Source organism: Streptosporangium sp. NPDC006007 (assembly GCF_040614315.1).
GTDB lineage: Bacteria > Actinomycetota > Actinomycetes > Streptosporangiales > Streptosporangiaceae > Streptosporangium.
Map to the genome: position 1 here is coordinate 173,015 of NZ_JBEXUG010000001.1, position 57,671 is coordinate 230,685.

The following is a 57,671-nucleotide window of genomic DNA, read 5'->3' on the forward strand; positions in this document are numbered from 1 at the left end:
TTGAGGCCGACGGCTGCCCCCGCTACGTCGTCACCGACGTCACCAAGGACGGCACCCTGCGCGGCCCCAACCTCGACCTGCTGCGCGAGGTCTGCGCCCGTACGGCCAAGCCGGTGGTGGCCAGCGGAGGGGTCTCCTCCCTGGACGATCTGCGGGCCCTGGCGTCGCTGGTGCCGATCGGTGTCGAGGGGGCGATCGTGGGGAAGGCCCTCTACGCCCAGGCGTTCACCCTTGAGGACGCCCTGGCCGCGGTGAGCTCGTAGGACGCGTGACGCGGGAGGGATACGTCACGTGAGAGGGAACGCGCCACCTCACCGCTCGGGCACCCGGGTGTTCAGCGGTGGCGTCTGGGAGGAACGGTACCGTTATGCCCGTGCGGTGGTGGCCGGCCCGTGGGTGATCGTCTCGGGCTGTACCGCCACCGTCGACGGCGAGGTCCAGTATGTCGGCGACGCCTACCGGCAGTCGCTGACCGCCTTCGGCGTCGCGCTGGACGCCATCGAGACGGCGGGCCTGTCCCGCAGTGACGTGGTGCGGGTCCGTTACTTCGTGGTCGACGACCGGTACTACGACGAGGTCGGCCGCGCGCACGCCGAGCTGTTCGGTGAGGTCCGCCCCGCCTGCACGGGAGTCCGGGTGGCGGGTCTGATCGATCCGCGCATGCTGGTCGAGGCCGAGGTCGAGGCGTACCGCGGATGAGGCGGCGGACGGGGCGGGACGCGGGGCCGCGTGCGCGGCCGGGAACGAGGAGTTGCAGATGACTGTCGCGGTACGAGTGATCCCCTGCCTGGACGTGGACGCCGGGCGGGTGGTCAAGGGCGTCAACTTCGAGAACCTCCGCGACGCCGGAGACCCGGTCGAGCTGGCCCGCCGCTATGACGCCGAGGGGGCCGACGAGCTGACGTTCCTCGACATCACGGCCTCCAGCTCCGACCGGTCCACGACGTACGACATGGTCCGCCGGACGGCCGAGCAGGTCTTCATCCCCCTCACCGTCGGCGGGGGGGTGCGCTCGGTCGAGGACGTGAACAGGCTGCTGCGCGCGGGAGCGGACAAGGTCGGCCTGAACACCGCGGCGATCGTCCGCCCCGAGCTGCTCACCGAGGTGTCGCGGCGGTACGGCGCGCAGTGCGTCGTGCTGTCGGTGGACGCCCGCCGGGTCGTCGACGGCCCGCCGACCCCGTCGGGCTTCGAGGTGACCACACACGGCGGCCGGCGGGGAACCGGCGTCGACGCGGTCGAGTGGGCCCGGCGCGGAGAGGAGCTCGGCGCCGGGGAGATCCTGCTCAACTCCATGGACGGCGACGGCACCCGCCACGGCTACGACCTGGAGATGATCCGCGCGGTACGGCGGGTCGTGTCGATCCCCGTGATCGCCAGCGGCGGCGCCGGCGCCCTGGAGGACTTCCCGCCGGCCGTCGAGGCGGGAGCCGACGCGGTCCTGGCCGCGTCGGTGTTCCACTTCGGCCAGCTCAAGATCGGTGAGGTGAAGGAGACCCTCCGCCAGGCGGGCCACCCCGTCCGCTGACACCGTTGCGTGCGGTGAGGTGAGGAACAGCAGGGAGGGCGGAAGAGCGCTTTCAGCCGGTGATGGAGAGGGTTCGGAGCTGTTCGTCCAGGTCTCGGATGTGCTTGTTGTCCTGCCAGGGCTGGAGGCGTGACCGGGTGTGACGGATGGCCTGGGTGAGCCTGGCGGAGCTGTGCCCCGTGGTCTCCCGGGCGGCCTCACCGACTTGCGCGGGTCGCCGGCCGGCAAGGGTCCCAGTAGTCCTGTCGAAGAATCCAGCGGATATAGCCCTGACCGGCAACGATTCGAGCAGTCTGTCGCTTCAGGTGTGAGATCGCTTACGATGTGGTGATGAGCCAGGGCAAGCCGGAGTTCGGGTACGGCGAGGGCAGACGGCCGTTGTGGACGGCGTGTGACCGCGACGCCGAGGCCGTCCGGAAGGCGCTGCGCAAGGCGGGGCGGCGGGAGTTCGGCCAGGGTCATGGTGGGTTCGTCGTTGAGGGCGGGGGCGAGGGGGTGCCGTTCCTGCTTGCCTGCGCCAATGACGCTGAGATCTCTGTGCAGGAGCTCGTGCAGTACGAGGCGGTGCTGATCAAGGCCGGGTATCGGATCGAGCCTGACCCCGGTGACGATCAGGCGCTGCAGGTGTGGCTGCCGTCGTGAGGCCGCGAGGTCACCCGGCGGTGTGGAGGCCGGTGAAGTCAGCGTGGGCCGCCCCGATCGCCTCGGGGTAGACCTGGGCTTTGTCGTACTCGGCCAGGCTGGTGTTGCGGCCCTTGCGTTTGCCGGTGAGGGTAGATCGGCGCGGATGTCTTCGACGGACTCGCCGCTGACGCAGCGGCGGAGCACAGTATGCAGCATGTCATCGGTGATCACCTGAGGGCGGCCGCCGTGCTTGCCCTTGCGGGCTGCGGCGTCCAGGCCTTTTAGGGTGGCTTCGTGGACGTTCTCGCGTTAGGTCTCCGCCATCGCGGCGAAGAAGCCGAACAGCATCCGCCCCGGACCTGATGGGTCATGCAGGCCGGGCAGCGGCCTGGCGAGCATCTTCAGCACCAGGCCATGGGCGGTGAGATGATCGGCCGGTGCGGTGAGCTCGATGGCGTCCCGGCCCAGATGCTTCATCTCATAGACGGTGAAGATGACGCGGCAGTGCGGGGCATGGGCCTTGATCTGGCGGGCCAGCGTGAGCGCGGCATCGAACTGCGAGCGGCCCCGGACCCGGGTGCTGATCTTCTTGGAGAAGACCTTGCCTCGGCCGATGCCGTGTGCGATGAGCGCGTCCAGTTGTGATTGCAGTTCCTGGGGCAGGGGGAGCAGCGGGCGTAACCGATACGGATGTCAGCGGTGCCCGCTCCCGGCCAGCTACGCGCTCAGGCTGAGGAATTCGCGGACGACCGGGACGTCGCGATGGGAGGCCAGCCGGTTACGGAGGTCGCTGAGCGCGTCGGAGGGACGACAGGAGCCTATGCCCTTGTTCTGGGTGAGTGCTTGCGTGGCGGTTGCGCAGGTCGCGTCCAGGTCTCCGAGTTCGAGATGGGCGTGGGCCGAGCGGGCCAGGTAGAGCACGCTGTCGCGTACGTGTCCGGCGGCGGCGTACTCGGCTGCTCGGGCGGCGGCGAAGTGCTTCAGAGCGCGGCCGGGGTCTTTGAGATCGAGGGCGGCCGAGCCCGCCAGCATTTCGATCTCCCCAGCGGTGAGTGAGTAGGCCCAAGGCGGATCGCCGTCGTATGGTCCCGCAGTGTAGGCGTCGCGGGCTGCGTCGAGTTCGCGTGCGCAGCCTTTAAGGTCTCCGGTCTTGGATAGGGCGCGGGCTGCTCGGGCGTGCAGCCTGGCGCGGACTCGGGCCGTCGTGTGTCCGGAGACTTGTCTTTGGGCTGTCTGGATGAGGTTGACCGCGTCTTGGGGGTTGCCCACGGAGTAGGTCTGGATCGTCATGAAGTTGAGCGTGTTGGCGCCGACTTCGGGGTCTCCCGCAGTGGCTGAGGCGCGCAGCGAGGTGATGTAGAAGCGCTGGGCGGCGGCGTGTAGGCCGGAGTCGAAGTACAGCCAGCCGCATATCCGCGATGCCTCGGCCAAAGTGGAGAACAGGCGCCTGCCCACGGCGCCGTCGTACACGGCTTGCTGGGCGAGGTTGCTGAGCAGGTTGTACTCGGCCACTGCCGAGGGGCGCAGCTCGGTGCTGCCCAGCACGTCATCGAGGTGGCGGAGGTCATCCAGGCGCTGTTCGAGGCGGGCGACCATGGCGGCGGTCAGCCGTCGGCCCCGGGATGGATGCAGGGGCAGGTCGGTGAGGGTGTCGCTCCATCGGATGGCGATGGCGCCCAGCGCCGCGCCGCTGGAGATGAGGAATCCCCGTCGGTCCATGGAGCCTCCCCGCGTGGCAGCCTCTATTGATGCCACGGTACCCGCTGTGGTCCAGGGGCTGTAGAGGACCGGGCTGTCATCGGGAAAGGCACGCAGTAGGAAGTCCGGCCAGCCGAGTTCGGCGACGGCCTCGCGCGGTATGCCGTGCAGTCGGGCCATGGCGTGCTGGGCGTGTTCGTCGGGGGTGTGTACGCCGGTCTCCCAGCGGCAGACCTTCTCTCGTCGCTTGGCCATGCGCCCGTATCCGAGGGCGTGATGCGCCTCATCCAGGTGGTCCAGGTACTTGTCGGCCGGCACCCCCAGTGCAGCGCGCAGCGCGGTCAGCGGGTGGCGGAAGGGCTGGTCGTGCATCGGTTCTCCTCTGCGCGGCCTCCTGAATTTTCACAGTAGACAGCTCCTCCCGAAAGACCAGAGGGCAGGCAGGCGATCGGCAACACCTCCGCAACACGTTTTGGCTTCCGGACGCGGCGTCGGCGGCGGTTAATGGGCGGTGTCCGTTCGCGACGGGGTGAAGGAGGCGGGCGCCGATGGCGGAACCCGATGCGCCGCTGGTGTCGGTAGTGGTCAGTGCCCGAGGCAACGCCGCGGCGGTGACGGACCTGCTGGGCGCGCTCGCCCGGCAGAGCCTGCCGGCGCAGCTGATGGAGGTGGTGGTGGTGGACAACGACCCTCCGGGACGAATTCGCCCGATCGCCAACGCGTTGCGGCAGAGCACCTGGCCATTTGAGCTGCGAGTGCTGCAGGAGCCGAAGCCTGGGCTGAGCGCGGGCCGCAACCGCGGAATCTGCGCGGCCCGGGGCCGGTACGTCGCCATCACCGACCCGGACATCACCCCGCAACCAGAGTGGCTGCGGACGCTGGTCGCCGCGGCCCAGGAGGAAGGGGTCTTCGCGGTCGGGGGCCGCTCCATCGTGGAGTACCCGCAGGGCGAAGTGGTGGTGCTGACCAAGGCGCTGCGCGAGTGCCACGGCGCGGTGGACTGGCCGCAGGGGCGCGAGCCGGCGGTGTGGCCATACTGGGTGACCGGCTGCAACCTGATGTTCGAGCGTCAGACCGCGCTGGAGATCGGCTTGTTCCGCACCGACCTGGGCCGCCGAGGGCGGTGGATGGGTGACTGCGAAGATCTGGAGTTCATCGACCGGGCCCGCCAGCTCGGCCACCTCACGCTGATCGAGCCGAAGGCCGTGGTCTGCCATCCGATCTACCGGCCCGAGACCACACTGCGGTACTTCCTGCGCCAGGGCGCCGGACACGGGGTCTGCGTGGCCCGGATGCACCTGAGCGTGCGGGTGGAGCCCGCCGCAATCCAAGCCGGCTGGGCCGCTGTCGGCGACGTGGCCGCCGGGCTGGTGCAGGGGTGGGCGTTCCTGGACCGCTCGCGCGCGGTGGAGTCGGCCCGCGACCTGGCCCGGATCACCACCTACCACGCCGAACGGTGGCGGCTGCGGCTGCTCGGCCGCCGCCCCGCCTTCTGTGCCGAACTGCCGACCAAGGGGAGCATCTGATGGACATCATCACCACCAGTGGCCTGACCGGTGTCTCTGCCACGACCGGCGTCGAGCTGGTCGAGCGCAAAGGCTCCGGCCACCCCGACACGCTCGCCGACGGGGTGGCTGAGGCCATCTCCCGCGCCTACAGCCGCTACTGCCTGGACGCCTTCGGGGCGATCTTGCACCACAACACCGACAAGACCGCGCTACTGGGCGGCGGCGCCGAGGTGTGGTTCGGCTACGGGGAGCTGACCGCACCGATCCAGGTCCTGGTCAACGGGCGGATCACCGCCGCCCTCGGCGATCAGGTCATCCCGGTGGAGGACATCGTCACCACGGCGGTCAAGGACTACCTCGGTGAGGCGTTGCCGCTGCTGGACACCAGCAAGTGGGTGGAGGTCCGCACCCGGCTGACGCAGGCCTCCAGCCCCGGTGCGGTCCACGGTGGTCAGGAAGAAGGGGCGTCGCGGCAGCGCTGGTTCGCCCCGCGCAGCCTGGAGGACCTGGCCGAGCGGCACCGGCTGTTCGCCAACGACACCTCCGCCGGGGTCGGCTACGCGCCGTACGGGATGGCCGAGCAGCTCACCATGGCCGTCGAGTCGCATCTGAGCAGCGAGACGTTCAAGGCGGCGCACCCGCACTACGGCACCGACATCAAGCTCATGGTCGTCCGCTACGACCGCCAGATTCGGGTGACCGCCTGCGTGCCGCAGATCGCCCGTCACACCCCGGACCTGGACACCTATGTCGGCCGGCGCGCGCAGATGCGTGAGCTGATCGGCGATCTGGCCGCGCAGCTCGCCCCTGGCCACCGGGTGCAGGTCACGGTCAACACCCGCGACCAGGACCATCGGCCCGAGCTGTACTTGACGGCGACCGGCTCCTCCCTGGAGTCCGGCGACGAGGGCGTGGTCGGCCGGGGTAACCGGGCCAACGGGCTGATCAGCATGCTGCGGCCGTGGTCGGCCGAGGGCGTGTCGGGCAAGAACCCGGTCTACCACGTCGGCAAGCTCTACAACCTGGCCGCCGCCGAGGCCGCCCGCCGACTGCACCAGGAGAGCGGGCTGGCCTGCGCGGTCGCGCTGGTGTCGCAGTCCGGGCGGGATCTGCACGACCCATGGCAGGCCGTCGTCCAGGCCTCCGGCCCGGACCCGATCGCCGAATCGGTGGCATGTCGGGTGATTAGCGAGGTGCTGGCCGGGCTGGATGATCTGCGCTCGGAGCTGCTGGCCGGGAAGTTGGCCACCGCGTGAGCACCGCGCCCGCATCCCCCGACGGAGCTGCCACAAGCGGGGCCGCCCCGTTCACCCCCTGCCTCAACCCGGCCACGCTGTCCGGTGTCGCCCTCCCGCAGTTTCTCGCCCTGGCGGCGGCTGCTGGATTCAGCGCGGTCGAGCTGTCGATCCAGCAGGCGCTGGCCCATGGCCTGGACCGGGTAGGCGACCTGCTGGCCGAACACCGGTTGAGCGTCGCGGCCGCGAGCGGCATCCTGCCTGCGGGGCCGGTGCTGCCCGCCCCGCTCCTGACCGGCCCCGACGCCTACCAGGCGTGCCTGGCCGGGCTTGGGGAACGGTTGGCGGGGTTCGCCGCGCTGGGTTGCCCGGTCGCCACGACCGTGCTGAACCCGCGCTCAGACCTCCCTCAAGCGCAGGCGCTGGAGGTCGCCCTGCATCGCATCGGCGTGCTCGCCGACGCGGCCGCCGAGCACGGGGTGCTGCTGGCCGTCGAAGCGGTCAGCGTCCAGGTCGGACTGCCACCCGACTTGGACGGCCCCTACCCGGTCGCCAGCACGCTGCCGCAGTTGACCGATCTTTTGGCCCAGGCCGGGCGCGGCAACGTGGTGGCGCTGGTCGACTCCTTCCACTGGGCGGTAGCCGGGGCTGAGCCTGGCCACATCACCGGGCTCGGTGCGGGCACCGTCGGGCATGTGCAGATCGCCGACACCCCGGCGGCCGGGCCCGCGTGGAGCGACGCCGCACGGCGGTTCCCCGGCGACGGGGCCCTGCCGTGGCCGGTCTTGGCCCAGGCCCTGACCGATGTCGACTACATCGGAGCGGTCTCGGTGGAGCTGTTCAACCCCGACCTGAGGGCCCTGCCCGAGCAGGAGATCGCCCGCCGCTCCCACCAGGCGGCCACCGGCTGCTGGCACATCGCGGAGGTGCCCCGATGACCCGCACGCATCGGCCGTGGCGGCTGGCGGTCGCTGGCTGCGGCGCCGCCGCCTTCGGCCTGCACCTGCCGCACCTGACCAGCAACCCGGCGTTCGATGTAGTCGCCCTCACCGACCGTGATCCGGCCCGCGCCCGCGCCGCCGCGCAGCGCTTCACGGTGCCCCACATCGCCGCGAGCACCCCCGAGGTGCTGGAGGGGGCAGACATGCTGGTGGTCCTCACCGGCGTGCACGAGGAGCTCATCGACGCGGCGCTGTCGGCCGGGGCCCATGTCTTCACCGAGAAGCCGGTGAGCTTGGACCTCGCCCGCAGCCGGGCCCTGGTCGAGCAGGCGCGCACAGCCGGGCTACTGCTCGAAGTCGGGGGGATGCGTGCCCACGACCCGGCCCTGCACGCCGCGCTGGCCGCGGTCCCCGAACCGGCCGGGGGGTGGTTGGTCAAGGCCGACGGGCTCGACGAGACCGCTCGCCAGCGGCTGCTGCCGGACGGGTTCGCCCTCTACACCTTCGCCGACGACCCGCCCCAGCCCGTTCCGCCGGGCCTGGAGGGTCACCAGGTGGCGGCGCTGCAGATCCTGCTGTGGCAGGGCTACCATCTGCTTACCGCCCTGGTCCTGGCCGCCGCGGGCGCCGCGCCGGCCGCCTGCGTCGTGGACCCCGTCGGACAGTGGCTGCACGCCACCCTGCGCGGCCCGGCCGGACAACTGTTCACGCTGATCATCGGCGCCACGCCCGCAGGGGTCTTCCACGAACAGATCCACCTGGCCGACGCCGTCGAGGCCGCCACCGTGGACTTCGCCCGCCCTTATGAAACTGCGGCCGCCACCCGCCTCACCACCAGCGCCGACGGTGAACGCAGCGGCTTCGGCGACCCGTTCGCCGCCATGTGGGCGGCCATCGACGAACGGCTGTCGGCGCAGCACCCGGCCGACCTACCGACCAGCGCGGACCTCGCTCTGCGGGTGGAAGAGCTCGCGCTCGGCCTGGCCACCATGACCACATTCTGCCCCACCCACACGAAGGACACCGATCATGTCCGGAACTGACGCGCCCGTACTCGTTCTGGACGGGCCGCCCGGAGCGGGCAAGACGTCCCTGCTCGCGCGGATACTGCCCGCCTTGGGGGATGGATGCCTGTGGTTCACCGAACCCAACGCCCGCCTGGCGGCCGGACTGCGGGCCCCCGTGCACCCCTCGCCCGCCGGGCACTCGTTGTGGTTCCTGCGGCACGAGCTGGACAAGGCCCGCGCGATGACGGCTCTGTCGTCCGACCCGGCCACGGAGTTGCTCATCTCCGACCGCAACCACCTCGGCGCCCTGGCCTACTGCTGGGCCACCCGGGCTGAGGACTCGCTGCCCTACCACACCGCCGTCGACTTCTACACCCGGCGCATCGCCCCGGCCCTGCCCGCGCAGGTCATGACCGTAATCTTGCTGGTCAGCCCCGGGCAGAGCTTGAACCGGCGCGGCAACGTCGCCGAGCGGCCCCGCTGGCAGCAGTGGTTCGACGAAAGGCTCCTGGAACGGCTGCGCACCTTCTACACCGACGTCGCCCCCACCCTGTGCCCCTCCCCTCCGTTGATCATCGACACCGATGGCGCATCACCGGACACCGTCCTGGCTCAGGTCGCCGCACTGCTGTCCGGCGCCGGGCTGTCCGACAGCGCTGAGTGTCTGCTCACCAGCACCACGCCCGCCACCCGGCCACGGTTGGCCTCACACTTCGCCGACGCCTACGAAGCGCTCGGCGGGCTGGAGGCGCTCGGGCATCCCTTCAGCGAACCGCTCGACCACCGCGGCACAACCGTCCAGCTGTGCCAGCTCGGCGCCCTGCACCGCGACCTATCCGGCCAAACCAGACTGTGGGACCTGCTGGCGGATGACCCCACGCGGGCGGCGTGATGAGCACCCGGACTCCATGTGTCGTCGGCATCAACCTCGGCCATGACGGCGGCGTCGCTCTGATCACCGAGCACGCGATGATCGCGATCAGCGAGGAGCGGCTCAACCGCACCCGCTACAGCCCCGGATGGCAGGCCGCCCTGCTGTACTGCCTGCGGGCCGCCGAACGCCACCTCGACGAGGTCGACCTGGTGGTCGTCTCCGGAATCGGCCACCACCCTCCTGCGCCGGCTGAGACGGGGCTGGCCTGTCTGGGTGTCCAGGCGGCACGCATCACCGCCGTCGACCACCACCTGGCCCACGCCTACACTGCCTACTGTCTCAGCCCGCATGAGCAGGCCACCGTCCTGGTCGTCGATGGCGGCGGCAACAACCACGACACCGAGACCTTCTACATGGCCACTCCGGACCGGATCACCCGCCTCGGTTCCAACCTGCCCGGCCGCCCCCGCGCGGGCGGCATCGGCGCCACCTTTGAGGCCTTCACCAACTGGCTGGGCTGGCACGAGCAGGAAGCCGGCAAGGTCATGGCACTGGCCGCCTACGGTAATCCGGGCGCCTACCTTGCCCCGCTGTTCGACGTCACCGACGTGACCGTGCACGGTCGCCTGACCCGCACCCACGCCGCCGGCGTGGCCGAGCTCGCCGCGCGCACCGGCTGGGACTTCGGCCCCCCAGACAGCCTCGGCAACGACCCGCGCGGCGTCAACGCCGCAGCCTACCTGCAAGCCCAGACCGAACAAGCCCTGTGCGCGCTGGCCGAGCAGGCCATCGCCGCCACTGGACAGGGCAACCTGTGCCTGGCCGGCGGCGTCGCCCTCAACTGCGTCGCCGCCGACAAACTCCGCCGCCTGAGCGCCGTCACCGGATACTTCGCCCCGCCCGCCGCCTCCGACCGCGGCCAAGCCCTGGGGTGCGCCTTGTACGGCTGGCACCGGCTGACCGGGGACCTGCCGCGCCGTCCCTTGGCCGTTGATTCCTTCGGACGCCCCTACAGCGACAGCGAGATCGAACAAGCCCTGTTGCGCGACCCGCGATCCGGGCTCGTCGAGCGCCGCCGCACCCCCTACCGGTGGCGCCGCGAGGGCGACATCGCCCGAGCCGCCGCCCAGATGATCGCCGCAGGAAAGATCATCGGCTGGTTCGCCGGGGGCAGCGAACTCGGGCCCCGAGCCCTCGGCAACCGCAGCATCCTCGCCGACCCGCGCACCACCGCCGGCTCCCAGGCGCTCAACGACCGCATCAAGCACCGCGAACCTTTCCGGCCCTTCGCCCCCGCAGTCCTGGCCGCCCACGCACCAGACTGGTTCGACCTCGACGTGCCCTCCCCGTTCATGCTTCTGGCCCCACCGGTCCACCCGGAAAAGGCGGACAAGATCGCGGGTGTCGTGCACGTCGACCGAACCGCCCGCGTCCAGACCGTCGACCCCGGCCACGCGCCGGCCTTCGCCGCGGTGATCGAGCGCTTCGGCCAGATCACCGGCATACCCCTCGTGCTCAACACCAGCTTCAACGACCGCGAACCCATCGTGGAGACCCCCGCCCACGCCCTGGCCACCTTTCAGGCTTGCGACCTGGACGCCGTCTGCATCGGTGACTACCTCGTCGAACGGAACTGAGCCACCACCCTGAACTGCCACAATGGGCGACATGAGCACCCCACCACTGCGAACAGCCGCCCGCGTCATCGCCCTGGACGAGGACAAGCGGGTGCTGCTGCTGCGCTATGAGGAGAACGGCGGCTTCTGGGCCACCCCGGGCGGCTCCCTCGACAGCGGCGAAGACCACACCACCGCCCTGCACCGCGAACTCCGCGAGGAACTCGGCATCGCCGAAGGCGCCGTCCACCTCGATGCCCAGATCGCCGAGCGCAGCAAGGCGCACCAGGTCGGCGGCCAGGAGGTTCTCCAGGTCGAGCGGTACTACCTCGCGCGGATCACCGCCGACGACATCGACCCCGACCGCGCCACCCAGCCCGACACCATCCAGGCTCACCGCTGGTGGACCCTTGATGACCTGCGCTCGACAAGCGAGACCGTCTACCCACTCGGCCTCAGCGACCTCATCACCGACATCCTGACCGCAGGCGTACCCGAGCGCCCCATTCTCTTGCGATGACTCCCCGGGTTCGGACCCGGACCCATGCCCACGTTCTTCCGCGGTCACGTCAGCCGTCGGGCGATCAACGGACCGCCCCGGTCGAACAGATCGCTTCTGGCGGTCCCTCCTCCGACGGTTATTGTCAGAACAGTCGGAGGAAGGACGGCTCGGAGGTGTTTGGTGTGGCTCTCGCACGGGTGGTGGAGCACGGTGGCCGGCACGGTCGGCCGGAGGGTGCGGGGGAGTGGGGTGTGGGGGAGCGCTTTCAGCCGGTGATGGAGAGGGTTCGGAGCTGTTCGTCCAGGTCTCGGATGTGCTTGTTGTCCTGCCAGGGCTGGAGGCGTGACCGGGTGTGACGGATGGCCTGGGTGAGCCTGGCGGAGCTGTGCCCCGTGGTCTCCCGGGCGGCCTCACCGATCATGGCGGCGGCCGTGGGGATCTCGCGTTTCTGGATCAGCGCGGTGGCGTATTCGAGGTGCAGGAGGCCTCGTTCCCGGCTCCACTCCGGGGGCAGATCTTTCATGATCCGTTTTGCCTCGGCTATCGCCCTGTCCGGCTGATTCAGCTCAACCAGGCAGAACACCAGGTGACGATTGATGCGGCGTGGATTGCACCAGAAAAGATGCCGAAGCTGGGGGTCATCGGGTTTTGCTTCCGCCAGGGTCATGGCACGGTCGAGAGTCCGGAGGCCGGCATCGTCGCGACTCGCTCCGGACAGCACCCTGGCAAGCGCGGTGAGTGTCGCCGCTTGTTGCAGGCGGTTACCGCTCCTCTTGGCCCACTCCTCGGCGGCGAAGATGTGATCCATGGCGACAGTCGGTTTGTTCCGGTGAAGGAACATGTTGGCCATTAGGCCGTGTATGTGGGCCAGAAGAGCTGGAGCGCGCAATTCGTGAGCTACGGCAAGTCCTTCGGCGTAGCGATGGGTGGCATTCGTATAGTCGTTCAGGTCGAAGTGGCTCCACCCCATCAGGTGGGACAGGCTCCAGTAGAGGCGGAGCAGGCGTTCGCGGGGGGCCGGGGTGAGGGATCCCTGGTGGAGCAGGTCACCGACCAGAGCGCGTTTGGCCTCGGCGACCGGTAGGACGTGTTCTGGGCCGAGTCTCTCGTCCATCGCCCACAGGCGGGTCATCAGTCGTTCCAGCAGGTCGAGGGTGCCGCTGTCGAGGGGGGTTCGCCGGTGGGCCGCGGCGGCCAGGCGTTCCCGCTCGGAGGGGGTGAGGTGGCGGAGCAGGCCCAGGGCGGGGGTGCCGCCGAGGAGCAGGGCGAGCTCGAAGAGTAGTTCGCGTCGTTTCAGGTCGGCCTCCTCGGCGCTCAGCGCACGGAGCAGCTCGGCGCAGTGAGCGGGTCCCGGGGGCGGGACTCGGGCGGGAGCCGGCTGCGGTTTCATGCTGTCATGGGTGGGCGGGGTGGACGCCAGACTCCACGCGGGGAGTTCTTCGTCACGGGAGGCCGGCGCGGCGGCGCGGAGGCGTTGGTGGGGGTCGAGGTGGCGGTGGTCGGTCCGGTCGAGGAGGTCGCGGTCGCGCGGGCCGTAGGAGGCGTAGACCTCGTCGGGAAGCAGGCGGCGGGCGGTGGTCTGGTAGAGGCACGCCAGGATGGCGACGGTCCGGGCGGGGGCGCGGCGGCCGGTCGTGGGCCAGGCCTCGTAGTCGTACAGCCGGGCCTCGCGAAGGCCGGCGGTGCCTGCCGGGTCGAGGTCGTTGTGGGCGGCCACCACGTTGGAGGCGGTGCGGCCGTGGGCGTAGCGGTACAGGCGCAGTGGGCTGACGTGGTGGTCCAGGGCCAGTACGTCGGCGATCTGGTCGTAGGTGAAGGATCGGGCGCGGAGTGTGGTGGCGCGCCGTCGGCAGTCGAGCAGTGCCCGGTAACCCTCGCCTGACATGGTTCCCTCCTTGGCCGGGATATGGGTAAATCGTATACATCTAATCACTGAGAGTAACAGAACTGAGGGGAAATGGGGATGCTCCGAGGGTGGGGGAGGTGTCGGCGCAGGTCAGGCGGCCAGGTGCTGGGGTGATCTGAATCCGTCAAGTGGGAGTTACCTGAAAGGGCGGCTCCGGGTCATCGTTCTGGAGGTGTTTTCCGACCTCTCGGCAGGAGACGATGTGGCCGTTGTCTGGAGTGAGATGCCTCCGGCGTTGACGGATGTGACGGTAAGACTTTTTCCAGGTGGGGTGATCTGCCGGCGGACCTTTCCCGGACGTTCGGATCAGATCCCCCGGGTTCGTCGCTTCATCCGGTTCCTCTTGGAGGATTCGCCCTGCCGGGACGACGCCGAGCAGGTCGTCGCCGAACTCGCGGCCAACGCCATCACCCACACGGGCAGCGGGCGGTTCAACGGCACCTTCACCGTCAAGCTGACGCGCAGGGCCGGGGGCGTCCGGATCACCGTCTATGACCGAGGCGGAGGCGCGACCCCCCGGTTCGACAGCCGGGGGGACACGGATCCGTTCGCCGAGCACGGCAGGGGCCTGGCCCTGGTCGCGGCCCTGGCCTCCAGGGTCGGCTGCCGGGGCACGCGGGCGACGGGTCACGCGGTGTGGGCGGAGCTTTCTCCGATGTGATCGCCGCGAGCGGCACCGGCCGGCCCGGGGAGACGGTTTCGCGGGCGTGTCCCTCCCCGGGAGCCCGCGCCGTCATGGCGGCCCGAACCTGAAGGTCCTTGCCCGGTTTCTCGTGCGGGCCGCGTGAGCGACGGTGATGATCTGCTGGGCTATGTCCTCAAGCTGGACGCGGATCTCCTCGATCGGTGAGGCGAGGTCCAGCCTGTGGTTGAACAACTCCATGCGGGGGCTGAGAATCCGACGCCTGATCATCGGTTTCCGGCCTCCGCCCGCGTAGACGATGTGACCTTGCGGGCTGTGGAACTTGGCGCAGTAGGTCACCATCTGGTAGCGGTGCTCGGGCTCTCCTTTCGCACCGCTGTACTTGGCGTCGATGATCGCGTGAGTCCGGCCCGCCTCGTGCCAGCGGATGTCCGGTTTCATCGCCCAGCTCCGCTCAACGTCCAGGTGGATTTCCCTCTCCTGAGCTTCGCAGACCCCGCCGTGCCGGGTGAGCAGTCCGCCCAGGGCGTGTTCGAGGAAATCCTCAAAGACCTTGTCCATTCCCACGAGCAGCCCGTCGACGGCGAGCGGGGCACGGCCGGAGTCGTCGTGAAACTCGAAGGAACCGCCTCGGAGCACCAGATCCGCCAGCCCGAGGGCGGTCCGGTAGTGGGCGTTGGCCGGGGACGGACGCCACGCGGGGATCGTTCCGGCGGGGATGGACGCGGCGCGTCGCAGGGGGGGCAGCAGTTCCCGCAGCCTGACCTGGACCGTGGGATGTACTCCCGGCAATTGGAGAAGCCGCTCGGTCGCGGCCCGGAGGAGCCGGGTCTCGGGGGTGTCCACGCTGAACGTGTGATAGGTCACCTCGGCGGGGAGAAGCCGGCCGTACTGGCGGCGCACCTGGTCGGCTTCGCGGATTCGGCCGCGGACGACGGGCAGGGCACGTGACTCCTGCCGGTAGCCGTGCGGCAGACCGTGCGGCAGGGCCTTACCCGTCGCGCGGAGGAACGCGTGAGCCACCCCGGGGAGCAGGCCGGGGTGCTCGTTCGCGGAGACCTCCGGCTCCTGCCACCCGGACTCGACCCCCTTGTAGGCGAAGCCGAGCAGGAACCACAGACGGCTGATCGTCAGCTTGGGCTGGATGTGCAGTTCCAGATCGGGGAAGCGCACGGCGCCCACCTTGAGCAGCGCCCGCAGCGCGTATCTTCCACCGCCCAGCGGTGTGACGGAGGCGATCTTCCTGTCTTTAAGGATCTTCGCGGTCTCCGCGGAGAACTCCGCCGTGGCCCCCTCGCTGCTTCCCTCCTTCAGGGGGACCGGAATCATGGGCGCCGCCTCCTGCGGAGGGCACTCAGGCCGTACCGCTCGGCGACGGCCGTACCGTCGGCGATGTGCAGCTCGCGGAGGGTGGGGATGATCTGTGTCTCCCAGGCCCGCTGTAGTCCGGTGTCGGACTCGTGGAAGCTCCTGCGCATCAGGAGCGACGGACCGATCTTGAAGTCGCGTTCCGGAATGATCGAGTTGAGTCTGTCGAGGAGGCCGGCGGCATCCTCTGGGAGGCCTTCGCTCTTCAGCCACCTCCGCAACAGGTCGTTCACCGGCGGGGAGTCGGGATGCAGCTCCTTGATCCAGAACCGGCGGCGCATCGCCGAGTCGAGGTGGGTCGTCGACCTGTCGGAGGAGTTCATCGTGGCGATGATGTGCACGTTCTCCGGGAGGGTGAAGGACTCGTGGGGGGAGTACTGCGGATGGATCGGTTCGTTGCGGTAGTCGAGCAGGAAGTACAGCTCGCCGAAGACCAGGGGGAGGTTACAGCGATTGATCTCGTCGATGATCATCACGAAGGCCTGTTCGGGGCGCTGGTTGGCCGCTGTGACCAGGAGCCGGAAAGGGCCGTCCCGTTTGACGAGGCTCATCCCGCCGTTCCCGTCGTCGCCGGGACGGTATCCCTCGAAGAAGTCCTCGTACGCGTAGTTCGCATGGAACTGGATGAGTGACACGTTCTCCCGGAGGCCGCCGGTGATATGGGCGGCGAGCTTCTTGGCGAGGTAGGTCTTACCGGTTCCGGGTGGCCCGTCGAAGATCAACTGGGGACGCTCGCGGAGCAGCTCGACGCACTCCTGTAGCCAGTCGCGCGGGAGGAGCAGCTTGTCGGCCAGGTTCTCGGAAACATCCGCCAGGGTGAAGGAGCCGGGCGTGCTCCCCTCGCCGATCAGGGCCAGCAGATCGGCGAGGCGTTCGGTCAGATCCACCACGTCGTACGGTGAGACCATCTTCGCCGTCAGCGTGTCGGGGAGGTCCAGCAGATCGATCGGCTCTCCCGAGGTGACCCATTCCACCGCGCGCCGGAGGTTGGACAGTGACCCCGTTGAGGCGGTGAACCTCGGCGGACCGGTGATCTTTCCGATGCGGTAGCCGGGGCCGTCGTTCGTGATGACGAGGTCGCCCTCGTTCATCTGGGAGAGGAAGGCGAAGAACTCCGTGACCCGCTGATTGCGCTCACTGTAGGTGAAGGAGTCGTAACCGTCCTCCACCGCCGCGTGCACTCTGTCACGGCCGACACCGGGGGGCAGCGGCTGCAGCCGGTCGGCCTGCAGGGAGCAGAACCCCTCGGCGAGCCAGCCGCCGACCAGGTTCCTGCCCTCGACGTTGGCCCGGACCAGCCAGGCCCGCCGGCCCACCCGGGCGGGCTGGACGAACTGACGGAGGTCGTCTGCCGTGAGCCGTTGCCCGGCCGCCACCTGCCCGTTGACGTTGCTCAGCCCCTCGCCCGAGAGGACACTCAGCCACTCGCGATGCGAACCGCTCTCGTGATGGGGAACGTACCCCTCCGAGGTGAGGACCCTGCGCCAGCCGTCGGGCCGTTCGGCCTCAAGCAGCTCCGTCAGCGGCACAGGGTTGATCTTCGTCAGGGCGGCGACGTCGTCTCTGGAGGCCCATCTGCCCTCGGGAATCGCCCCCGTCAGCCGCACGGCCGTCCAGAAATCCGCCTGATGCCGCTCCCAGTAGCGGTATGTGGCGGCCATGGCCGCGCCGAAATCCCCGGGATCCGGATATCGCCGCAGGATGGCCCTGCCGCCGGAGGTGATCTCCCAGGTGTCGGTGGCGCGGTGCAACCAGCCGCACTTGACGAGGGTGTTGGTCTGAAACTTGAGCATGTCCATGGCGGACATGCGGCCTCCGGCCCGCTCCCACTCGGTCTCGGCCTCCGGATATCGCCTGAGGACCCCGGCCCAGGCATCGGCCGGCCTCAGTGAGACGGCAGCGTTCAGCACCTGGAGCAGTGTGAACGAGACCCTGGAGGCGATCTCTTCGGTCGCGGCCATCGGGACTCCGATCGGGGGAGGGGGCCGAGGGAAAGACGGTTCCGATCTTGTCAGATGTCGCCGACAGTTCTTCGGATACAACGTTCCGCGAGACTACGGGTTCTGCCGGGCGAAGTCCGGATGCCGGGGGCCCTGCCCCGGCGGAGGAGCCAGCCGCGCCTCGTACGGCTTCCGCCCGGCGGTCGCCTCCGCCATCGCGTCGTAGATCTCCAGGATGCGGGTGACCGTCGTGGCGAACCGATGGGGATCGTTACGCTGGAACGCGCCGAAGCCGTCCATGATGAACGTGACGTCGTCGCGGGTCACGCCGTACAGGTGGAAGTAGGCGGCGTCGAGCTCGCAGCGCATGTCGAATCTGCGCTCCTCATCCCAGTGGAACGGCGCCCCGCCGTCCCCGAGGTCGGTGGCCAGGCCCGCCATGTCCCATGCCGTGTACGACAGTTCCAGGACCCGCCTCGTCACCCACGTGCCGAGCTGTACGGCGGGCAGCCACGGGCACGGCTTGGCGTACTCCTCGGGCGGCAGCACGGGAAGCTGGTAGAGGTATCCGTAGGTGAGGTGAGTCCCCGCGATCTTCTGGCGGGTCACGTAGTCGAGCACGAACGATGTGAGGTTGGCGTAGAGCGGGGCGATTGGCTGGCTGGTGAGTATGAGGGGGAAGGTATGCCCCATTCCCGCGCGGGGGAGGAGTCCGGCGATCACCGTGCGCTCGTCGGTGCTGCGGCAGATGTCGCGCCAGCCGAGCAGCCACTTCCTGTCCCAGCGGTCGCCGAGGCGTTCGTCGACCTCGGCCTCCGAGACCCAGTAGCGGGGCTGGACGGCATAGGCCGGGTCGTCCTTGTCGGTCAGACCGGGGCGGGGGAGAGTGCCCATCTTGGCCTGTGCCTGCGTCTGGCCCTCGTAGGTGCCGTACCGGTGGTCGTAGTGGTGGATCATCTTCGCCTCGTGCAGCGGCAGCATGCGCTCCTCGCCCTTGACGTAGACGTTCCCCTCCGGTTTCCAGCCGCCCCGTTCCAGAGCGGCGCCCGGCTTGAAGCGGCCTGAGTCGCTGGCCATGTGGAACATGGCCAAGAATGACAGCTTCCACGGGTTGGCGGGAGGGTCGCCCGGCCGGTCCGGGCCGGTCTCGCGGAGGAGCACTGGGACGCGCCGGTAGATGTCGAAGGTGATCTCCGCGTCGTGGCGGGAGCGGAAGAGCGGCAGAGTGCCGGTGTTGGGGTTGACGAGCAGGATCTCCTGCGGCGGCAGCCTGAACGACCGGCCGGCCAGGTCGCTCATCCGGCGCGCGCCGAACGCCACCGTCGCCGCCGGGACGTGGTCCCCGGCCACCGTCAGCAGGCAGAACCGGACACGGTGATCGACATCCCTGCTGAGCAGGAAGGCCTCGTTCTCGAACTCCAGGAACGAGGCGAGCGCGCCACGCCGTACGAGGTCGCCGAAGAACGGGGCCGTCGTGGCGTCGGTGGCGATGCCGGTGGGCAGCACGAGACCGGCGGCACCGTCCGTCGCCAGGATGGTGCGGGCCGTCTCGGCGAACACCGAGTAGGTGTTGATGTCGCCCTGTCCGGTCAGCGGGTAACGCCCGGAGTCACGGAGCAGGTGGGCGATGTCGGCCGAGCGGCGCAGCGCCTCGGAGAAGTTCCGGTGGAGCTCCCGGTCGGCGTCGTCCTCGCCCGTCGCCAGATCGTCGATCATCTTCTTGCGGATCGCCGCGTTGCCCGCCTTGGCGATCGCCGGGTCACGGTTGGCGAAGTACTCCTTCTCCTGGAGCTTCACCCGCTCCCACGGAGGGTTGCCGAGCACGCAGGAGAACCCGCCGGTCCATCCCGTCTCCGAGTCTCCGCCGGTGGTGAAGACATCGGGGAACTCCAGGTACCAGTGGAAGAACGCGTAGCCGTCGGTGAGCCTCCTGAGAAGCTCCGAGGTGTCCTCGGGCAGGGGGGCGCCCCGGTAGAGCGCCGAGAGTGTGGCGTTGGTGATCGGCCGGGGGGCGCCGGGCGTCTTGGGCCAGACGAAGGCGGCGCACCAGGCGTCGGCCAGCACCTTCTGCCGGGCCCTTTCCGGGTCCCGCCTCTCGAACTCGCGCAACTCCTGGGCCTTCGCCCGGATCACGGACAGGGGGGCGTCCGGAGAAGGAGTGATCTTCTGGAGGCGGGCGGCGATCCTGGCGTTGTCGATCCTCAACCGGTCGTCGTCGGTGAAGTCGAGGGTCTCCTGGCCGCCGGAGATCTTCTGACCGCCGCTCTCATAGGCGTTGTCGGAGCGCAGCCGCGCCGCGTAGCCCGCGTCGTCACCCGGCATCGGCTTGAACGCGTCGCCGGGCACACCGTCCAGCACGAGTTTCGGGGTGGCGCCGAGCAGCGCGTTGCCCTGCTTGATGTGCCCGTCGAGGAACGACAGCGGGCTCCCCGGTTCGAGGGACTCCATCCAGAGCGACACCTTGGCGATCTCGACAGCGAGGGGATTGACGTCCACGCCGTACACGCAGGCCGCGGTGACCAGCCGTATCGCCATGCGGACCGCCGCCGGGGTGGGCTCGGGGTCGCCGGTGTACAGGGCGGCGTAGCGTTTGGCGATCCGGCGGGCCGCCGCGACCAGGAAATGCCCCGAGCCGCAGGCCGGGTCACAGACCTTGATGGTCAGCAGGTCGGAGGGGATCTGGGAGGCCGACACCCGGTCGATGATCGGGTCGAGCGCGGACTCCAGCAGGGACTCGATGAGCGCCGTGGGCGTGTAGAACGACCCGGTGGTCTTGCGCTCGCTGCCGGGGAGCGCGAGCAGGCGGAAGGCGCGGGTGCCGGGCTCGACGGCGGGGCGCAGCTCCAGCAGAGACTCGTACACGCCGCCGAACTCCTCGGCGCCCAGGTTCCTGAAGTCGACGGGCATGGCCCTGCCGCGTTCCTCGGTCACCGACAGCGAGTGGACGGCGGCGAGGAGATCGTCGTTGGATAGTTCGCAGTCGCGCAGGAAGTCCGGTCGCAACCGGTTCCGTCCGCCGCCGGCGTCGGCCGTGCCGGGCCCGCTGTCCTGTCCGGCGCGGAAGAACAGGCCGCCGAGGCCGGGAAGGGCGAGTCAGCGGTCACCGTCGTCCGCGCCGAGGGCGTTCAGCACCGTCACGGTGGATCGCCACAGGTCGCCGTGGCGGTCACCGGGCCTGATCCGGGCGAGTCTGCGGAGTCGCCTGGTGGAGAAGTAGTCGTCGTACCGCTCCCTGGCCCGCGCGAAGTCCGGATCCGGGGGAAGGAGCAGAATGTCGCGGTCCTCGGCGACGAAGACGAAGATGAGCTGGTAGGCCAGCCGGAGCAGCTCGTGGCGGTAGTCGTCGAGGGTGAGGTCTCCGTCGCTCAGCGCCCTGTCCACGGCCGAGTTCGCGAGGCGGAAACCGGTGCCGAGCCGTTCCATGGCGGCCTTGACCCCGGCGGACAGCTTCCGGTGGAAGCGGACACCGCTGTCGACGGCGTGCTGACGCCACTGCTCCAGGCGGCAGTCGGCCGGGGTCGGCTCCGCGCCGTCCTCGCGCGGCAGCGGTTCGAACCTGGACTGGTGCAGGAAGGCGTAGAGGAGGAAGAACTCGTTGTAGACGTCACCCTCGAAGATCGCCTCAAGGTCGAACTCGACATAGGCGGAGCCGACCAGCGAGGTGGAGTCGCGCATGATGCGCAGCAGCCGCCCGTTCGACAGCACCCCCCACAGGTGGTCTGGTGAGACGTTGAGGAACTCCTGGAGCATCGACTGCGGGGCGCGGGTTCCGCGGGTGACCCGCCTGTCGAGATCGACGTGCCAGCCGGTGAGATGGATCGGCACGTGCTGCCAGAGATGGCTGACCGGGTAGTGCCGTCCCCCGGCGTCGAGGGCGCCACGCTGATAGGTCAGGCGGCCGAACTCCAGCTCGGTGAAGAGCGGCTGAAGCCACCGGTCGCGGGTGAGGGAGGTGCCGTCTCCGGATGGAAGCCGCTTCAGCTCCTCGTGGAACGAGCGGTAGACGCTTCGGAGGCGCTGCCACTTGCGTGCGGCGGCGTCCCCCAGCCGCTCGGAGCCCGTCAGGTGGTAGTCGGCCGGTTTCACCCCGGGAAGCTGGGGGTCGCCGGTCCTCACCTGGGCAAGCAGGTTGTGGGGGAACAATCCGCCGGTGATCTGGGCGTGGGAGAAGCTCACCTCGTGCCTCCCGGCAGGTACACGTAGGCGCCGAGCACGTCGGCGTGCGGCTGGAACGTCACGCCGAGGCCTCTGACGTAGGCTCCGGCGAGTTTGCGGACCCTGCGGTGCGCCTCCTGGAGCTCATCGGCGAACTCGGCGCCCAGCTCGTCCAGCTCCGGTTTCAGCGAGGCGATCGTACGGATCGCCCAGTCCATGTTCTGCTCGATGACCTCGGGCATGACGTTGCCGTCGGCGCCGGCGGCGAGCAGGGCGGCGGCCTCGGCTCCGGGGAGACGTTCGCCGCCCCGGTAGGCGATCACCTGCGCGTCCTCCGCCACGAGGGTCTTGACCGTCGTATTGGGCCGGGACCGGTCCGGCATGGAGACGTGGAAGCGGTAGCGGACCAGCAGGAGAAGCGTCCGGAGCGGCACCGAGGTCGTGTAGACGACTCCGGTCCTGCGGGCGGGGCGCTCCTCCTTCGGCAGCTTCCGGTCGAGCGCGGCGTCCAGCACGTATCTGGCGAGTCCCGTCACCGCCGGATCGGTGCGGACCAAGGCCCGTTCCCCCGGTTTTACCGGGGGGTGCGGACGGAACGTCACCGGCTTGACGTCTCCGGCCGCCGATACGCCCAGCGCCTGCCGTACACCGCCGGGCAGGTTGGTCAGGTCGGCGGTGAAGGTGTCGTCGCCGACGTTCACCACATCCGCTCCGAGCGCGGACAGGGCGAGGCGGGTGAAGGACACGACATCCTCGCCGCTGCCCAGCGCGGCCCGGACCGCCGTGACCTCGGTCTCGATCTCGCCAAGGTCAAGACCCGAGTGGGCGTACTTGGTCACCTGCCGGGACTCCCGCTCCGCGCTGTCGCGCCAGCGGCGTTCGGCGACGGCGGCCTTGTCCCACTCGGCGTGCAGCGCCCGCGCCGCCTCGTTGAACGGTTCGCCCACGTCGACGAAGTCCAGATCGAGAGGGAGCTGGTCGCCGCCGTCACGGAGCAGGAGGCCTTTGAAGAGCGCGTCCAGCACCTCGCCTGAGCGTTCCGGCACCGGCACCGAGACGCCGGTGGTGTCCCTGATCTTTCTGCTCTTTCTCAGCAGTACGTCCAGCACGATGCCGTCGATGCCATTGTCTACACCGTAGAGGGTGACCGCCTTCACGATGTTCCGGGTCTGGCCGAAGCGGTCGACGCGGCCTTCGCGCTGCTCGTGCCGGGTGGGGTTCCAGGCCAGATCGTAGTGGACGACCGCCTGGAACCCGTCCTGGAGGTTGACCCCCTCGGACAGGCAGTCGGTGGCCACCAGGATCCGGCGCCCCTCCGCCTCGGTGAGGCTCGCGATCCGGGCCACCCGCTCCTCGGGGGGCAACTCCCCGGTCACCGCGTCGACGGTGGCCTTCGAACGGAACGCCTTGACCAGCTCCTCCTTGAGATAGTTGGCCGTGGGGATGTAGCGGCAGAAGACGATCGTGTCGTAGCCGTCCGCGTAGAGGCCCTTGAGCTGTTTGATGAGGACGTCCAGCTTCTTGTCCTTCCTGGGCCCCCTCAGCTCGTCGAAGGCGTCCGCGAAGGTGGTCAGTCTCTCCCGCTGGGCCGCGCCGAGGAGCTCGTCGGCGGCGGCGGGGGCGGCGTCCGCGCCCTCGGCGGGCTCGTCCTCCGTCTCGTCGAGCACGGTCGCGCGGCCAAGGGCCTCGGCCTCGCGTTCGGTCATCACCTCGGCGCCGCCACCTCGGTTGCGCAGGGTCGCGGCCGCCGCCGCGGGGGAGGAGGCGACGGAGCGGAGCAGCCCGAGCGCCGACCACCAGCGGGTCCGGTAGGCGTGCCCCCCGTCGGAGGTGCGGACCGACTCGCGGGCGTAGCCGAGCACCTGCCGGGTCAGCCGGAGATAGTCGGCCTGCAGCGGATAGGGCTCGTCGAGGAACTCGCGTCTGCCGGGAAAGGCGGTCCGCTCGTCGAGGAACCTGCGGATGTCGTGACGGCGGCGTTGCACGAAGTGCCTGGCGAGTTCGGTGCGGCTCCTGGGGTCACGGAAGTCGACGGCGGCCAGATGCGGTTTCAGCACCCCGACGAGCTGCCGGAACGCGTCCTCGTGGCCGCTGTGCGGGGTCGCGGTCACCAGGATCAGGTGGCGGCTCTCGCGCTCGGCCAGGAGTTTGAGGAGCTCATGGCGGAGCCGGCGAGCGCGGACGCCGCTTCCCACGCAGGTGTGCGCCTCGTCGACGATCACCAGATTGGGGGCCTGCTCCAGGAAGAGCGCCCGGCGCGCGTCGCTCTTGATGAAGTCGGTGGAGACCACGGTGACCGGATAGTGCTCGAAGAACGTCCGGTCCTTGGGCCTGCGGTTCTCAAGCCGGACCACGGTTGAGGGCAGGACGGTGACGGCGGGCAGCGCGAACTTGTCGCGGAGTTCGGCGGCCCACTGCTCGGCCAGGGCGGGTGAGCAGAGCACCGTGAGGCCGTTGGCCGACCCCTGCTCCAGAAGCTCCTTGGCGATCAGCGCCGACTCGATCGTCTTGCCTATGCCGACGTCGTCGGCGATCAGCAGTCGCACGGGGTCCATCCGCAGTGCCAGCAGCAGCGGTACCAGCTGGTAGGCGCGGGGCTCGACCGCGATCGAGGCGAGGCTTCGGAACGGTCCCGCGCTGCCGCGGAAGCCGATCCGCAGCGCGGTGCGCAGGAGCGCGGCGTCGGCGTAGTCGCCCAGCTCCGCCGGATCCCCCGTCGGATCGGGGAAGGAGGCCTTGACGACCTCTTCGGGAAAAAAGCCGGCCGTGAGCTCACCGTCACCGTTGAGCGGTCGGGCGATCACGAAATCCGGGGTGCTCTCCGGCAGGACGACCCACTCGCGGCCACGGGCGGCCACCAGCGACCCCGGGGCGTAGGCGGTGACCTCGGATTCGACGGAGGCGGTCATCCGATCCCCCGGCCTGGGCCGAACACGTTCGGATAACGCCCTGCGACCATGTTCCACTCCTCGTCGTAACGGAATCTGACCACCAACCAGCCCGTGTCCATCAGACGGTCCGCCGCGGTCAGGTCACGCTCCACAGCCCTCGGCGTGTCGTGAACGGGGCCGTCGACGAACACGGCCACCGAGCCGCCCGCGAGAAGGTAGACGAAGTCCGGCCGGGCGCGAGCCTCGGTGATCAATCGCTGAGCGGTGTCCGGCATACGATAGTCGTGTTTTTCAAGGAAGGTAATGAAATCGCGCTCCAACTGACTCTGGCTGGTGTCGCGCAGCTTCTCCGCGTGTTCGGCCGGGCTGAGGCCGCCTCCTCCACCGCCGGGCCGTACGGTGGAGGCCGCCAGGTCTTTCAGGAGATCCACCACGGTCAACCGGTCGATGAGGCGATGAGAGGTCTGGTTGGAGTAGGACAGCAGACAGTCGTAGCAGCCCCGCTCGCATCGTTCCCGCGCCCCGGGGGCACGGTCCAGGTCCTCCATGGTCTCCGGATTCACATGAATGATCTCCAATGCCGTCTTCGCCACCGAGGCGAGAAGACCGGGTTCGGCCTGAAGCCGCCGCAGCGCTCCCGCACCGCCCTCGGCGCTCTCGACGAACAGCATGCGCCCTCGATCATCAAGATCAGGCAGAGCCTCACTGGTCAGTTCCGAGTCCTCCAGCTGGAAATGGGCTTCCATACCGCGCTCCAGTGCGTACCGCAGAGTAATGGCCTGCTCTCTGTGGACGGGGTGCGAGAGCCGTAGGACCAGGATGTTCCGCCGATCCTCCACAAAGGGCACGATCCGCTCCGGGCGCTGGGCGTCGTCGCGGGACGGCAGGTCGCCGTCCTCGGCCGCGAGGGCCTTGGCCCGGTCCTTCACCCGGGTGTCGCTGAGCCAGAGGCCGTGGGCGGCGTCCAGCCAGAAGCCCAGCGGCGCGTCCCTGGGACGACCGCGCCGGCCCAGGTTGATGATCCGGATCGTGGCGGTGTCGCCGTACACCAGCTCGCCGAGCGGCTCCTCGCCGGGGCTGGAGATCTCCGCGGGAAGGCGCCCTGAGCGGGCGCCGTGATCGCTGAAACGGTAGGTGGTGAGCAGATCGAACCCCGCCCGGCGGCGATCCTCCTCGTCGGAGGAGATGCGGGCACGTGGTCTGGTGTAGACCGTCTGCATGGCCATGAGCCGCGGCAGGAGATCACCGAGTGGATGGTCGCAGTTCTGACAGCGGTCGACACCCGGCGCGCGGGTATGCCAGTAGCCGCAGGAGGCGCACATCCGCGCCTCCTCCGTGGCGATCGCCCCCGACTCGTCGGCCGGCACCTGTACCCGGGTGACCTCGTACCGCTGACCCTCGTGGTAGATCAGCGCGTTCGGACCGAACTCGCTGATCGCGATGAAGCGGGGCCGCTGGATGTAGTCGCCGTCCCGGGCCTTCTCCGGCGGAATGAAGGCGGCCAGTGGCAGCCTGGGGAAGGAGTAGCCGGGCAGGAACCCCTCGGAGGCGAAGTAACGGTAGGTGTAGAAGTCACTGAAGGACTGCTCGCCGTCCTCGTTCAGGAGCAGCCGGAGCTGTTTCTCCGCCTGGGCTCTCCGCGCCTGCGCACCGCGCTGCTCGTCCCGGCGGACCGAGGCGTCCAGAACCCGGCGGTGTTGTTCCTCCCTGTCGGCCGTGGCACCGCGGTGCAGTGTCCGCCAGCGATCGCAGGCGGCGTCGAACATCGTGGCGGCCCGCCGGACCACGTCCTCGACCCATCCGTCGTACCACCAGGCGCTCTCCTCGACTCCCGGCACCTCCGCGAGAACCTTTCTCGCCCTGTCCAGTGCCCGCCGTCCGGCTGAGGGATCGGTGAGCTGCGATACGAGATCGGCGATCAGCGGCAGGCGCGCGGGGTCGCCCACGTCCAGCACCTCGCTCATGCCGCCGCCCAGTCGCGCGCCCGTTTCGGCGAGCCAGATCGCGTGCACATGGGAGCGGAGCAGGTCCTCGTTGGCCAGGTCGAGCCGTGGCGCGATCACCCTGCCCGAGACCATCTGCTCCGAGCGGCGGAAGTAGTACTGGTCGTGGGACTGCCCCGTGGAGCAGTACGTGGCCACGAGCGCGGGCTGCCCGCTCCGGCCGGCGCGGCCGGAGCGCTGAGCGTAGTTGGCCGGAGTGGGGGGCACGTTCCGCATGCCGACGGCGTTGAGCGTGGAGATGTCCACACCGAGTTCCATGGTGGGGGAGCAGTACAGCAGTGGCAGCCGTCCCCCCCGGAACGCCTTCTCCCGCGCCTCCCGGTTCTCGTTGGACACCTGGGCGGTGTGTTCCGCCGCGTGGATGCCGGCGAACTCCGGAGCGTGGTCCCGGTAAAGATCGCGGAAGAATCGGTTGACGCGAACCCCTGTTCTGACCGTTTTGCGTAGCGGGTCGAGTACGCCGGTGATGCCGTCACCCGCCTGCCAGATCAGGGCCGAGGCCTTCAGCCGGTATCCGGGGGCTCCACTTGCCCGGTCCCTCGGTGCTTCGGTGAGAACTCCGACATCCAGCAGTGTGGTGAGCAGCCAGCCAATGATCATTTCCGCGTCGGCCGTCCGCACCGGATGACCCCAGTGCCGGAACTCCCGGTCGCGGCCCAGGAACCGGCCGAAGGCGGCCCTGCCGGTCAGATAGAGGCCGGTGTTGCGTCTCCCCGGTGGAGCCGAGACCGCGTGGACCATTCCGACTCCGGGGTCCGGAGAGTTCCTCGGCAGCGACCACGGGCCGGTGAGCAGCTGGTCGGAGTCGTGCCGCAGGCGATCGAAGCCGTCCTTCGTCAGCACTTCGACGTCGATGGCGAGAGCACGGCGGATCTCGTCCAGAAGGACCCGGCACACCTTCTCCCGGTGCCCTGGCTCGTCGTCCCTGAGCGCGGGATGGGCCCCCTCCCAGAGATCCTGCCGGGAGGCCATCTCGGCCAGATCCAGATAGTCGAACCTGATCAGTCCGGTCTGCTCAAGATTGGGCATGTTGACCCGCCAGCCGCGGGCCAGATCCAGATAGAGCCGGTATTCGAGAGTCTGACGGAAGGCCTTGTCGATCGCCCGCCGAGCACCGGTGAGGGGGTTGGGCACCGCCGAGTATGTCGACGGGTCCGCGTTCAGGGCTTCGGCGACCCGCTGAGCGAGGGTCTCGTGGCTCAATCCCTCATCGCTGTCACGGACCGCCCGATACAGCGCGCCTCTCAACTGGGTGACCAGCACGAAGTCGTTGAGGTGCCCGGCCTGCAAGCTCGCGTCCTGGCGGTTGTCGACGAATGTGAGCAGTTTGCGGGCCGGAGGGTCGGCCGAGTGGCGAAGGCTCCGGTAGACGCTGGTGCCGATGAGGGTCGCGGCGGAGCTACGGCCCTCATACGCCCAGGTGGCGACCCGGCCGAAGTCCTTACCCCGAAGTTGTTCGTAGGAGACCCCGCACTCCGGTTGGAGGCAGAACCGGAACTTGCCGGGCATGAAGGCCGCTTCCATGCCGTGACCCGGATCGACCTCGGCGCCGTCGGAGGAGATCACCACGTTTCTCGGCAGCTGGCGCGTCTTACTGGGCTTGATCCGGGGTTCGCCGTCGGTGCCGGTGATCAGCCAGGTGTCGGGCAGCCTGCCCGCTCCGAGGGGGTCGGCGGGCCAGGGGTGCTCGGGATTGGCGTAAAGGTATCCGACATCGCTGCCGTCATCGGAGAGTTCATCGGTGTGTCCCGGCGCGAAGGTCCTCTCTCGCGAGCTGAAGGTCACGGCGAAGTACTCTTGGCCACACTCCCGGCAGAACGCCAGCGGGAAAAGCGTCTTCGCCCGCTGATGGGGCACACTCGTCTGATACTGACTGGTCAGATGCCGTTCGGAGGGCGGCTCCAGGCTCGCGTAGATGGTCTCTCCCTTGGAGAGGAACTGGTGCAACCGGAACGCGAACAGCGGGCGCCCGGTGTCCGGCTCGCGCGCCGCCGCGCCCACCCGGAACATTTCCTCGACGGCGCTCTGGCACCGGTCGACCGGCACCCCCGTACGGCTCGCCAGGGTGGCCACGGCATCCACGATTTTTATCGGTTTCCGGCGAACCAGGCGGCCTGTCGCCGGTTCGGCGTCGAGACCGAAGACGGTCTCGATCCAGCAGGCGAAAGGATGCGAGGAGAGGCCGGCGTAGCCAAGCCGCTTCCAGTCCTCGGAGAGAACGGCGCCTCTCAGTTCGCCGTCCGTCGCGACTCGATCCGAGGTGGCCCGCATCAGGGTTTCGCCGACGACCCTCTCCGCCGTGACCTCCGTACCAAAGATCTTTGAGGCGACGTCGGCGACCTCGCGCCGCTGCTTGGCGAACACGTCACTGCCGGCCATCGTGGCCGAGGTGCCGACGCACTGGACCCCGGGGGCCTCCAGCGCGTCCTTCACCCGGCGCACCAGGAGCGCGACATCGGCTCCTTGCCGGCCGCGATAGGTGTGCAACTCGTCCAGCACCAGGAACCGGAGCCCGCGGGCCGCTTCGATGAGCACCTGCCGCTCATACGGGCGGGTGAGCATGTACTCCAGCATCACGTAGTTGGTCAGAAGGATGTCGGGGCGCTGCCGCAGGATCTCCTCCCGGCGCTCCCTGCTCTCCTGACTGGTGTAACGGGCGAAGGTGACCGGCCGCCGATCGTCGGGGAAACCTCGGTTGAGATACTTGTCGAGCTCCTCCCACTGGCTGTTGGCCAGTGCGTTCATCGGATAGACGACAATCGCCTTGATCCGGCCGGGCTGTGGATCACGGAGCACCGCGTCAACGATGGGGACGATGTAGGTAAGGCTCTTTCCCGAGCCCGTTCCGGTGGTGAGAACGTAACTGAGACCGTCCCGGGCCAGCTCCACGGCCTCCCGCTGGTGCCGGTAGAGCACGAGCGGGTGTCCTGACAGATCCTGATGCTTGTTCCGGAAGATTTCCGTGGATCCTGGATGAAGGACGCCCGCCGAGACGAGCTCGGGGATGGAGCCGCCCGTGACGAAGCGCGGGTTGAGCGAGACCCACGGGTCGGGCCAGCGAGTCTTGAGCCGCCGTTCCTCCTCCACGTGCGCCGCGATCGCCTTGTCACGCACCTCCACAAGAGATGACGTGTAGGACTCGTAGTCCCGGATAAGTCGTTCGTGAACTTCGAAGACGTCCATTCGCCCGCAATCCCGATCTCTGCCTCTGTCCAGAGGACGCTACCGCTTGACGGTCTCGCCTGAAGGCTGCATGAGATCGGCACGGAGAGAACGGCGCCCCCGCGGGGAGCGGGGGAGATGGGCCGGGGACGGGGGAGCCCCGTCGGCGATCAGAGCTCAGCACGGATGTGAGGAACAGAGCCGGCCGGCCTGCCCACCTCAGGTCAGTACGCGTGTGAAGAACAGAGCCAGCTGGTCTGCTCCCTTCACGATCCCGGCGAAGACACCGTTCACCGCACTCGCCGCCTCGGCGGGCTTGGTGAACAGATAAAAGGCCACGAACGCCACCGCTACGTAGGTGGCGACCTTCTTGACCTGCATGGGGCCTCCTGCTGTTCCAGTCCCAGCCGTATATACCCGGATTTTAAGGATCTTTGGCATCTTCGGCCCGAGTGGCTCCCGGATTTTGATGATCATACCTGTCGTGCGGCGGTGATCCATGGCCGGATCGCCGGATCGGCATGGGGCACCCCCGCCATGGTGCGGTGGAGACGGGCCCGGTGTCCAATCTCAACTGCCAGATATACCGGTAGCGCTAGGGCGAGGTGGCCGGATCGCGCAGACCGGTGCCGATGTCTCGGTCCCGGGCGAACGGGTGATCGCCCGGACGGCCCATGGGCGTCCGATCCCCGCCGGGCGCTCGCGGGCCGGCGGCGCCTCCGTGGCGCGGGTGCCGCCACCGCCGAGGCCCGCGGCACCAGCGAGTCCTTTCCCTTTCCGCAGAAGAAATCACTTTGAGTAACATTCCTGATTATTTGTAGGATAATAAGAGTTTGTATTGGTAGATGTCGTGAGGGTTGACTCTGGTATGTGGTCGGCTTAGTGTCTGACATTGGTCGCCGTATATGTGTAAATCGACCAGTATGTACGGTGGGACATCTTTCTTTGTGGTCGCAGAGAGTTGAGGAGGTGTTCCATGCGGATCAAGCGTCGCGCCAAGGTGACCGCCCTTTCGGCTGTTCACCTGTGATGTGACGAATCGTCAGAAGGCCGGCACCCTCGGTGCTGGTCTTCCTCCTGTCTGACACTCCTCCGACGTCAAAGGAAATCGAGGGTGCCTGTGAACCCCCTTCCGGTAAAGCCCTGGCTCAGAGCCTCCCTGCGGATCGGGGATAAGGGCGAGACCGAATTGCACACCTCCGGCGGAGTCCTGGAGGTCGAGGCTCCGGAGGGAATGAGCAGGGACGATTTCCTCGGCCTGCTCAGGCTCCTCGACGGCAGCAGGACCGTCGAGGACCTGGAACGCGAGACCGGCCTCGACGGTGAGACGGTGCGCGAGGTCGTCGGGCCCGCGGTGGTCTGGGGTCTGGTCGACGACGGCGCCGCCCCGGCCGCCTCCTCGGGACAGGCGGTCCTGTCACGCCTGGAGGACGTCCTCAACCGGCTCCTGGAGGATCTGGTCCTCGCCGGGCCGTTCTGGCGGCGGATCCTGGAACATCCGGAGGATCTGCCGCACAACGTCTTCTTCGGCTTCGGGCTGGAGAACTGGTTCTTCCTGTTCCGGGAGAGCGAGTTCGACTCCGCCGTCCTCGCCCTCGCCGAGAGCACCGACCTCAGGGTGATGCTCAACGACTTCTACCAGGAGGAGCACCGCCACGACGACATCGTGCTCCGGGCCTTCCAGCCCCTGGGCATCGCCCGCGACGATCTGCTGCGCGCCCGCCCGCTGCCGACCACGACCGCCCTGATCAAGATGCTGTCCTGGTGGGCGCGGACCGACCCGCTCTTCTTCGTGGCCACGATCGGCGTGCTGGAGGGCCGCCTCGACCCCGCGGGGGACGCCCTCGACGGCCCCGTCGCCTACGACTCCTTCCTGGCGGCCTGCGACAGGATCGGGCTGGAGCCCGGCTTCGTCGAGCCGATGCGCGCGCACGCCCGGGTCAACGCCGGCCACGGCCACGGCTCCGTCAGCCGGGCGCTGTTCGCCCGGGTGCCCGGTGTCGACCGGGAGACCGAGCGGCGCTGGCACGCCAAGGCGCACCTGTTCATGGAGGCGTACGCGTCCTTCTACAACGGGATCCTGGAGCACTACGGCGACCCCCGCCGTCCGCTGCTGCGCACCGCCGAGATCTGACCGGGAGACATGTTGGCTTCCTCCCCACGCCTGAAGGCGGGGGTCTGCACACTCAAGGAGTTTCGATGAGCGACTTCGCGGGCTTCCGGCGGCCCTCACTCCGTCCGGGCGTGCGGTCGGGCCCCACCGCGGACGGCGGCGTCGAGTTCACCTATCTGGACGGGCGCCGGTTCGTCGAGTTCGAGTTCGACGCCGGCCGGGCCGAGCGGTTCCTGGACTTCGCCGGGAAGCTGGCCGAGGGCGGGCTGAGCGCCGCCGAACTGGGTGAGGCGTTCCCCGGCAGCCCCCGGGAGTACGGCGAGATGCTCGCCGCGCTCGACGAGCAGGGCATGATCGCCGAAGCCGAGGCGCCGGCGGCGGGAGGGATGAGCGGGATCGGCGCCTACGCCTACCTGCGCCGAAACGCCGACCGGGTGCGCGCGGAGGTCCACAGCCCCCTGGTCCAGGCACTCGCCGACGGCACCGCGACCCGTGAGCAGCTCATCGGCTACGCGGTCGAGTACTGGCACGTCACCCACCTGTGCCCCCGCGCCCTCGCCCCGGCGCTGGCCCGCGACGACCTGGGGCCGCCGGTCTGGGAGGAGCTCATGCGCTTCTACATGACCGAGCGCAACCACGACCGCATGATGGAGAGGTCGCTGCTCGCGGCCGGCGTCCCCCGCGAGCGGCTGCTTCGGGCCCAGCCGCTGCCGGCCACCATGGCGATCATGGCCTCGCTGGGCGTGTACGCCTACAACTTCCCGCTGGCACTGATCTCCACGCTTTTCCCGATGGAGGAGCCCGAGCCGGAGTTCCTGGAGCTGTTCCGCCTCCGCTGCGCCGAACTGGACCTGCCGGACGGCTTCGTCGGGCCGATCGCCGGCCACTCGGACGTGAACGAGGACGAGGCCCACGAGGCGGTAACCCTCGACCTGCTCGCCCGCCTCCCCTACCTGAGCACCGAGACGGTCCGCGAGTGCGGCAAGGCGGTGGCCGACGTGATCGAGCAGCGGGCCCGTCTCGACGCGGAGATCGTCTCTTGGTACGGCGCGGGCGGCGGCCTGCGCGACTTCGGCCACCACGACTATCCGACACAGGCAGGTCAGGCTCTCACGTGCGCCCCGCTGACATCCTTGGCATAGCCTCACTCGCCTCCATCTGGGGCACGAACTTCCTGCTGGTCGAGGAGGCGCTGGAGGGGGTCGACCCCGTCCAGATCGTGATCGTCCGGCTGGTGACGGGCGGGGCCGCCCTGCTGCTCCTGGTCCGTGCCCGCCGTACTCCGCTGCCCCGCGACGGCATGGTGTGGCTGAAACTGACCGGTATGGGGCTGCTCGGCCAGGCCCTTCCCTGGCTGCTGTTCGCCTGGGGGCAGCAGCAGGTCACCGGGGCGCTGGCCGGGGTCTACACCGGGCTGACCCCGCTGATGACCGTCCCGGTGGCGTGGCTGCTGCTGCGCGAGCGCCCCACGGTCGCCGAGATCGGCGCGGCCGTCGTCGGCTTCGCGGGGCTGGCCGTGGTCCTCGCCCCGTGGGGCGACCAGGCGCGGGCGCCGCTCGGCGGGCAGCTGCTCTGCCTGGCGGGCGCCCTGTGCTACGCGGTCGGCTACAGCTACGCAGGGAGCCTGATCCGGACGATCACCGGCAGCAGGCTCTCCCTGGCCGCGGCCCAGGCCCTGGCCGCTTCGGCGATCATGATTCCGGTGGGCGGCGGCCGGCTTGTCCAGCCGGTCCACCCGACGTGGCCGATCGTGGTCTGCCTGGCGCTGCTTGGCGCGGGGACCGCGGTCGCCTTCCCGGTCAACTACTGGCTGATCGCCAGGGTGGGCCCGGTGCGGGCGTCGCTGGCGTTCTACCTGATCCCGGTGGTCGCGGTCGCGGCCGGAACGCTGGCCAGGCGGGAACGGCTCAGCCCGAACGAGGTGCTCGGCTCGCTGCTCATCCTCGCCGCGCTGGCGGCCCTGTACGCCTGGGAGCGCGTGCGGGACGGACGCCCCGCGCCCCGGCCTCTGGAAGCGCGCTGACACGCGACCGTACGACGACTTCGGACTCTCGGCCGCCGTCGCCTCCGCGGGGGAGGCGCCCTCCCTCTTAGGAGATCTCTCCCGCGACCGGCGGGCGCTGTTCGTCTTCGGGACCGGGCACCGCCTGATCCCCTGAACCGCTCCCCGGCCCCGGACGGGGCGGCTCAGACGCCCAGCGGCGCGTCCATCAGCCTGGCCACCGCCGCGTCGCGGCCGGTGACGTCGACCTCGGCGTGCCGCTGACGGCCGAAGCAGAACAGCAGCAGCTCGCCGGCCGGTCCGGCCACCTCGACGCGGGGGCCGCCCCTGGGGCCGCCGAGCGCGACGCCGTCACCGGTGCGGTGCAGCAGGACGCCCACCGGCGACCTGCGCAGCAGCAGGCGGCCACCCCTGCGGAGCCGCCTCCAGAAGATCTTCTCCAGGTCGGCGGGGAGCTCGCGCGGCTCCCAGCCCGGCTGTGCCCGCCGTACGTCCTCGTGGTGGACGAAGAACTCCATGGCGTTGACGGCCTCGTCCAGGCCGGGGATCAGGCCATAGAGCCCGCGGGGGCCGGAGCGGACCAGCTCGACCAGGCCCGGGTAGCCGTACTTCGCCTTGAGCGACTCCTGGACCGAGGCGGTGTATCCGGCCAGCGGCTTGAGCGCGATGCCGCCGACGGCGTCGGGACGGCTCTCGCGCAGCACGAGGTGGGCGGCGAGATCGAAGGTGGTCCAGCCCTCGCAGAGCGTGGGGGCGTCTGGCCCGAGCTGGGCGAACAGGTCGCCGAGGGCGGCGCGCTCGGCACGGGCGTGAGTCATCTGGTGATCCTAACAAGACCGTTGCGTACGCGATCGGGGCGGGAAGCGTTATTCCCCCGACGGGGGATCGGGGAATAAGCACGTGATCAGGCGTGATTGTGACCTAAGTAGCATTATTTCCTCCTGAAAGGACACCCCCCGAGTGGCGAGCAAGGTGACCTCCGCCGTCATGCGTCAAGGGCTCCGCGTCCTCGGGGTGGCCATCAGGGCGGAGAAGGCGATCTTCGCCGCGGCGGTCCTGTCCAGCGCCGTCTACGGCCTCACGACCGTCGCGTCGGCGTGGGCCCTCGGCTGGGCGGCCGAGAACGTCGTGCTGCCCGCGTTCGCCCGGGGGGCCGTGGCCACCGGCACGCTCGCGCTCGGCACGCTGCTGATCCTCGGCGTGTCACTGCTCAAGGCGCTGGGCGTCGCCGGACGGCGATACTTCGCCGGGGTCATGCAGTACCGGATGCAGGCCCACTCCCGCCGGGAGGTCACCCGGCAGTACCTCAGGCTCCCGCTGGCCTGGCACCACCGGCATCCCACCGGCCAGCTGCTCTCCAACGCCAGCGCCGACGCCGAGGCGGCCTGGGCCCCGCTGGCCCCGCTGCCGATGGCGGTCGGCGTGGTGGTCATGCTGATCACCGCCGCCGTCGCGATGGTGATCACCGATCCGTTCCTCGCCCTGATCGGCTTCCTGATCTTCCCGGCGATCGCGCTGCTCAACCTGGTCTACCAGCGCAGGCTCAGCCCCCTGGCCACCCGGGCCCAGCAGCTCCGCGCCGAGGTCAGCGAGATCGCGCACGAGAGCTTCGACGGCGCCCTCGTCGTCAAGACCCTCGGCCGCGAGGACGAGGAGACCGCCAGGTTCCGCGACCGGGCCCACGCGCTGCGCGACGCCAACGTCGCGGTCGGCCGGGTCCGCGGCCTGTTCGACCCGATGCTGGAGGCCCTGCCCACGCTGGGGGTGCTCGCCGTGCTGCTGGTCGGCGCGGTACGGCTGGAGAGCGGCGCGATCACCTCGGGCGTCCTCATTCAGGTCGCCTACCTGTTCACCCTGCTGGCCTTCCCGATCCGCGCGCTCGGCTGGGTCCTGGCCGAACTGCCCCGCTCCGTCGTCGGCTACGAGCGGGTGCGGGCCGTGCTCGGCGCGACCGGCTCCATGGAGTACGGCGCCGCCACGCTGCCGGGACCGGCCCCGGCCCGGCTGGAGGTCCGCGACCTCGACTACGCCTACGGCGACTCCCCGGTTCTGCGCGGGGTGAACTTCGAGATCGAGCCCGGCCGTACCGTGGCGCTGGTCGGCCCCACCGGCTCGGGCAAGTCCACCCTCGTCCAGACCCTCGTCCGCCTGGTCGACCCCGCGCGGGGGGCGGTGCTCGTGGACGGGGTGGACCTGCGCGAGGTCGTCCGCGGCGGGGTCAGCGACGCGGTGGCGCTGGTCCCGCAGCAGACGTTCCTGTTCGACGACACCGCGCGCGGCAACGTCACCCTCGGCCGGGACGTCGGAGACGAGGAGGTCTGGGCGGCCCTGCGCCTGGCCCAGGCGGACGGCTTCGTCAGCGCGCTCCCCTCCGGGCTCGACACCAGGCTCGGCGAGCGCGGCACGACCCTGTCCGGCGGCCAGCGCCAGCGCCTGGCCCTGGCCCGCGCGCTGGTCCGCGATCCCCGGCTGCTCATCCTGGACGACGCCACCTCCAGTGTGGACCCGCAGGTCGAGGCGAAGATCCTGTACGGCCTGCGCGACGCGGGCCGGGCCTCGACCGTGGTCGTCGTCGCCTATCGGATGGCCACCATCTCCCTGGCCGACGAGGTCGTCTACCTCGAACACGGCAGGATGGTCGACCGGGGCCCGCACGACGTGCTGATCGTCCGCTGCGAGGGGTATCGCAACCTGGTCACCGCCTACGAACGCGAGGAGGCCGAGCGCGAGGCCATCGAGGCCGGCGCGCTCGTGGCCGACGAAGAGGAAGAGGTCAACGCGTGAGCTCCCTGCACCGGATCGAGAGGTCGGCGTCGGCCACCGTACGGCACGGGCTCTCGCTCACGCCCGAGTTCCGCAAGGGGCTGGCCGGGACGCTCGCCCTGGCCGTGCTGGCCACGGCGGGCAAGGTCATCGTGCCGATCGCCGTCCAGCAGACCATCGACAGGGGACTCAAGGGGGCGGCCCCGGACCTGCCCTACATCCGCGCCGCCGTGCTGCTCTGCGCGGCGGCCGTGATCCTCACCGCGCTCTGCGCCTACCTGATGAACGTCCGCCTCTACAAGGCCACCGAGGCGTCCCTGGCCACGCTCCGGGTGCGCGGCTTCCGGCACGTGCACGACCTGTCGGTGCTCACCCAGAACTCCGAGCGGCGTGGCGCCCTGGTCTCCCGGGTCACCGGCGACGTCGACCAGATCAGCGTGTTCATGCAGTGGGGCGGGCTGATGGTCATCATCGCCCTGGGGCAGCTCCTCGTCGCCACCGTGCTGATGTTCGTCTACTCCTGGCAGCTCGCGCTGACGGTCTGGGTGTGCTTCCTGCCGCTCATGGTCCTGCTGCCGCGTTTTCAGCGGTGGCTGTCGGGCGCCTACACGCTGGTGCGCGAACGCGCCGGCGACATGCTCGCGGCCGTCAGCGAGTCGGTCGTGGGGGCCGCGGTGATCCGGGCGCACGGCTCGGAGGCCAGGACCGCCGAGCGGCTGGACGTGGCCATCGACGCCAACAAGGCCGCGCAGGCCCGTACGCAGCGGATCGTCGCCATGGTGTTCCCGCTGACCGAGATCGTCGCGGCGGTGGCGCTCGCCGGGGTGGTGCTCGTCGGCGTGCGGCTGGGGATCGCCGGTGAGATCACCGCCGGACGCCTGATCGCCTTCCTGTTCCTGATCACGCTGTTCGTCTCGCCCATGCAGACCGCCACCGAGGTGCTCAACGAGGCGCAGAACGCCGTCGCCGGCTGGCGGCGCATCCTCGGCGTGCTCGACACCCCGCCCGACGTCGCCGACCCCGGCGCGGCCGGGGTGGAGCTGCCGCGCGGCCCCATCTCCGTCTCCTTCGAGAATGTCGGGTTCTCCTACCCCGGCGGTGTTCCGGTGCTGACCGAGATCTCGGTGGACATCCCGCCGCGCTCGCGGATCGCGGTGGTGGGGGAGACCGGCTCCGGCAAGACCACCTTCGCCAAGCTGCTCACCCGGCTGATGGACCCGGCCACCGGGCGGGTCACCGTGGACGGGACGGATCTGCGCGAGGTCCGCTTCTCCTCGCTGCGCGAGCGGATCGTCATGGTGCCCCAGGACGGCTTCCTGTTCGACGGCACCCTGGAGGACAACATCCGCTTCGGCCGCCCGGCGGCGACGGGGGAGGAGATCAGGCTGGCCCTGACCGAGCTGGGGCTCGCCGACTGGCTGGAAGGCCTGCCCGCGGGGCTCGCCACCCGGGTCGGCCAGCGCGGGGAGTCGCTGTCGGCGGGGGAGCGTCAGCTCGTCGCCCTGGTCCGCGCCTACCTCGCCGACCCCGACCTGCTCCTGCTCGACGAGGCCACCTCCGCGGTGGACCCGGCCACGGAGGTACGGCTGGCCCGCGCGCTGGAGGGCGTCACGCGGGGCCGGACCGCCATCTCCATCGCCCACAGGCTCTCCACCGCCGAGGCCGCCGAGGAGGTGCTGGTCTTCGACCGGGGCCGGATCGTGCAACGCGGCCCGCACGCCCGGCTCGTCGCCGAGCCCGGCGTCTACGCGGACCTGCACGCCTCCTGGGTCTCGGCCGCCCGTTCCTGAGGGGGCTCCCCTACGCCGGACGGGCTCCTGGAAACTCGACTGAAACCTACCAATTAATGATGATTAGTGGATTTTTGTCGTGATTGTATGGAAGAGAGCCCTTCCGGTCGAGCCCGTGACGATTAGCGCGCTCGCACGGAGGTAGAGGGCGGCAGTGAGTGAGAAGTCTCTGTCCTCGGGGGTGCGGGATTCATGACCGGTCTACTGGGTGAGGAACCCCCGCACGGGCAGCCGTACCCCGTGCTCGACGTGTGCTCCGCCGCGGCCCACAGCGATCTGCTCGACGAACTGCCGAACCTGCGGGTCCTGGACGATGACGACGACGACCCCGTCCTGGTGCGCCTGGACGGCACCCCGGTGGACACCTGGCGGGAGAAGTACCCCTACGGCGAGCGCATGGACCGGGCCGAGTACGACCGGAGCAAGCGGCTGCTCCAGATCGAGCTGCTCAAGCTCCAGTACTGGATCAAGGAAACCGGCGGCCGGCTGGTGGTCCTGTTCGAGGGGCGCGACGCGGCGGGCAAGGGGGGCACGATCAAGCGCTTCATGGAGCATCTCAACCCGCGCGGCGCCGGAGTGGTCGCGCTGGAGAAGCCGAGCGAGCGCGAGAGCACCCAGTGGTACTTCCAGCGTTACATCTCGCACCTGCCGGCCGCGGGGGAGATGGTCTTCTTCGACCGCTCCTGGTACAACCGCGCCGGGGTGGAGCGCGTGATGGGCTTCACGACCCCCGAGGAGTACATGGAGTTCATGGAGCAGACCCCCGCCTTCGAGCGCATGCTGGTCCGCGACGGCGTCCACCTGGTCAAGTTCTGGTTCTCGGTGTCCCGCTCCGAACAGCGCACCCGCTTCATCATCCGCCAGGTCGATCCGGTGCGGCAGTGGAAGCTGTCGTCCATGGACCTGGAGTCGCTGGACAAGTGGGACGACTACACCCAGGCCAAGGAGGACATGTTCCTGCACACCGACACCGAGGAGGCGCCCTGGACGGTGATCAGGAGCAATGACAAGAAACGGGCCAGGGTCGAGGCCATGCGCCACCTCCTCAGCCTGTTCGACTACGCCAACAAGGACCGCGAGATCGTCGGCGAGCCCGACCCCAGGATCGTCGTGCAGGCGGCCGACCTGTTCGACGACGATCGCACCCGCTGACCCGGCTCGCCCCCGCGCCTTCCCGCGCCCGCCCCCGTGCCTTCCACCCCGGCCGCCGGCCCCGTCCCGCCCGCCCACCCGCCGGCCCCGTCCCGCCCGCCCACCCGCCGGGCCGGACGTCGTCCCTCCGCCCGGTTGCGGCACAATTACCGCATGTCCCTTGACCCCGCCGTCGCGGCACGGCTGAAGCGCACCGGCGACGGGCTGGTGCCCGCCGTAGTCCAGCAGTACGACACCGGCGAGGTGCTGATGCTCGCCTGGATGGACGACGAGGCGCTGCGCCGTACGCTCACCACCGGCCGTGCCACCTACTGGTCACGCAGCCGCGGAGCCTACTGGGTGAAGGGCGACACCTCGGGCAACGTCCAGCACGTCAAGTCCGCCGCCCTCGACTGCGACGGCGACACGATCCTGCTCAAGGTCGACCAGGTGGGCGCGGCCTGCCACACCGGCGACCGGACCTGCTTCGACGCCGGCGAGCTGGCGGTGACAACGGAGTGACGGCCGGACGGGCACTGTGGATCTGGGTGGCCGGATGCGCGGCGGGTGCCGCGCTCGTGCTGCTGGCCGCCGGGCGCGACTGGGTCACCGTGACGTACGGCACGCGCGCCGTACCCGTCTCCGCCGCGGAGCTGGCCCCCGTGCTGGCCCCCGCGGCCTGGGCCTGCCTCGCCGCGGTGGTCGCCGTGCTCGCGACCGGGGGCGTGTGGCGCAGGGTCGTCGGCGCCGTGCTGGCGTTCTGCGGGGCCGGGGTGATCGTGGGGGCGTGGATCGGCGGGCGTCCCGGCGCCGCCGCGGCCGCCGCGGCCGAGCACGCGCCGATGACCGCCAAGGCCACCGACGCCGTGCGGGTCGCCACCGCCCTGACCTGGCCGGTGATCGCCGGAGCCGGAGGACTGCTCCTGCTCGCCGGGGGAGTGGTGGCCGTCGTCGCGGGCGGTCGCTGGCCGGGCATGTCCGACCGGTACGACCGCCCGGGGGCCGGGTCCGCCGGCACGGACCGTGCCGGCGGCCGGGCCGCCCCGACCGACCGGGAGCTGTGGGACGCGATCGACCTCGGCGCCGACCCGACGGCCGGGCCGGATGAGGAGAGCCCGGCCCCCGGGCACGACCGGGGCGACGGGCCCCGCAGCGCGTGAGCGGGTCGCGCTGAGCCCGGCCCCGGGGTCCGGAAGCCGCGGTCCCGCGACTCACGGTGCCCGTGGACCGGGCATGGTTCCCCGAGGCCGGGAGTCCCCGCGCCGGTCACAACTTGCCCACGGACCGGGCACGGTCTCTCGCGGTGGACCCGGTTTCGCTAGGATTCCGCCCGCGACTTTGTATAAAGGAGAGTTATCCATGAGCTATGGGAATCAGTCCGGTGGGTACGGGCCGCCGCCCGGTGGCGGCTACGGACCTCCGGGCGGATACGGGCCGCCGCCCGGTGGCGGTTACGACCCCTATGGCTACGGTGCGCAGCCGCCCCGCGGCAACAACGGCATGGCCATCGCCGCGCTGATCATGGGTATCGCCGGGCTCTTCGTGTGCGGCATCACCTCCATCGTGGGCATCGTGCTCGGCCACGTCTCGCTGGGTCAGATCAAGCGCACCGGCGAGGAGGGGCGGGGCATGGCCATCGCCGGCCTGGTGCTGTCCTACTTCGGCGTCCTGTGCTGGCTGGTCGTGCTGGTGTTCTGGCTGGTCGCGGTGGGCATTTTCGCGGGTTCGTCCTCGTCACTGAGCGGGTAACGGGCATCCGGCCCCTTCTTGAGTATCGTGGCCGTTGACGGTCGTCGCTGGTGAAGGGGGGCGGACGGGCCGATGGTGATCGAGCGGGCCACGAGGCCGGAGCGGGCCCGGCGGCCGCGGGCCATGGCCGCGCCGCTCGCCGCGGCGCTGGCCGCCGGGGCCGCGGTCGTCTTCGTGGCCTTGGTGGACCCCAACGAGCCGGGGCACTACCCCACCTGCCCGTTTCTCACGCTCACCGGCCTGTACTGCCCGGGGTGCGGTGGTCTGCGGGCGGTGCACGCGCTCGCCCACGGCGACCTCGGCGCGGCGCTCGGGTTCAACCCGCTCGTCGTGGTCATGGGTTTGGTGGCGGCGTTTCTGTGGGGACGCTGGGCGCTGAGTTCCTGGCGGGGCCGGCCGTCCGCCGGAAAAAGCATACATCCAGCCTATATATGGACATTTCTTGGCTTAATGATCGTTTTTTGGATAGTGCGAAATGTTCCTTTTGGGAAATTCTTGGCCCCATAGTCACCCGGTGGCGGGGCAAGCTCGGCAAGGCCGATAGCATCGGCGAGACAAGGGCAATCGATCGGGAGGGGCCTTACTCGTGAGCGAGTGGAGCGAGCGGACCATGCGCACGGCGGTGTTCGCGAACGTGACCTCCGAGTTTCGCGAGGAGGGCAAGTGAGCGTGCTGGAGGAGATCCTCGAAGGGGTCCGCGCCGACCTGGCCGACCGGCAGCAGGCCGTGTCGCTGGCCGAGCTGAAGGAGCGCGCTGGCCGGGCGCCCATGCCCCGTGACGCCTATGCCGCGCTCGGCGGCGACCAGGTCGCGGTCATCGCCGAGGTGAAGCGTTCCAGCCCCTCGAAGGGCGCGCTGGCCGCGATCGCCGACCCCGCCGCGCTCGCCGGCGACTACGAGGCGGGCGGCGCCCACGTCATCAGCGTGCTCACCGAGCGGCGCCGCTTCGGCGGCAGCCTTGACGACCTGGCCGCCGTACGCGCCGTCGTCGACATCCCGGTGCTGCGCAAGGACTTCGTCGTCACCTCCTACCAGCTCTGGGAGGCCCGCGCCTACGGCGCCGACCTCGTGCTGCTGATCGTGGCCGCGCTGGACCAGAACGCGCTGGTCTCGCTCATCGAGCGGGCCGAGTCGATCGGGCTCACCCCTCTGGTCGAGGTGCACACCGCGGAGGAGCTCGACCGGGCGCTGGCCGCCGGAGCGAAGATCGTCGGCATCAACGCGCGGAACCTCAAGACCCTTGAGGTGGATCGCGATGTGTTCGCCAAGCTCGCCCCGAAGATCCCCGACGGCATCATCAAGATCGCCGAATCGGGTGTGCGCGGCCCCCACGACCTGCTCGCCTACGCCAGGGCCGGCGCCGACGCCGTCCTGGTCGGCGAGAGCCTGGTCACCGGCAAGGACCCGAGGGCCGCCGTGGTCGACCTGGTCACCGCCGGCGCCCACCCCGCATCCCGACCCGAGGGGCAGTAAGCAGTGACAGCGACAGACGGCGTCCTCACCTCCGCGGACCTCGCGGGGAACGGTGTCAACGGCGACGACCCGGACATCCACGGCAAGTTCGGTGTCTTCGGCGGCCGTTACGTTCCCGAGGCGCTCATCCCGGCACTGGACGAGGTGGCGGCCGAGTACGAAAAGGCCAGGAACGATCCCGCGTTCCTGAGCGAGTTCGACCACCTGCTGCGCACCTACGCCGGGCGGCCGACCACGCTCACCGAGGTGCCGCGCTTCGCCGAGCACGCGGGTGGCGCCCGGCTCGTGCTGAAGCGCGAGGACCTGACCCACACCGGCGCACACAAGATCAACAATGTGCTCGGCCAGGCGCTGCTGACCAGGCGGCTGGGCAAGACACGGGTGATCGCCGAGACCGGCGCGGGCCAGCACGGCGTCGCCACCGCGACCGCGGCGGCCCTGATGGGCCTGGAGTGCGTGATCTACATGGGTGCCGTCGACTGCGAGCGCCAGGCGCTCAACGTCGCCCGCATGAAGCTGCTCGGCGCCACCGTCGTCCCGGTCACCAACGGCAGCCGGACCCTCAAGGACGCCATCAACGAGGCGTTCCGTGACTGGGTCGCCAACGTCGACCACACCCACTACCTGTTCGGCACCATCGCCGGCCCGCACCCGTTCCCGGAGATCGTCCGCGACTTCGCCCGCGTCATCGGCGTCGAGGCCCGCCGCCAGATGCTGGAGCTCACCGGCGGGCTGCCCGACGCGATCGCCGCCGCGGTCGGCGGGGGGTCCAACGCGATCGGCATCTTCCACGCCTTCATCGGCGACGAGGGCGTCCAGCTCCACGGCTACGAGGCCGGAGGCCGGGGCCCGGAGGCCGGTGAGCACGCCCTCACCCTGACCCAGGGCTCCATCGGTGTCCTGCACGGCTCGCGCACCTATGTCCTGCAGGACGCCGAAGGGCAGACGATCGACTCCCACTCGATCTCCGCCGGCCTCGACTACCCCGGCGTCGGCCCCGAGCACGCCTGGCTCAAGGACATCGGCCGCGCGTCCTACCACGGCGTCACCGACGCCGAGGCGATGGACGCCTTCGCGCTGCTCGCCCGCACCGAGGGCATCATCCCGGCGATCGAGTCCTCGCACGCGCTCGCCGGAGCCCTCAAGCTGGGCCGGGAGCTGGGCCCCGAGGCGACCATCCTGGTCAACCTCTCGGGCCGGGGCGACAAGGACATGGGCACCGCCATGAAGTACTTCAACCTCTGACGACCGACTTGCTTCCCCTCCGGCTCCCGGAGGGGACGGAGGCCACGAACCGCAACGGAACCAAACGATGACGACTCTTCAGACGGTGTTCGCCAAGGCGAAGGCGGACGATCGCGCCGCCCTCATCGGATACCTCCCCGCAGGCTTTCCCACCAAGGACGGAGCCGTCGCGGCCGCCACCGCCATGGTGGAGGCGGGCTGCGACGTGATCGAGATCGGCCTGCCGTACTCCGATCCGCTCATGGACGGCCCGACGATCCAGGACGCCGTGCACCGGTCGCTGACCAACGGCACCCGCATCGCCGACGTGCTGCGCACGGTCGAGGGGGTGGCCAGGACGGGAGCCGCCACGCTGGTCATGACCTACTGGAACCCGATCGACCGCTACGGCACCGACCGGTTCGCCCGTGACCTGGCGAACGCGGGCGGGGTGGGCACCATCACCCCCGACCTGACCCCGGAGGAGTCCGGTCCCTGGCGCGCGGCCAGCGCGGAGGCCGGCATCGACACCGTCTTCCTGGTCGCGCCGAGCTCGCCGGAGACGCGCATCAAGGCCGTCGCCGCCTGCTGCACCGGATTCGTCTACGCCGCCTCGCTGATGGGCGTCACCGGCGCCCGCGATTCGGTCGGTGAGGCCGCACAGGGCCTGGTCGAGCGGACCCGTCCGCACACCGGGCTGCCCGTCTGCGTCGGGCTGGGCGTCGGCACCGGCAGGCAGGCGGCCGAGGTGGCGCGCTACGCCGACGGTGTCATCGTGGGTTCGGCGTTCATCCGCCGTCTCCTGGACGCCCCCGACGAGGCCTCAGGGCTGGCCTCGGTCCGCGAGCTGGGCGCCGAGCTGGCGGCGGGCGTCCGAGGCTGACCCCTCCGGCGTGCCCGCCGTCCGGAGTCGCGGCCCGAAGTCGCCGTCCGTAGTGCGGCCGTCCCAGCGGACGGCCGCACTCCGCGTTTCCGCCCGGCGCCGCCCGGTGTCTCCCCGGCTCTCCACGTCTCCCCGGCTCTCCACGTCTTCCTCCGTGTCCACCCGTCTCCTCGTGCCCCGCGCGGGCGCTCTCCGGGCGGTGGCACAACTGAAAGGGCCACCGTTCCGCGCGGAGCCGTGACATGCGGCGGTGGCAACCGGTGCCGTCGCCGCCTCAGGCGTACTCTGGAGTAGGGTTATCGCTTTTCGACCACATATGAGACTCCATCTCGTCCACCCCGAAGCCCCCCGCCCATCTGAAAACGCCGCACGGGCCGTGCTTCGGTTACGATTTCCACTTCACACCGGCTCAGGCTGCCGATCCCGCAGGTAGGAGGCCATGGACAGAGACGGGTCACTGGCTGGACGTGGAGGGCGCACGCCGACGACGGCGGGGGCGACTCGGTGGCGGCCCCACCGGGAACCCTCGGACGGGCGAAATGCCCTAATTCAAGGTTTTTTGCATAAATACTTACCTACCGGACCAGTCCGCTTCCCGAGCGGCTTCCGAGATCGCCGGCCCCGGGTTTTTTGTCCCGCCGATTGACTTATTCGATGCTTATCCAGCACGTGATGAGGTTCCCCCAGGGAACGCGTGTATCCGTTGAGGCCGGCCATGACGGAGGCCCGGAATGGGAGACGATGATGCTCGTGACTTCTGACAAGCAGGCCCCCCAGCGGTCACGCATGCCGAGTTCGGCGCTACCCTGGGTGACGACCGTCTCGCGGCTGGTGCTGGCGGGCGTGCTGATTGTCGCAGGTTGGGGCAAGATCGGCACCCCGGTGCTGTCCGTTCAGTCGGTCAAGGCATACAAGTTACTTCCGGACTCGCTCGCCACGGTGGTCGGCTACGGCCTGCCCATCCTGGAGATCGTCATAGGGGTGTTGCTGGTTGTCGGGCTGCTGACCCGGGTCGCGGGCATCATCTCCGCGCTGCTCATGCTGGCGTTCGTCATCGGCATCGCCTCGGTGTGGGCGCGCGGGCTGCGGATCGACTGCGGCTGCTTCGGCGGCGGCGGCCAGCTCAAGCCCGGGGTGGAGCCCGACTATCTCGTCGACATCCTGCGGGACTTCGGTCTCTTCACGCTCGGCGTGGTCATCGCCTGGTTCGCGCCGGGAAGGCTCGCGCTGGACTCCGCGCTCGGGCTGGCCCCGGAGCGGGAACCGTACGACGACATCGAGGGCGAAGACAGGGAACTCCAGGAAGAACTTCAGGAAAAGGAGAAGCACTGATGGGCAAGGCCGCGCGGGACCAGTCGGCGCGTGATCGGATCAAGGCACAGCGCGAGGAGCAGCGGAGGAAGGAGCGGCTCAAGCGCGTCGCGACGATCACGACCGTGGCGGTCCTCGCGCTCGGTGCGGTCGGGGCCGGCTGGTGGTACGCCGCCAACGGCAGCAAGCCGGAGGAGGCCACCCAGGCGCTCGCGCCGATCACGGTGGCCGCCGACGGCTCGGTGGTGATGTCCGTGGCGGGGGTCGAGAAACCGGTGCTGGACGTCTACGAGGACTTCCAGTGTCCGGCCTGCAAGGCGCTGGAGGAGACGAGCGGAGCCACGATCAAGAACCTGGCGGCCGAGGGAAAGGTCAAGGTGGTCTACCACCCGATCACGATCTTCGCCCAGGAGATGAGCGGCGGCGTCACCCGGGGCAACTCCGTCCGCGCCGGGGCCGCGGCCCGCTGCGTGCCCGGGGGCGCGCCGTGGAGCAAGTTCCACGACCGGCTGTTCAAGGAGCAGCCCTCGGAGACCGCCGAGGGTTTCAAGCCGGCGGACATGGTCGCCTGGGGCAAGGAGGCGGGGGTGACCGACCCCGGCTTCGCCACGTGCGTGACCGGCCAGCAGAAGGCGTCCGAGCACACCGCCTTCAGCGCCAAGATCCTGCAGGAGGCCAAGCTCGGCGGCACTCCGACGCTGAAACTCAACGGCACCGAGATGGGCAACGACGTGGCGTTCAAACCGGCCGACCTCCGCAAGGCCATTCTTGATGCCGCCAAGTAGGCCGTGACACGGTAACGTCACCTGACATGCCCCTCGCCTCGATTCCCAGCCCCTCCCAAGGGGTCTGGTATCTCTTCGATGTGGTGCCCATCCGGGCCTACGCACTGTGCATCGTGCTCGGTGTCGTCGTCGCCGTCGTCATCGGTGAGCGTCGCTGGCGCGCCCGTGGCGGCGCGCCGGGCACGATCGTGGACCTCGCCGTCTGGGCCGTGCCGTTCGGGCTGGTCGGCGGGCGTCTCTATCACGTCCTCACCGACTGGCAGCTCTACTTCGGGCCGGAGGCGCCTCACCGGCCGATCGAGGCGCTGTACATCTGGAACGGGGGCCTGGGCATCTGGGGGGCCGTCGCGCTCGGCGCGCTGGGAGTGTGGTTCGGCTGCCGGGGCCGGGGGATCTCCCTGTCCGCGGTGGCCGACACCGTGGCGCCCGGAATCGCGGCGGCCCAGGCCATCGGCCGCTGGGGCAACTACTTCAACCAGGAGCTGTTCGGCAGTCCCACCAGCCTGCCGTGGGGCCTGGAGATCGACCCCGACCGCCCGGGGACGGTGCCGGGCGAGGCCACCTACCACCCGACGTTCCTGTACGAGTCGATCTGGGACCTGGGCCTGGCCTTCTTCCTGATCTGGGTGGGCCGCAGGTTCGCGCTCCGGCACGGCCGGGTGTTCGCGCTCTACGTCGCGGGTTACACCGTGGGCCGGTTCTGGATCGAGGGCCTGCGGGTGGACAGCGCCCACCACATCCTCGGCCTCCGGCTCAACCAGTGGACCTCGATCATCCTGTTCCTCGCCGCGCTCGCCTACTTCTGGTACGCCAGGAACAAGACCACCGAGGAGTCGGTCGGCACGACGCCCGAACCCGCCCTCGACGGCGGAGACGTGGCCGCGGCCGATTCGGTGGAGCGGACGGGCGAGGCCGACCCCGCGCACTCCGCGGACCTGGCCGACGAGGCCGAGACGGGAACGGAGCGCGACGGGAACGACGACCCCCGGGCGGGGGACGCGCCGCCCGACGTTTCCGGCAGGGAGAAAGAGAAACGTTGAGCGGCGGCGAGAGCGCGGCGCGCGCCGAGATCCACCACGCCCACCGTAACGTCAACGGCGGATGGCTGCGGCCCTCGGTGTTCGGCGCGATGGACGGGCTCGTCTCCAACTTCGCCCTGATCGCCGGTGTCGCGGGAGGTTCGGCCGACACCGGGGTCATCGTGCTGGCCGGGGTGGCGGGGCTCGCCGCGGGCGCGTTCTCCATGGCCGGAGGCGAGTACGTCTCGGTGGCCAGTCAGCGGGAGCTCGCCATCGCCGAGATCGACGTCGAGCGGCGCGAGCTCGAACGCCACCCCGAGGCGGAGCAGGCGGAGCTGGCCCAGCTGTACGTGGCGCGTGGCGTCGACCCCGCCGTGGCGGCCGAGGTCGCCAGGCAGATCTCCTTGAACCCGGAGAAGGCGCTGGAGGTGCACGCCCGAGCCGAGCTCGGGGTCGGCCCGGACGACCTGCCCTCGCCCAGGACCGCCGCGGTCTCCTCGTTCCTGTCCTTCGGCGTGGGCGCGTTCCTGCCCCTCCTGCCGTATCTCCTGGGGGTCACCAGCCTGGTGAGCTCGGCGGTGCTCTCCTGCCTGGCGCTGTTCGGGGCCGGTGCGCTGGTCTCCCGGGTCACCGCGCGCAGCTGGTGGTACAGCGGGCTGCGCCAGCTCACCGTGGGTGTGGGCGCGGCGGGGCTGACCTTCGGCCTGGGGCATCTGCTGGGAGGTGCCGGGCTGTGACCCCTCCGCGCAAGCGCCGCCGCACCTCGGCCAGGACACAGAACTGGAGCATCCCCGGGCTGGAGGAACGGGGTCTCAGCCGGCTTCAGCAGCGGCTGCTGGTGGCCGTCGCGTCCGTGGTGGGCGTGCTGGCCGCGGCGGTCGCCCTCACCTTCGCCATCACCACGCTCGGCAACGACTTCGTGCCCGAGCGGGCCACCGCCGCGGCCGTCTCCACCCAGCCCAGGCCCGACCTCTACAGGGGCTGGGGCTCGCCGAAGCTGTTCGCGCCGATCGCGCGGAGCGACGCCGATCCCGCCCCGCTGACGCTCAAGGACGTCTTCGCCGACAAGACCCTCAAGGAGGGCAGGATCACGCTGAAGCTGGCCGACACCCGGCTGGACGCCGACTGCTCGGCGGCGGTCTGGGGCCGGGAGCTGGTGGACCGGCTCGTTCAGGCCGGCTGCACCCAGGTCGCCCGGGGCGCCTACCGCAGCGCCGACGGCCGCTACATCGCCCAGTACACCCTGCTCAACCTGCGCGACACCGCCTCCGCCGCCGCGCTGGTCGAGTCGCTGACCAGCGGGCACCGGGGAGGCTGGGTCCGGGCTCCCGAGCCTGGCAGGGTGGTCTTCCCCGTCGGCGGTCACACCGAGGCCAGCGGCCACGCCATGGGCCACTACGCGGGCCTGGTCTGGATCGGCCGCGCCGACGGCGCCGACCCCGGTGCCAAGGACGACTTCGTCTCCCTGTCGCTGGCGGTCCGCGGCGCCGAGAAGGCCGTGTTCCGCCGTGTCGTCGCGGCCGCCCCCAGCGCCGCTCCGGCCCGCTGACCCCGCGCGTACGTCACCGGATCCCAGTAGGCTCATCGGTCATGCGCAAGTGGATCGCCGTCGCCGTCGTGCTCCTCTCCGTCGCAGGGGTCGCGGCCTTCCTGTGGGCGCGGGGCGGCGCGGACACCCCGCGACCGGCGACCCTCCGGAGCGAGAACAGCACCGCTCACTACGGGCCGATCGCCACCCGCGCCGCCGACCCCGACCCGCTGACCGTCGCCGAGATCTTTCCTGCGGGGGCGGTGACCGCGGGCGGGACCACGCTCACCGGTCAGGGCGCCGAGGCGCTCACCGACTGCGCCGCGGAGGTGTGGGGGAGCGCCGAGGCGGCGGTCGCCGGATGCACCCAGGCGCTGCGGGCCCGTTACACGACCCGGGACGGCCGGGTCTTCGGGCAGTTCGTCATCTTCAATCTGGCCGACGCCGCCGCCTCCGACAGGCTGGTGGCGGCGCTCGGATCCGGCGGGTTCGTACGGCAGGTCCCCGGCGCCCCCGCCGCCTTCGACGCCTCGCGCAGCTGGGCGCAGGCCCGCGCCCTGGGCCACTACGTCACGGTGAGCTGGGTCGGCCCGGTGGGGACGGGCGGCCGGGTGGACCTGACCTATCCGCAGCTCGCGGTGGACGGTCTCAGCCTGGCGATCCAGCGGCGCCTGGTGCGGTGAGGGAGGCCGCCACCGCGGCCGGGAGCTCGCCGAGGCGGTGGGCGGGCAGTTCGAGGACGGTGACGTCGCCGGCCCAGGGGGCGACGGCGGCGACGACCGCCCTGGCCTGCTTTTTGGTGAGGTCCCCCCGGACGTCGATGAGCGCCTCGCGCCAGGTGTTGGCGAGCTTGCCGTGGGCGTTGTCCAGGATGCGGCGCAGGATCCGGCCCTCGTCGGCCGAGGGGGGCGGGAGCCGTACGGCGTGCACCGTCGCGCCGTCGGAGGTCAGCTCGTAGACGGCGGAGAGCGGTTCGCGGGGGAGCTCTCTGGGCGGGGCGGCCAGGGTGATCTGGACGTGCCGGGCGCGGGTGGCCAGCAGCAGCCGGGGGAGCGCGGCCTCCAGCCCGGCCGGCACGGCCATCGCCACCCGCGCCGGGTCGCCGGCGTGGGGCTTGGCCAGCCAGGTCGACAGGCGGGTTCTCCGAACCCGGGGGAGGAGCTCCTTCGGCCAGTCGCCCACCAGCGTCTCCGGCGTCCCGTCGGGGGCGGAGACGGGGGTGGGTGAGCCGCCGGACTCCACCGCCTGGGGGCCCTGGGTGTAGATGGCCGCGCTGAGGCCGTCGATCCGGGCGGCCACGGCCGGCCAGGTCTTGGTGGTGGGGCGCAGGACGTAGAGGTCGGCGGCCGAGCCGATGGCCTCGGCGCCGAGGTAGCGGTTGAAGTCGGGGTAGATGGCCTCGTTGACGAGGTTGAGCTGGGACAGGGCGTGCTGCACCTTCCACGCCAGGGCCGGGGTGCGCTCGCTCGCGCCGTAGGCCAGCAGGATCCGGCCCTGCTCGCGGTCGCGCAGGCCCTCCGCGGCGCGGGCGACGAACAGCCCGACCCCCTCGGGGGTGTAGGGCGGGTCGGTGATCGCCAGGTCGGCCCATGACCGCGTGGACGGCGGCAGGCCCAGGCGCAGGTCGGCCCAGCGGGTCCGCACGGGCAGGCCGAGCCGTTCGGCCTGCCCGGCGATGTAGCCGAGGATGCGCTCGTCGATGTCGATCACGGTCACCTCCAGGCCCGGGTGGAGCATGGTGGCCGCCAGTGAGGTGAGGTCGTGGTCGCCGACGCAGAGCAGCCGGGCCCCGTCCAGCCAGAACCGGGCGTCGAGCAGCAGCGCCCGCCGGACCACGGTGTCGCCGGTCGCGGCCACGTGGTCCAGCGTGTGGCGGCCGCGGGGCGCCCCGGCGATCAGCTCGTCCATCCGGGCGACCAGGCCGGCGTGTCCGGGCAGCAGATGCGCCACCGGGTCGGCCGGCGCGGCGTCGCGCACCGCGAGGCCGGGCAGCGGCCCGCGGAGCCGGAATCGGTCGCCGGCGCGCTCCAGGTCCGTCTCGCGTAGCAGGGTCTCGACGGTCCGCCGTGACGTCGCGGTCTCCCGGACCAGATCGGCCAGTGTCCACCAGCGGCCGTCCCCCAGCGCCGCCAGTACCGCCCTCGGCCGTCTGCCGTCCACGCCCGCCCGTGCGAGGAGTTCCGCGATCGCTTCCATGGGGCCACCCTAGAGCCCTCACCTGGAATGTCATGCCTCGCTGGGATGTTGGTCAAAGGTGGCATATATGGAGTAAATGGTCACTATGCGGACGGGGTGGGTAGGTTTCCGACAGGGTACGGTAATGTCTATCCACCACGCAGCAGGGCCAACGTCGTCCCTTTGCTTGATCCAGAAAAGCAAGACGACGGGAGGGATTCAATGCCTGCTGCCCACTCCGGCTTTCCCGAGCCCCAGGGCCTCTACCACCCCTCGCACGAGCGTGACGCCTGCGGCGTCGCCATGGTCGCCGATGTCGCCGGACGCCGTAGTCACGACATCGTCGTCAAGGCGCTGACGGCACTGCGCAATCTCGACCACCGCGGAGCCCAGGGGAGCGAGCCGGACACCGGGGACGGCGCCGGCATCCTCACCCAGATCCCCGACGCGCTTCTCCGCGCGGAGGCCGGCTTCCCGCTCCCCGAGGCGGGTCGCTACGCGGTCGGGACCGCCTTCCTGCCCGACGTCCCCGACGGACGCCGGACCGCGGTCCGGATGATCGAGGAGATCGCGGCGGAGGAGGGCCTGACGGTCCTCGGCTGGCGGGACGTCCCGACCGACCCGACGCTCCCCGGGCCGAGCGCCCGCGCGGTGATGCCGTTCTTCCGGCAGCTCTTCGTGGCCTCCCCGAACGGCGAGCGCGGCCTGGAGCTGGACCGGCTGGCCTTCTGCCTGCGCAAGCGGGCCGAGCACGAGGCGGACGTCTACTTCCCCTCGCTGAGCGCCCGGACCATCGTCTACAAGGGCATGCTCACCCCCTCGCAGGTCGAGCCGTTCTTCCCCGACCTGGCCGACGAGCGCTACGAGACCGCGATCTCACTGGTCCACTCGCGTTTCTCCACCAACACCTTCCCCTCGTGGCCGCTGGCGCACCCCTACCGTTACGTCGCGCACAACGGCGAGATCAACACGGTCAGGGGCAACCGCAACTGGATGCGGGCCCGCGAGGCCATGCTGAGGACCGCGGCCCTCCCGGGCGACCTGTCGCGCCTCTTCCCGATCTGCGACCCGGACGGCTCCGACACCGCCTCCTTCGACGAGGCGCTGGAGCTGCTCCACCTCGCCGGTCGCGGGCTGCCCCACGCGGTGCTGATGATGATCCCCGAGGCGTGGGAGAACAACACCGAGATGGACCCAGGGCGGCGGGCGTTCTACGAGTTCCACTCCACGCTCATGGAGGCGTGGGACGGCCCCGCCTCGATCACCTTCTCCGACGGCACGCTGGTAGGCGCGGTCCTCGACCGCAACGGCCTGCGCCCCGGCCGGTTCTGGGTCACCGCCGACGGCCTCGTCGTCCTGGCCTCCGAGGCCGGTGTCCTCGACATCGCCCCGGGAGACGTGGTCCGCAAGGGCCGCCTGCAGCCCGGCAGGATGTTCCTGATCGACACCGGGCGAGGCAAGATCATCGAGGATGACGAGATCAAGGCCGAGCTCGCGGCCGAGCTGCCCTACGCCGACTGGCTACACGCCGGGCTGGTCCGCTTCGAGGAGCTCCCCGCCCGCTCACGTTCGATCGTGCCGGGGGCGCACGACGTCGAGGGACCGGCCCGCGAGGCGCTGATCAGGCGGCAGCAGACCTTCGGCTACACCGAGGAGGAGCTGCGGATCATCCTGTCGCCGATGGCCAGGGCCGGCGCCGAGCCGATCGGCTCCATGGGCACCGATACCCCGGTCGCGGTGCTCAGCGACCGGCCCCGGCTGCTGTTCGACTACTTCAGCCAGTTGTTCGCCCAGGTCACCAACCCGCCGCTGGACGCCATCCGCGAGGAGCTCGTCACCTCGCTGGCCGGCACACTCGGCCCCGAGGGCAACCTGCTCGACCCCGGTCCGGACTCCTGCCGCCAGCTGGTGCTGCCCTACCCGGTGATCGACAACGAGGAACTCGCCAAGATCATCCACATCAACGACGAGGGCGCGCTGCCGGGTTTTCACCCGCACGTCGTCTCCGGCCTGTACCGGGTGCGGGGCGGTGGCGAGGCGCTGCTGCACCGGCTTGAGGAGATCCGGGCCGAGGTGTCCGGGGCGATCGAGGGCGGGGCGCGGATCATCGTGCTCTCCGACCGCGGCTCCTCGGACGTCCTGGCGCCGATCCCGTCGCTGATGCTCACCGGCGCGGTCCACCACCACCTCATCGCGGAGAGGACCCGCACCCGGGTCGGGCTGGTCATCGAGACCGGCGAGGCCCGCGAGACCCACCACATGGCACTGCTCGTCGGCTACGGCGCGGGCGCGATCAACCCCTACCTCGCCATCGAGACCGCCGAGGACCTGGCCGGCTCCGGCGTGCTGGGCGTCGACCGGCACAGGGCGGTGCGCAACCTCGTCAAGGCGTACGGCAAGGGCGTGCTGAAGGTCATGTCCAAGATGGGGGTCTCCACCGTCGCCTCCTACACCGGGGCGCAGATCTTCGAGGCGCTCGGTCTCGACGACGTCGTCGTCCGGACCTGCTTCGCCGGGACGACCTCCCGGCTGGGCGGTGTCGGCTTCGACGTCCTGGCCAGGGAGGTCGCGCTCCGGCACGGGCGCGCCTACCCGCGAGCCGAGAACGCCCACCGGCGCCTGGAGGTCGGCGGCGAGTACCAGTGGCGCCGAGAGGGCGAACCGCACCTGTTCAACCCCGAGACCGTCTTCAAGCTCCAGCACGCCACCCGCTCGCGCCGCTACGAGATCTTCAAGGAGTACACCGCCCTGGTGGACTCCCAGGCCACCAGGTTGATGACGCTGCGCGGCCTGTTCGCCTTCCGCGAGGGTGTCCGCGCGCCGGTCCCGATCGACGAGGTCGAGCCGGTCGCCGAGATCGTCAGGCGGTTCTCCACCGGCGCCATGTCCTACGGCTCCATCTCCATGGAGGCGCACGAGACGCTCGCCGTCGCGATGAACCGGCTCGGCGGCAAGTCCAACACCGGCGAGGGCGGCGAGGACCCCGAGCGGCTCCACGACCCCGCCCGCCGCTCGGCCATCAAGCAGGTGGCCTCCGGCCGCTTCGGCGTGACGTCGGAGTATCTCGTCAACGCCGACGACCTGCAGATCAAGATGGCCCAGGGCGCCAAGCCCGGTGAGGGCGGTCAGCTCCCCGGCCACAAGGTCTACCCGTGGATCGCCAGGACGAGGCACTCCACGCCGGGGGTCGGCCTCATCTCGCCGCCGCCGCACCACGACATCTACTCCATCGAGGACCTCGCCCAGCTCATCCACGACCTGAAGAACTCCAACCCGGCCGCCCGGGTGCACGTCAAGCTCGTGGCCGAGGTCGGCGTCGGCACGGTCGCCGCCGGTGTGTCCAAGGCCCACGCCGACGTCGTGCTCATCTCCGGCCACGACGGCGGCACCGGCGCCTCCCCGCTGACCTCGCTCAAGCACGCCGGCGCCCCCTGGGAGCTCGGTCTGGCCGAGACTCAGCAGACGCTGCTGCTCAACGGCCTGCGCGACCGGATCGTCGTGCAGGTCGACGGCCAGCTCAAGACCGGCAGGGACGTGGTCGTCGCCGCGCTGCTCGGCGCCGAGGAGTACGGCTTCGCCACCGCCCCGCTGGTGGTCTCCGGCTGCGTGATGATGCGCGTCTGCCACCTGGACACCTGCCCGGTCGGCGTCGCCACCCAGAACCCCGAACTGCGCAGGCGCTTCACCGGCAGGCCGGAGTTCGTGGTGAACTTCTTCGAGTTCATCGCGGAGGAGATCCGCGAGTATCTCGCCGCGCTGGGCTTCCGCAGCCTCCAGGAGGCCGTCGGTCACGCGGAGATGCTGGACACCACCCCGGCCGAGCGGCACTGGAAGGCCGCGGGGCTGAACCTGGCCCCCATCCTGCACCGGCCGGAGCTGCCCGAGGGCACCCCGCTGCACCGGATCAGGGAGCAGGACCACGGGCTGGCCGGGGCGCTGGACCACACCCTGATCCAGCTCGCCGAGGGCGCCCTCGACCACGGTGAGCGGGTCACCCTCGAACTGCCCGTCCGCAACGTCAACCGTACGGTCGGCACCATGCTCGGCTACGAGGTGACCAGGCGGTACGGCGGGGCCGGCCTGCCCGACGACACCATCGACGTCCGGTTCACCGGCTCGGCGGGCAACTCCTTCGGAGCCTTCCTGCCCAGGGGCGTCACCCTGCGCCTGACGGGCGACGCCAACGACTACCTCGGCAAGGGGCTGTCCGGCGGGCGGATCACGGTCCAGCCGCACGACGAGGCCCCGCTGGAGGGCCAGATCATCGCCGGCAACGTCGGCCTGTACGGCGCGACCTCCGGTGAGGTGTTCATCCGCGGCGCCGTGGGCGAGCGGTTCTGCGTCCGCAACTCCGGTGCCACCGCCGTGGTCGAGGGTGTCGGCGACCACGGCTGCGAGTACATGACCGGTGGGAGGGCCGTCGTCCTCGGCCCGACCGGCCGCAACTTCGCCGCCGGCATGTCCGGCGGCGTCGCCTACCTGCTCGATCTCGACGTCGCGCGGGTCAACCGGGAGATGGTGGAGGTCGAGGAGCTCGACGATTCCGACTCCGACGCGCTCAGGGAGATCGTCGAGGCGCACCTGACGGAGACCGGCTCCACGGTCGCCAAGGCGCTCCTGACCGACTGGGACCCGGCGCGCTTCCGCAAGATCATGCCGACCGACTACCGGCGGGTGCTCCACGCCGCCGAGACCGCACGGCTTGAGGGCCGCGACGTCGACGAGGCGGTCATGGCCGCCGCTATTCAGGGGTGACGCCGATGTCGGCACAGATCTTGGCGGTCACGACCGGCCGCCCTCACCAGACGCTCCAGGGATAAGGGGGGACACCGATGGCTGACCCGAAGGGTTTCATCACTCACGGGCGCGAGCTGCCGGCCCGCCGCCCGGTGGACGTGCGCATCCGCGACTGGCGGGAGGTCTACGAGGACTTTCCTGCCCCCGCGCTCACCCGGCAGGCCGCGCGCTGCATGGACTGCGGCATCCCGTTCTGCCACAACGGCTGCCCGCTGGGCAACCTCATCCCCGAGTGGAACGACCTGGTCCACCGCGACGACTGGCGGGAGGCCGCCGAACGCCTGCACGCCACCAACAACTTCCCGGAGTTCACCGGCCGTCTCTGCCCCGCGCCCTGCGAGGCGGCGTGCGTGCTCGGCATCAACTCCGACCCGGTGGCGATCAAGCGGGTCGAGGTCGAGATCATCGACCGCGCCTTCGCCGAGGGCTGGGTCGTCCCCCGGCCTCCGGCGGCGAGGACCGGCAGGCGGGTCGCGGTCGTCGGTTCGGGGCCGGCGGGTCTGGCCGCCGCCCAGCAGCTCACCAGGGCCGGGCACGACGTGGTGGTGTTCGAACGCGCCGACCGCGTCGGCGGCCTGCTCCGCTACGGCATCCCCGAGTTCAAGATGGAGAAGCGGCACGTCGACCGCAGGCTCGCGCAGATGCGGGCCGAGGGCACCGAGTTCCGCACCGGGGTCGACGTCGGGGTCGACGTCACCGCGACCGGGCTCCGCGAGGAGTTCGACGCGGTCGTCCTGGCGGGCGGCGCGACCCGGTGGCGGGACCTGCCCGTCGCCGGGCGCGATCTGAGGGGCGTCCACCAGGCGATGGAGTATCTCCCGCCGTCCAACCGGGTCCAGGAGGGCGACCACCCCGTCTCGCCGATCAGCGCCGAGGGCAGGCACGTCGTGGTGATCGGCGGCGGCGACACCGGCGCCGACTGCGTCGGCACCGCGATCCGCCAGGGTGCCGCCTCGGTCACCCAGCTGGAGATCATGCCCCGGCCCCCGGCCGAGCGGCCGGAGGGGCAGCCCTGGCCCACGTTCCCCATGCTGTTCAAGATGGAGAGCGCCCACGAGGAGCTGGACGCCGCGGGGGGCGGCCGTGTCTACGCGGTCTCCACCGTCGAGTTCGTCGGGGACGCCGAGGGCAATGTCAGGGCACTGCGCCTGGTCGAGGTCGAGGGGCCGGCGGCCGGATTCCGCCCGATTCCCGGCACCGAGCGGGAGATACCCGCCGAGTTGGTCACCCTGTCGATGGGCTTCGTCGGGCCGGAGCGGGGCGGGCTGCTGGAGGAGCTGGCCTCGGTCGCCGAGGGGGAGTTCTTCGACGCGCGGGGCAACGTCGC

45 protein-coding genes (2 of these 45 running past the window's edge) are annotated in these 57,671 nt (G+C 70.3%); 33 read left to right on the forward strand and 12 right to left on the reverse strand.

Features of this window, described 5'->3' with window-relative positions; translation table 11 throughout:
- From priA to ABZ194_RS00800, 4 genes are all read left to right on the forward strand, one after another.
- Positions 1-263, forward strand: partial view of a bifunctional 1-(5-phosphoribosyl)-5-((5-phosphoribosylamino)methylideneamino)imidazole-4-carboxamide isomerase/phosphoribosylanthranilate isomerase PriA gene (gene priA, locus ABZ194_RS00785; RefSeq protein WP_355590182.1) — the 3' end only. 460 nt of this gene lie to the left of the window's left edge; only the last 263 of its 723 coding nucleotides appear in the window; the start codon falls outside the window, past its left edge; the stop codon is at positions 261-263.
- Positions 264-291: 28 nt separating this feature from the next.
- Positions 292-699, forward strand: coding sequence for a Rid family hydrolase (locus ABZ194_RS00790; protein ID WP_355590185.1), 408 nt, complete (start codon positions 292-294; stop codon positions 697-699).
- 58 nt (positions 700-757) lie between these two features.
- Complete coding sequence (hisF, locus tag ABZ194_RS00795) at positions 758-1,528, forward strand: imidazole glycerol phosphate synthase subunit HisF (protein ID WP_355590188.1); 771 nt, start codon at positions 758-760, stop codon at positions 1,526-1,528.
- Positions 1,529-1,858: 330 nt separating this feature from the next.
- A complete protein-coding gene (locus ABZ194_RS00800) occupies positions 1,859-2,170 on the forward strand; it encodes a hypothetical protein (protein WP_355590191.1) in 312 nt (103 codons plus the stop codon).
- Positions 2,171-2,461: 291 nt separating this feature from the next.
- On the opposite strand, the gene ABZ194_RS00805 is transcribed toward ABZ194_RS00800, so the two are convergent.
- Together ABZ194_RS00805 and ABZ194_RS00810 are read right to left on the reverse strand one after the other, a co-directional pair.
- Positions 2,462-2,824, reverse strand: coding sequence for a recombinase family protein (locus ABZ194_RS00805; protein ID WP_355590558.1), 363 nt, complete (start codon positions 2,822-2,824; stop codon positions 2,462-2,464).
- A gap of 45 nt (positions 2,825-2,869) precedes the next feature.
- Entirely contained in the window at positions 2,870-4,222 is a 1,353-nt protein-coding gene (locus tag ABZ194_RS00810; RefSeq protein ID WP_355590194.1) for a hypothetical protein, read from the reverse strand.
- Between the two features lie 176 nt (positions 4,223-4,398).
- Here ABZ194_RS00810 and ABZ194_RS00815 point away from each other — a divergent pair, with 176 nt between their 5' ends.
- Genes ABZ194_RS00815 through ABZ194_RS00845 form a run of 7 tightly spaced genes read left to right on the forward strand, consistent with a single transcriptional unit; the run spans position 4,399 to position 11,551 of the window.
- Positions 4,399-5,376 (forward strand): glycosyltransferase, encoded by a 978-nt coding sequence (locus tag ABZ194_RS00815; protein ID WP_355590197.1) that lies wholly within the window; start codon positions 4,399-4,401, stop codon positions 5,374-5,376.
- On the forward strand, positions 5,376-6,614 hold the full coding sequence (locus ABZ194_RS00820; protein ID WP_355590200.1) for a methionine adenosyltransferase: 1,239 nt from the start codon (positions 5,376-5,378) through the stop codon (positions 6,612-6,614). The genes ABZ194_RS00815 and ABZ194_RS00820 overlap by 1 nt, the downstream gene beginning before the upstream one ends.
- A complete protein-coding gene (locus tag ABZ194_RS00825) occupies positions 6,611-7,531 on the forward strand; it encodes a sugar phosphate isomerase/epimerase family protein (RefSeq protein WP_355590203.1) in 921 nt (306 codons plus the stop codon). The genes ABZ194_RS00820 and ABZ194_RS00825 overlap by 4 nt, the downstream gene beginning before the upstream one ends.
- Positions 7,528-8,577, forward strand: a complete 1,050-nt coding sequence (locus tag ABZ194_RS00830) for a Gfo/Idh/MocA family oxidoreductase (protein ID WP_355590206.1) — start codon at positions 7,528-7,530, stop codon at positions 8,575-8,577. Before ABZ194_RS00825 ends, ABZ194_RS00830 begins: the two co-directional genes overlap by 4 nt.
- Positions 8,564-9,433 (forward strand): hypothetical protein, encoded by an 870-nt coding sequence (locus ABZ194_RS00835; protein ID WP_355590209.1) that lies wholly within the window; start codon positions 8,564-8,566, stop codon positions 9,431-9,433. The genes ABZ194_RS00830 and ABZ194_RS00835 overlap by 14 nt, the downstream gene beginning before the upstream one ends.
- Positions 9,433-11,052 carry a carbamoyltransferase C-terminal domain-containing protein gene (locus ABZ194_RS00840; RefSeq protein WP_355590212.1) on the forward strand — a complete coding sequence of 540 codons (1,620 nt, stop codon included), beginning with the start codon at positions 9,433-9,435 and terminating at the stop codon, positions 11,050-11,052. Before ABZ194_RS00835 ends, ABZ194_RS00840 begins: the two co-directional genes overlap by 1 nt.
- A 31-nt stretch (positions 11,053-11,083) precedes the next feature.
- Positions 11,084-11,551: an NUDIX domain-containing protein gene (locus ABZ194_RS00845; RefSeq protein ID WP_355590214.1), complete on the forward strand. Its 468-nt coding sequence runs from the start codon at positions 11,084-11,086 to the stop codon at positions 11,549-11,551.
- 247 nt (positions 11,552-11,798) lie between these two features.
- Here ABZ194_RS00845 and ABZ194_RS00850 read toward each other — a convergent pair whose 3' ends face one another.
- Positions 11,799-13,418: a hypothetical protein gene (locus ABZ194_RS00850; RefSeq protein ID WP_355590218.1), complete on the reverse strand. Its 1,620-nt coding sequence runs from the start codon at positions 13,416-13,418 to the stop codon at positions 11,799-11,801.
- Between the two features lie 244 nt (positions 13,419-13,662).
- On the opposite strand from ABZ194_RS00850, the gene ABZ194_RS00855 reads away from it, so the two are divergent.
- Positions 13,663-14,100: an ATP-binding protein gene (locus tag ABZ194_RS00855; RefSeq protein WP_355590561.1), complete on the forward strand. Its 438-nt coding sequence runs from the start codon at positions 13,663-13,665 to the stop codon at positions 14,098-14,100.
- Positions 14,101-14,172: 72 nt separating this feature from the next.
- Here the strand turns inward: ABZ194_RS00855 and ABZ194_RS00860 are convergent, their stop codons facing one another.
- The 7 genes from ABZ194_RS00860 to ABZ194_RS00890 form a co-directional block, all read right to left on the reverse strand.
- Entirely contained in the window at positions 14,173-15,411 is a 1,239-nt protein-coding gene (locus ABZ194_RS00860) for a hypothetical protein (RefSeq protein ID WP_355590221.1), read from the reverse strand.
- Positions 15,408-17,411, reverse strand: coding sequence for an AAA family ATPase (locus ABZ194_RS00865; RefSeq protein WP_355590224.1), 2,004 nt, complete (start codon positions 17,409-17,411; stop codon positions 15,408-15,410). The genes ABZ194_RS00860 and ABZ194_RS00865 overlap by 4 nt, the downstream gene beginning before the upstream one ends.
- Positions 17,412-17,504: 93 nt before the next feature.
- The gene (locus tag ABZ194_RS00870) at positions 17,505-20,393 is read right to left on the reverse strand and encodes a DNA methyltransferase (RefSeq protein ID WP_355590227.1); all 2,889 of its coding nucleotides are present in this window, start codon (positions 20,391-20,393) and stop codon (positions 17,505-17,507) included.
- 90 nt (positions 20,394-20,483) lie between these two features.
- Entirely contained in the window at positions 20,484-21,566 is a 1,083-nt protein-coding gene (locus ABZ194_RS00875) for a hypothetical protein (protein ID WP_355590230.1), read from the reverse strand.
- Positions 21,563-24,454: a helicase-related protein gene (locus ABZ194_RS00880; protein ID WP_355590233.1), complete on the reverse strand. Its 2,892-nt coding sequence runs from the start codon at positions 24,452-24,454 to the stop codon at positions 21,563-21,565. Before ABZ194_RS00880 ends, ABZ194_RS00875 begins: the two co-directional genes overlap by 4 nt.
- Positions 24,451-29,622 carry a DEAD/DEAH box helicase gene (locus ABZ194_RS00885; RefSeq protein WP_355590236.1) on the reverse strand — a complete coding sequence of 1,724 codons (5,172 nt, stop codon included), beginning with the start codon at positions 29,620-29,622 and terminating at the stop codon, positions 24,451-24,453. The genes ABZ194_RS00880 and ABZ194_RS00885 overlap by 4 nt, the downstream gene beginning before the upstream one ends.
- Before the next feature lie 198 nt (positions 29,623-29,820).
- Positions 29,821-29,982: a hypothetical protein gene (locus tag ABZ194_RS00890; RefSeq protein WP_355590239.1), complete on the reverse strand. Its 162-nt coding sequence runs from the start codon at positions 29,980-29,982 to the stop codon at positions 29,821-29,823.
- 733 nt (positions 29,983-30,715) lie between these two features.
- On the opposite strand from ABZ194_RS00890, the gene ABZ194_RS00895 reads away from it, so the two are divergent.
- The 3 genes from ABZ194_RS00895 (at position 30,716) to ABZ194_RS00905 (ending at position 33,737) form a co-directional block, all read left to right on the forward strand.
- Complete coding sequence (locus ABZ194_RS00895) at positions 30,716-31,735, forward strand: hypothetical protein (RefSeq protein ID WP_355590242.1); 1,020 nt, start codon at positions 30,716-30,718, stop codon at positions 31,733-31,735.
- A 65-nt stretch (positions 31,736-31,800) separates the two neighbouring features.
- A complete protein-coding gene (locus ABZ194_RS00900) occupies positions 31,801-32,856 on the forward strand; it encodes a hypothetical protein (RefSeq protein ID WP_355590245.1) in 1,056 nt (351 codons plus the stop codon).
- Positions 32,829-33,737, forward strand: coding sequence for a DMT family transporter (locus ABZ194_RS00905; protein ID WP_355590248.1), 909 nt, complete (start codon positions 32,829-32,831; stop codon positions 33,735-33,737). The genes ABZ194_RS00900 and ABZ194_RS00905 overlap by 28 nt, the downstream gene beginning before the upstream one ends.
- A gap of 164 nt (positions 33,738-33,901) precedes the next feature.
- On the opposite strand, the gene ABZ194_RS00910 is transcribed toward ABZ194_RS00905, so the two are convergent.
- Positions 33,902-34,534, reverse strand: a complete 633-nt coding sequence (locus ABZ194_RS00910) for a TIGR03085 family metal-binding protein (RefSeq protein WP_355590251.1) — start codon at positions 34,532-34,534, stop codon at positions 33,902-33,904.
- Positions 34,535-34,703: 169 nt separating this feature from the next.
- On the opposite strand from ABZ194_RS00910, the gene ABZ194_RS00915 reads away from it, so the two are divergent.
- The 16 genes from ABZ194_RS00915 to ABZ194_RS00990 all read left to right on the forward strand — a co-directional run bounded on the left by ABZ194_RS00915 (position 34,704) and on the right by ABZ194_RS00990 (position 50,055).
- Positions 34,704-36,500, forward strand: coding sequence for an ABC transporter ATP-binding protein (locus ABZ194_RS00915; RefSeq protein WP_355590565.1), 1,797 nt, complete (start codon positions 34,704-34,706; stop codon positions 36,498-36,500).
- Positions 36,497-38,269, forward strand: a complete 1,773-nt coding sequence (locus ABZ194_RS00920; RefSeq protein WP_355590254.1) for an ABC transporter ATP-binding protein — start codon at positions 36,497-36,499, stop codon at positions 38,267-38,269. The genes ABZ194_RS00915 and ABZ194_RS00920 overlap by 4 nt, the downstream gene beginning before the upstream one ends.
- Before the next feature lie 192 nt (positions 38,270-38,461).
- On the forward strand, positions 38,462-39,421 hold the full coding sequence (gene ppk2, locus ABZ194_RS00925; protein ID WP_355590257.1) for a polyphosphate kinase 2: 960 nt from the start codon (positions 38,462-38,464) through the stop codon (positions 39,419-39,421).
- A 153-nt stretch (positions 39,422-39,574) separates the two neighbouring features.
- Positions 39,575-39,922 carry a phosphoribosyl-AMP cyclohydrolase gene (gene hisI, locus ABZ194_RS00930; RefSeq protein ID WP_355590260.1) on the forward strand — a complete coding sequence of 116 codons (348 nt, stop codon included), beginning with the start codon at positions 39,575-39,577 and terminating at the stop codon, positions 39,920-39,922.
- Positions 39,919-40,560 carry a Trp biosynthesis-associated membrane protein gene (locus tag ABZ194_RS00935; RefSeq protein ID WP_355590263.1) on the forward strand — a complete coding sequence of 214 codons (642 nt, stop codon included), beginning with the start codon at positions 39,919-39,921 and terminating at the stop codon, positions 40,558-40,560. The genes hisI and ABZ194_RS00935 overlap by 4 nt, the downstream gene beginning before the upstream one ends.
- A gap of 199 nt (positions 40,561-40,759) precedes the next feature.
- The gene (locus ABZ194_RS00940) at positions 40,760-41,149 is read left to right on the forward strand and encodes a DUF4190 domain-containing protein (RefSeq protein WP_355590266.1); all 390 of its coding nucleotides are present in this window, start codon (positions 40,760-40,762) and stop codon (positions 41,147-41,149) included.
- Positions 41,150-41,221: 72 nt separating this feature from the next.
- Positions 41,222-41,656 carry a DUF2752 domain-containing protein gene (locus tag ABZ194_RS00945; RefSeq protein ID WP_355590269.1) on the forward strand — a complete coding sequence of 145 codons (435 nt, stop codon included), beginning with the start codon at positions 41,222-41,224 and terminating at the stop codon, positions 41,654-41,656.
- A gap of 156 nt (positions 41,657-41,812) precedes the next feature.
- Positions 41,813-42,622 (forward strand): indole-3-glycerol phosphate synthase TrpC, encoded by an 810-nt coding sequence (gene trpC, locus ABZ194_RS00950; RefSeq protein WP_355590273.1) that lies wholly within the window; start codon positions 41,813-41,815, stop codon positions 42,620-42,622.
- A 75-nt stretch (positions 42,623-42,697) separates the two neighbouring features.
- A complete protein-coding gene (trpB, locus tag ABZ194_RS00955) occupies positions 42,698-43,867 on the forward strand; it encodes a tryptophan synthase subunit beta (RefSeq protein ID WP_355590568.1) in 1,170 nt (389 codons plus the stop codon).
- A gap of 67 nt (positions 43,868-43,934) precedes the next feature.
- On the forward strand, positions 43,935-44,729 hold the full coding sequence (gene trpA / locus ABZ194_RS00960; protein WP_355590276.1) for a tryptophan synthase subunit alpha: 795 nt from the start codon (positions 43,935-43,937) through the stop codon (positions 44,727-44,729).
- 750 nt (positions 44,730-45,479) lie between these two features.
- Complete coding sequence (locus tag ABZ194_RS00965; RefSeq protein WP_355590279.1) at positions 45,480-46,061, forward strand: DoxX family protein; 582 nt, start codon at positions 45,480-45,482, stop codon at positions 46,059-46,061.
- Positions 46,061-46,825: a thioredoxin domain-containing protein gene (locus ABZ194_RS00970; protein WP_355590282.1), complete on the forward strand. Its 765-nt coding sequence runs from the start codon at positions 46,061-46,063 to the stop codon at positions 46,823-46,825. Before ABZ194_RS00965 ends, ABZ194_RS00970 begins: the two co-directional genes overlap by 1 nt.
- A 26-nt stretch (positions 46,826-46,851) precedes the next feature.
- Complete coding sequence (gene lgt, locus ABZ194_RS00975) at positions 46,852-47,865, forward strand: prolipoprotein diacylglyceryl transferase (protein ID WP_355590285.1); 1,014 nt, start codon at positions 46,852-46,854, stop codon at positions 47,863-47,865.
- Positions 47,862-48,581, forward strand: coding sequence for a VIT1/CCC1 transporter family protein (locus ABZ194_RS00980; protein WP_355590288.1), 720 nt, complete (start codon positions 47,862-47,864; stop codon positions 48,579-48,581). Before lgt ends, ABZ194_RS00980 begins: the two co-directional genes overlap by 4 nt.
- A complete protein-coding gene (locus ABZ194_RS00985) occupies positions 48,578-49,393 on the forward strand; it encodes a hypothetical protein (RefSeq protein WP_355590291.1) in 816 nt (271 codons plus the stop codon). The genes ABZ194_RS00980 and ABZ194_RS00985 overlap by 4 nt, the downstream gene beginning before the upstream one ends.
- Positions 49,394-49,434: 41 nt before the next feature.
- Entirely contained in the window at positions 49,435-50,055 is a 621-nt protein-coding gene (locus ABZ194_RS00990) for a hypothetical protein (protein WP_355590294.1), read from the forward strand.
- Here ABZ194_RS00990 and ABZ194_RS00995 read toward each other — a convergent pair.
- On the reverse strand, positions 50,021-51,568 hold the full coding sequence (locus ABZ194_RS00995) for a bis-aminopropyl spermidine synthase family protein (RefSeq protein ID WP_355590297.1): 1,548 nt from the start codon (positions 51,566-51,568) through the stop codon (positions 50,021-50,023). The genes ABZ194_RS00990 and ABZ194_RS00995 overlap by 35 nt on opposite strands.
- A 201-nt stretch (positions 51,569-51,769) precedes the next feature.
- Between ABZ194_RS00995 and gltB the strand changes: the two genes are divergently transcribed.
- Both gltB and ABZ194_RS01005 read left to right on the forward strand, forming a co-directional pair.
- Positions 51,770-56,302 (forward strand): glutamate synthase large subunit, encoded by a 4,533-nt coding sequence (gltB, locus tag ABZ194_RS01000; RefSeq protein ID WP_355590300.1) that lies wholly within the window; start codon positions 51,770-51,772, stop codon positions 56,300-56,302.
- Between the two features lie 77 nt (positions 56,303-56,379).
- A protein-coding gene (locus ABZ194_RS01005) for a glutamate synthase subunit beta (protein ID WP_355590303.1) crosses the window boundary here: on the forward strand, positions 56,380-57,671 show its 5' portion. The gene runs 187 nt beyond the window's last position; the window shows 1,292 of its 1,479 coding nt (coding positions 1-1,292); the start codon lies at positions 56,380-56,382; its stop codon lies beyond the right edge, outside the window.

Excerpts from the sequence above, each read along its gene's own strand:
- ABZ194_RS00810 (WP_355590194.1), bottom strand. The coding sequence starts at position 4,222 with ATGCACGACCAGCCCTTCCGCCACCCGCTGACCGCGCTGCGCGCTGCA.
- ABZ194_RS00915 (WP_355590565.1), top strand. The coding sequence starts at position 34,704 with ATGCGTCAAGGGCTCCGCGTCCTCGGGGTGGCCATCAGGGCGGAGAAG.
- ABZ194_RS00850 (WP_355590218.1), bottom strand. The coding sequence starts at position 13,418 with ATGTCAGGCGAGGGTTACCGGGCACTGCTCGACTGCCGACGGCGCGCC.
- ABZ194_RS00885 (WP_355590236.1), bottom strand. The coding sequence starts at position 29,622 with ATGGACGTCTTCGAAGTTCACGAACGACTTATCCGGGACTACGAGTCC.
- ABZ194_RS00990 (WP_355590294.1), top strand. The coding sequence starts at position 49,435 with ATGCGCAAGTGGATCGCCGTCGCCGTCGTGCTCCTCTCCGTCGCAGGG.
- ABZ194_RS00845 (WP_355590214.1), top strand. The coding sequence starts at position 11,084 with ATGAGCACCCCACCACTGCGAACAGCCGCCCGCGTCATCGCCCTGGAC.
- ABZ194_RS00880 (WP_355590233.1), bottom strand. The coding sequence starts at position 24,454 with ATGACCGCCTCCGTCGAATCCGAGGTCACCGCCTACGCCCCGGGGTCG.
- hisF (WP_355590188.1), top strand. The coding sequence starts at position 758 with ATGACTGTCGCGGTACGAGTGATCCCCTGCCTGGACGTGGACGCCGGG.
- ABZ194_RS00820 (WP_355590200.1), top strand. The coding sequence starts at position 5,376 with ATGGACATCATCACCACCAGTGGCCTGACCGGTGTCTCTGCCACGACC.
- ABZ194_RS00910 (WP_355590251.1), bottom strand. The coding sequence starts at position 34,534 with ATGACTCACGCCCGTGCCGAGCGCGCCGCCCTCGGCGACCTGTTCGCC.
- hisI (WP_355590260.1), top strand. The coding sequence starts at position 39,575 with ATGTCCCTTGACCCCGCCGTCGCGGCACGGCTGAAGCGCACCGGCGAC.
- gltB (WP_355590300.1), top strand. The coding sequence starts at position 51,770 with ATGCCTGCTGCCCACTCCGGCTTTCCCGAGCCCCAGGGCCTCTACCAC.
- ABZ194_RS00815 (WP_355590197.1), top strand. The coding sequence starts at position 4,399 with ATGGCGGAACCCGATGCGCCGCTGGTGTCGGTAGTGGTCAGTGCCCGA.
- ABZ194_RS00945 (WP_355590269.1), top strand. The coding sequence starts at position 41,222 with ATGGTGATCGAGCGGGCCACGAGGCCGGAGCGGGCCCGGCGGCCGCGG.
- ABZ194_RS00970 (WP_355590282.1), top strand. The coding sequence starts at position 46,061 with ATGGGCAAGGCCGCGCGGGACCAGTCGGCGCGTGATCGGATCAAGGCA.
- ABZ194_RS00890 (WP_355590239.1), bottom strand. The coding sequence starts at position 29,982 with ATGCAGGTCAAGAAGGTCGCCACCTACGTAGCGGTGGCGTTCGTGGCC.
- ABZ194_RS00995 (WP_355590297.1), bottom strand. The coding sequence starts at position 51,568 with ATGGAAGCGATCGCGGAACTCCTCGCACGGGCGGGCGTGGACGGCAGA.
- lgt (WP_355590285.1), top strand. The coding sequence starts at position 46,852 with ATGCCCCTCGCCTCGATTCCCAGCCCCTCCCAAGGGGTCTGGTATCTC.
- ABZ194_RS00900 (WP_355590245.1), top strand. The coding sequence starts at position 31,801 with ATGAGCGACTTCGCGGGCTTCCGGCGGCCCTCACTCCGTCCGGGCGTG.
- ABZ194_RS00855 (WP_355590561.1), top strand. The coding sequence starts at position 13,663 with ATGCCTCCGGCGTTGACGGATGTGACGGTAAGACTTTTTCCAGGTGGG.
- trpA (WP_355590276.1), top strand. The coding sequence starts at position 43,935 with ATGACGACTCTTCAGACGGTGTTCGCCAAGGCGAAGGCGGACGATCGC.
- ABZ194_RS00835 (WP_355590209.1), top strand. The coding sequence starts at position 8,564 with ATGTCCGGAACTGACGCGCCCGTACTCGTTCTGGACGGGCCGCCCGGA.
- ABZ194_RS00830 (WP_355590206.1), top strand. The coding sequence starts at position 7,528 with ATGACCCGCACGCATCGGCCGTGGCGGCTGGCGGTCGCTGGCTGCGGC.
- ABZ194_RS00940 (WP_355590266.1), top strand. The coding sequence starts at position 40,760 with ATGAGCTATGGGAATCAGTCCGGTGGGTACGGGCCGCCGCCCGGTGGC.
- ABZ194_RS00865 (WP_355590224.1), bottom strand. The coding sequence starts at position 17,411 with ATGGCCGCGACCGAAGAGATCGCCTCCAGGGTCTCGTTCACACTGCTC.
- ABZ194_RS00860 (WP_355590221.1), bottom strand. The coding sequence starts at position 15,411 with ATGATTCCGGTCCCCCTGAAGGAGGGAAGCAGCGAGGGGGCCACGGCG.
- ppk2 (WP_355590257.1), top strand. The coding sequence starts at position 38,462 with ATGACCGGTCTACTGGGTGAGGAACCCCCGCACGGGCAGCCGTACCCC.
- ABZ194_RS00840 (WP_355590212.1), top strand. The coding sequence starts at position 9,433 with ATGAGCACCCGGACTCCATGTGTCGTCGGCATCAACCTCGGCCATGAC.
- ABZ194_RS00800 (WP_355590191.1), top strand. The coding sequence starts at position 1,859 with ATGAGCCAGGGCAAGCCGGAGTTCGGGTACGGCGAGGGCAGACGGCCG.